Origin of the sequence: Mesorhizobium sangaii (assembly GCF_014207355.1) — a bacterium.
Classification (GTDB): domain Bacteria; phylum Pseudomonadota; class Alphaproteobacteria; order Rhizobiales; family Rhizobiaceae; genus Mesorhizobium; species Mesorhizobium sangaii.
This window is the reverse complement of sequence record NZ_JACHEF010000004.1, coordinates 330,870-386,867: the sequence shown is the minus strand read 5'-3', so window position 1 is coordinate 386,867 and position 55,998 is coordinate 330,870. Positions and strand designations below refer to the sequence as shown.

At 63.7% G+C, this 55,998-nt stretch carries 53 protein-coding genes (2 of these 53 running past the window's edge); 22 read left to right on the top strand and 31 right to left on the bottom strand.

The window, feature by feature from the left end:
- The 3 genes from HNQ71_RS22020 to leuA form a co-directional block, all read right to left on the bottom strand.
- Positions 1-665, bottom strand: the 5' portion of a protein-coding gene (locus HNQ71_RS22020; protein WP_184874734.1) for an alpha/beta fold hydrolase. The gene continues 139 nt to the left of window position 1, outside the view; the window shows 665 of its 804 coding nt (coding positions 1-665); the start codon lies at positions 663-665; its stop codon lies off the left edge, out of view.
- Between the two features lie 147 nt (positions 666-812).
- Positions 813-2,579 carry a tetratricopeptide repeat protein gene (locus HNQ71_RS22015; protein WP_184874733.1) on the bottom strand — a complete coding sequence of 589 codons (1,767 nt, stop codon included), beginning with the start codon at positions 2,577-2,579 and terminating at the stop codon, positions 813-815.
- A gap of 184 nt (positions 2,580-2,763) precedes the next feature.
- Entirely contained in the window at positions 2,764-4,440 is a 1,677-nt protein-coding gene (gene leuA / locus HNQ71_RS22010; RefSeq protein ID WP_184874874.1) for a 2-isopropylmalate synthase, read from the bottom strand.
- A gap of 516 nt (positions 4,441-4,956) precedes the next feature.
- On the opposite strand from leuA, the gene HNQ71_RS22005 reads away from it, so the two are divergent.
- From HNQ71_RS22005 to HNQ71_RS21995, 3 genes are read left to right on the top strand one after another with little or no spacing between them, the layout of a single operon-like run.
- Complete coding sequence (locus HNQ71_RS22005) at positions 4,957-6,123, top strand: ATP-grasp domain-containing protein (protein WP_184874732.1); 1,167 nt, start codon at positions 4,957-4,959, stop codon at positions 6,121-6,123.
- A gap of 4 nt (positions 6,124-6,127) precedes the next feature.
- Positions 6,128-6,904 carry an esterase family protein gene (locus HNQ71_RS22000; RefSeq protein ID WP_184874731.1) on the top strand — a complete coding sequence of 259 codons (777 nt, stop codon included), beginning with the start codon at positions 6,128-6,130 and terminating at the stop codon, positions 6,902-6,904.
- Between the two features lie 11 nt (positions 6,905-6,915).
- Entirely contained in the window at positions 6,916-7,113 is a 198-nt protein-coding gene (locus tag HNQ71_RS21995) for a nuclear transport factor 2 family protein (RefSeq protein WP_184874730.1), read from the top strand.
- Here the strand turns inward: HNQ71_RS21995 and HNQ71_RS21990 are convergent.
- Both HNQ71_RS21990 and HNQ71_RS21985 read right to left on the bottom strand, forming a co-directional pair.
- Positions 7,082-7,981: a proline iminopeptidase-family hydrolase gene (locus HNQ71_RS21990; protein WP_184874729.1), complete on the bottom strand. Its 900-nt coding sequence runs from the start codon at positions 7,979-7,981 to the stop codon at positions 7,082-7,084. The genes HNQ71_RS21995 and HNQ71_RS21990 overlap by 32 nt on opposite strands.
- Positions 7,982-8,092: 111 nt before the next feature.
- Positions 8,093-8,854, bottom strand: a complete 762-nt coding sequence (locus HNQ71_RS21985; protein ID WP_246461767.1) for a helix-turn-helix transcriptional regulator — start codon at positions 8,852-8,854, stop codon at positions 8,093-8,095.
- Positions 8,855-9,138: 284 nt separating this feature from the next.
- Here HNQ71_RS21985 and HNQ71_RS21980 point away from each other — a divergent pair, with 284 nt between their 5' ends.
- The 5 genes from HNQ71_RS21980 to HNQ71_RS21960 all read left to right on the top strand — a co-directional run bounded on the left by HNQ71_RS21980 (position 9,139) and on the right by HNQ71_RS21960 (position 14,904).
- On the top strand, positions 9,139-10,812 hold the full coding sequence (locus HNQ71_RS21980; RefSeq protein WP_184874727.1) for an ABC transporter substrate-binding protein: 1,674 nt from the start codon (positions 9,139-9,141) through the stop codon (positions 10,810-10,812).
- A gap of 100 nt (positions 10,813-10,912) precedes the next feature.
- A complete protein-coding gene (locus HNQ71_RS21975) occupies positions 10,913-11,941 on the top strand; it encodes an ABC transporter permease (protein ID WP_184874726.1) in 1,029 nt (342 codons plus the stop codon).
- Entirely contained in the window at positions 11,941-12,915 is a 975-nt protein-coding gene (locus HNQ71_RS21970) for an ABC transporter permease (protein ID WP_184874725.1), read from the top strand. The genes HNQ71_RS21975 and HNQ71_RS21970 overlap by 1 nt, the downstream gene beginning before the upstream one ends.
- Positions 12,905-13,924 (top strand): ABC transporter ATP-binding protein, encoded by a 1,020-nt coding sequence (locus HNQ71_RS21965; protein WP_184874724.1) that lies wholly within the window; start codon positions 12,905-12,907, stop codon positions 13,922-13,924. The genes HNQ71_RS21970 and HNQ71_RS21965 overlap by 11 nt, the downstream gene beginning before the upstream one ends.
- Positions 13,921-14,904 (top strand): ABC transporter ATP-binding protein, encoded by a 984-nt coding sequence (locus tag HNQ71_RS21960; RefSeq protein WP_184874723.1) that lies wholly within the window; start codon positions 13,921-13,923, stop codon positions 14,902-14,904. Before HNQ71_RS21965 ends, HNQ71_RS21960 begins: the two co-directional genes overlap by 4 nt.
- Positions 14,905-15,005: 101 nt before the next feature.
- Here the strand turns inward: HNQ71_RS21960 and HNQ71_RS21955 are convergent, their stop codons facing one another.
- The 5 genes from HNQ71_RS21955 to HNQ71_RS21935 form a co-directional block, all read right to left on the bottom strand.
- On the bottom strand, positions 15,006-15,164 hold the full coding sequence (locus HNQ71_RS21955) for a hypothetical protein (RefSeq protein WP_184874885.1): 159 nt from the start codon (positions 15,162-15,164) through the stop codon (positions 15,006-15,008).
- Positions 15,165-15,255: 91 nt separating this feature from the next.
- The gene (locus HNQ71_RS21950; RefSeq protein WP_184874722.1) at positions 15,256-16,341 is read right to left on the bottom strand and encodes an AbrB family transcriptional regulator; all 1,086 of its coding nucleotides are present in this window, start codon (positions 16,339-16,341) and stop codon (positions 15,256-15,258) included.
- A gap of 70 nt (positions 16,342-16,411) precedes the next feature.
- On the bottom strand, positions 16,412-16,726 hold the full coding sequence (locus HNQ71_RS21945) for a putative quinol monooxygenase (protein ID WP_184874721.1): 315 nt from the start codon (positions 16,724-16,726) through the stop codon (positions 16,412-16,414).
- Between the two features lie 62 nt (positions 16,727-16,788).
- The gene (locus HNQ71_RS21940) at positions 16,789-17,571 is read right to left on the bottom strand and encodes an SDR family oxidoreductase (RefSeq protein WP_184874720.1); all 783 of its coding nucleotides are present in this window, start codon (positions 17,569-17,571) and stop codon (positions 16,789-16,791) included.
- A gap of 61 nt (positions 17,572-17,632) precedes the next feature.
- Positions 17,633-18,070, bottom strand: a complete 438-nt coding sequence (locus HNQ71_RS21935; protein ID WP_184874719.1) for a DsrE family protein — start codon at positions 18,068-18,070, stop codon at positions 17,633-17,635.
- A 102-nt stretch (positions 18,071-18,172) separates the two neighbouring features.
- Between HNQ71_RS21935 and HNQ71_RS21930 the strand changes: the two genes are divergently transcribed.
- The 3 genes from HNQ71_RS21930 (at position 18,173) to HNQ71_RS21920 (ending at position 19,960) form a co-directional block, all read left to right on the top strand.
- A complete protein-coding gene (locus HNQ71_RS21930) occupies positions 18,173-19,264 on the top strand; it encodes a hypothetical protein (RefSeq protein ID WP_184874718.1) in 1,092 nt (363 codons plus the stop codon).
- Between the two features lie 67 nt (positions 19,265-19,331).
- Complete coding sequence (locus HNQ71_RS21925; protein WP_184874717.1) at positions 19,332-19,577, top strand: antitoxin; 246 nt, start codon at positions 19,332-19,334, stop codon at positions 19,575-19,577.
- Positions 19,574-19,960, top strand: a complete 387-nt coding sequence (locus HNQ71_RS21920) for a PIN domain-containing protein (protein ID WP_184874716.1) — start codon at positions 19,574-19,576, stop codon at positions 19,958-19,960. Before HNQ71_RS21925 ends, HNQ71_RS21920 begins: the two co-directional genes overlap by 4 nt.
- A gap of 7 nt (positions 19,961-19,967) precedes the next feature.
- On the opposite strand, the gene HNQ71_RS21915 is transcribed toward HNQ71_RS21920, so the two are convergent.
- On the bottom strand, positions 19,968-20,915 hold the full coding sequence (locus HNQ71_RS21915; protein ID WP_281391396.1) for a cation diffusion facilitator family transporter: 948 nt from the start codon (positions 20,913-20,915) through the stop codon (positions 19,968-19,970).
- Between the two features lie 5 nt (positions 20,916-20,920).
- A complete protein-coding gene (locus HNQ71_RS21910) occupies positions 20,921-23,110 on the bottom strand; it encodes an anthranilate synthase (RefSeq protein ID WP_184874715.1) in 2,190 nt (729 codons plus the stop codon).
- Between the two features lie 316 nt (positions 23,111-23,426).
- Here HNQ71_RS21910 and HNQ71_RS21905 point away from each other — a divergent pair, with 316 nt between their 5' ends.
- Entirely contained in the window at positions 23,427-24,197 is a 771-nt protein-coding gene (locus tag HNQ71_RS21905; RefSeq protein WP_184874714.1) for an isocitrate lyase/PEP mutase family protein, read from the top strand.
- A 1-nt stretch (position 24,198) separates the two neighbouring features.
- Here the strand turns inward: HNQ71_RS21905 and HNQ71_RS21900 are convergent, their stop codons facing one another.
- The 4 genes from HNQ71_RS21900 to HNQ71_RS21885 form a co-directional block, all read right to left on the bottom strand.
- Positions 24,199-25,254, bottom strand: coding sequence for a M14 family metallopeptidase (locus tag HNQ71_RS21900; RefSeq protein ID WP_184874713.1), 1,056 nt, complete (start codon positions 25,252-25,254; stop codon positions 24,199-24,201).
- Positions 25,255-25,342: 88 nt separating this feature from the next.
- Positions 25,343-26,521 carry an MFS transporter gene (locus HNQ71_RS21895; protein WP_184874712.1) on the bottom strand — a complete coding sequence of 393 codons (1,179 nt, stop codon included), beginning with the start codon at positions 26,519-26,521 and terminating at the stop codon, positions 25,343-25,345.
- A gap of 120 nt (positions 26,522-26,641) precedes the next feature.
- Complete coding sequence (locus tag HNQ71_RS21890; protein ID WP_184874711.1) at positions 26,642-28,018, bottom strand: FAD-containing oxidoreductase; 1,377 nt, start codon at positions 28,016-28,018, stop codon at positions 26,642-26,644.
- A complete protein-coding gene (locus HNQ71_RS21885; RefSeq protein ID WP_184874710.1) occupies positions 28,015-28,476 on the bottom strand; it encodes a DUF4126 domain-containing protein in 462 nt (153 codons plus the stop codon). The genes HNQ71_RS21890 and HNQ71_RS21885 overlap by 4 nt, the downstream gene beginning before the upstream one ends.
- Positions 28,477-28,660: 184 nt before the next feature.
- On the opposite strand from HNQ71_RS21885, the gene HNQ71_RS21880 reads away from it, so the two are divergent.
- Positions 28,661-29,218, top strand: coding sequence for a sugar O-acetyltransferase (locus HNQ71_RS21880; RefSeq protein WP_184874709.1), 558 nt, complete (start codon positions 28,661-28,663; stop codon positions 29,216-29,218).
- A 6-nt stretch (positions 29,219-29,224) separates the two neighbouring features.
- Here HNQ71_RS21880 and HNQ71_RS21875 read toward each other — a convergent pair whose 3' ends face one another.
- Positions 29,225-30,214 carry a GlxA family transcriptional regulator gene (locus HNQ71_RS21875; RefSeq protein WP_184874708.1) on the bottom strand — a complete coding sequence of 330 codons (990 nt, stop codon included), beginning with the start codon at positions 30,212-30,214 and terminating at the stop codon, positions 29,225-29,227.
- A gap of 127 nt (positions 30,215-30,341) precedes the next feature.
- On the opposite strand from HNQ71_RS21875, the gene HNQ71_RS21870 reads away from it, so the two are divergent.
- Entirely contained in the window at positions 30,342-30,986 is a 645-nt protein-coding gene (locus HNQ71_RS21870) for a cysteine hydrolase family protein (RefSeq protein WP_184874707.1), read from the top strand.
- A 68-nt stretch (positions 30,987-31,054) separates the two neighbouring features.
- Here HNQ71_RS21870 and HNQ71_RS21865 read toward each other — a convergent pair whose 3' ends face one another.
- From HNQ71_RS21865 to HNQ71_RS21830, 8 genes are all read right to left on the bottom strand, one after another.
- Positions 31,055-32,734, bottom strand: coding sequence for a formate--tetrahydrofolate ligase (locus HNQ71_RS21865; protein ID WP_184874706.1), 1,680 nt, complete (start codon positions 32,732-32,734; stop codon positions 31,055-31,057).
- Positions 32,735-33,048: 314 nt separating this feature from the next.
- Positions 33,049-34,173: a DUF2333 family protein gene (locus tag HNQ71_RS21860; protein ID WP_184874705.1), complete on the bottom strand. Its 1,125-nt coding sequence runs from the start codon at positions 34,171-34,173 to the stop codon at positions 33,049-33,051.
- 105 nt (positions 34,174-34,278) lie between these two features.
- Positions 34,279-35,580 carry a DUF6638 family protein gene (locus tag HNQ71_RS21855; protein ID WP_184874704.1) on the bottom strand — a complete coding sequence of 434 codons (1,302 nt, stop codon included), beginning with the start codon at positions 35,578-35,580 and terminating at the stop codon, positions 34,279-34,281.
- Positions 35,581-35,589: 9 nt separating this feature from the next.
- On the bottom strand, positions 35,590-37,500 hold the full coding sequence (locus tag HNQ71_RS21850; RefSeq protein WP_184874703.1) for an AAA family ATPase: 1,911 nt from the start codon (positions 37,498-37,500) through the stop codon (positions 35,590-35,592).
- A gap of 24 nt (positions 37,501-37,524) precedes the next feature.
- Positions 37,525-38,670 (bottom strand): hypothetical protein, encoded by a 1,146-nt coding sequence (locus HNQ71_RS21845; protein WP_184874702.1) that lies wholly within the window; start codon positions 38,668-38,670, stop codon positions 37,525-37,527.
- Between the two features lie 31 nt (positions 38,671-38,701).
- Entirely contained in the window at positions 38,702-39,790 is a 1,089-nt protein-coding gene (locus tag HNQ71_RS21840) for a hypothetical protein (RefSeq protein ID WP_111543712.1), read from the bottom strand.
- A gap of 307 nt (positions 39,791-40,097) precedes the next feature.
- A complete protein-coding gene (locus HNQ71_RS21835; RefSeq protein ID WP_184874701.1) occupies positions 40,098-40,487 on the bottom strand; it encodes a c-type cytochrome in 390 nt (129 codons plus the stop codon).
- A 184-nt stretch (positions 40,488-40,671) separates the two neighbouring features.
- A complete protein-coding gene (locus HNQ71_RS21830) occupies positions 40,672-41,283 on the bottom strand; it encodes a thymidine kinase (protein ID WP_184874700.1) in 612 nt (203 codons plus the stop codon).
- A 259-nt stretch (positions 41,284-41,542) separates the two neighbouring features.
- On the opposite strand from HNQ71_RS21830, the gene HNQ71_RS21825 reads away from it, so the two are divergent.
- The 3 genes from HNQ71_RS21825 (at position 41,543) to choV (ending at position 44,647) form a co-directional block, all read left to right on the top strand.
- Positions 41,543-42,478, top strand: a complete 936-nt coding sequence (locus HNQ71_RS21825; protein WP_184874699.1) for a choline ABC transporter substrate-binding protein — start codon at positions 41,543-41,545, stop codon at positions 42,476-42,478.
- A 136-nt stretch (positions 42,479-42,614) separates the two neighbouring features.
- Positions 42,615-43,469, top strand: coding sequence for a choline ABC transporter permease subunit (gene choW, locus HNQ71_RS21820; RefSeq protein WP_184874698.1), 855 nt, complete (start codon positions 42,615-42,617; stop codon positions 43,467-43,469).
- Entirely contained in the window at positions 43,466-44,647 is a 1,182-nt protein-coding gene (gene choV, locus HNQ71_RS21815) for a choline ABC transporter ATP-binding protein (protein ID WP_184874697.1), read from the top strand. Before choW ends, choV begins: the two co-directional genes overlap by 4 nt.
- A 60-nt stretch (positions 44,648-44,707) precedes the next feature.
- Here choV and HNQ71_RS21810 read toward each other — a convergent pair whose 3' ends face one another.
- Both HNQ71_RS21810 and HNQ71_RS21805 read right to left on the bottom strand, forming a co-directional pair.
- Positions 44,708-46,114, bottom strand: coding sequence for an ATP-binding protein (locus tag HNQ71_RS21810; RefSeq protein ID WP_184874696.1), 1,407 nt, complete (start codon positions 46,112-46,114; stop codon positions 44,708-44,710).
- Positions 46,111-46,827, bottom strand: a complete 717-nt coding sequence (locus HNQ71_RS21805) for a response regulator (protein WP_095090825.1) — start codon at positions 46,825-46,827, stop codon at positions 46,111-46,113. Before HNQ71_RS21805 ends, HNQ71_RS21810 begins: the two co-directional genes overlap by 4 nt.
- A gap of 235 nt (positions 46,828-47,062) precedes the next feature.
- Between HNQ71_RS21805 and HNQ71_RS21800 the strand changes: the two genes are divergently transcribed.
- The 4 genes from HNQ71_RS21800 to clpS all read left to right on the top strand — a co-directional run bounded on the left by HNQ71_RS21800 (position 47,063) and on the right by clpS (position 48,660).
- The gene (locus HNQ71_RS21800) at positions 47,063-47,365 is read left to right on the top strand and encodes a hypothetical protein (RefSeq protein ID WP_184874872.1); all 303 of its coding nucleotides are present in this window, start codon (positions 47,063-47,065) and stop codon (positions 47,363-47,365) included.
- A gap of 38 nt (positions 47,366-47,403) precedes the next feature.
- On the top strand, positions 47,404-47,637 hold the full coding sequence (locus HNQ71_RS21795; RefSeq protein WP_095090827.1) for a hypothetical protein: 234 nt from the start codon (positions 47,404-47,406) through the stop codon (positions 47,635-47,637).
- A gap of 213 nt (positions 47,638-47,850) precedes the next feature.
- The gene (locus tag HNQ71_RS21790; protein ID WP_184874695.1) at positions 47,851-48,216 is read left to right on the top strand and encodes a hypothetical protein; all 366 of its coding nucleotides are present in this window, start codon (positions 47,851-47,853) and stop codon (positions 48,214-48,216) included.
- 138 nt (positions 48,217-48,354) lie between these two features.
- Positions 48,355-48,660: an ATP-dependent Clp protease adapter ClpS gene (gene clpS / locus HNQ71_RS21785; RefSeq protein WP_184874694.1), complete on the top strand. Its 306-nt coding sequence runs from the start codon at positions 48,355-48,357 to the stop codon at positions 48,658-48,660.
- Positions 48,661-48,662: 2 nt separating this feature from the next.
- Here the strand turns inward: clpS and HNQ71_RS21780 are convergent, their stop codons facing one another.
- The 4 genes from HNQ71_RS21780 to HNQ71_RS21765 form a co-directional block, all read right to left on the bottom strand.
- Positions 48,663-50,741, bottom strand: a complete 2,079-nt coding sequence (locus HNQ71_RS21780) for a hypothetical protein (protein WP_184874693.1) — start codon at positions 50,739-50,741, stop codon at positions 48,663-48,665.
- Between the two features lie 63 nt (positions 50,742-50,804).
- Entirely contained in the window at positions 50,805-53,624 is a 2,820-nt protein-coding gene (locus HNQ71_RS21775; protein WP_184874692.1) for a DUF4159 domain-containing protein, read from the bottom strand.
- The gene (locus HNQ71_RS21770) at positions 53,621-54,586 is read right to left on the bottom strand and encodes a DUF58 domain-containing protein (protein WP_184874691.1); all 966 of its coding nucleotides are present in this window, start codon (positions 54,584-54,586) and stop codon (positions 53,621-53,623) included. Before HNQ71_RS21770 ends, HNQ71_RS21775 begins: the two co-directional genes overlap by 4 nt.
- Positions 54,586-55,590, bottom strand: coding sequence for an AAA family ATPase (locus tag HNQ71_RS21765; protein ID WP_184874690.1), 1,005 nt, complete (start codon positions 55,588-55,590; stop codon positions 54,586-54,588). Before HNQ71_RS21765 ends, HNQ71_RS21770 begins: the two co-directional genes overlap by 1 nt.
- A 157-nt stretch (positions 55,591-55,747) precedes the next feature.
- Here HNQ71_RS21765 and HNQ71_RS21760 point away from each other — a divergent pair, with 157 nt between their 5' ends.
- Positions 55,748-55,998, top strand: partial view of a DUF1285 domain-containing protein gene (locus HNQ71_RS21760; protein WP_184874871.1) — the 5' portion only. 379 nt of this gene lie beyond the right edge of the window; 251 of the gene's 630 nt are visible here — the first part of the coding sequence; it begins with the start codon at positions 55,748-55,750; the stop codon falls past the right edge of the window.

Genomic DNA, 55,998 nt, shown 5'->3' with positions numbered 1-55,998 from the left:
TGCGCCGGCAGATCATCCGCCTGGGTAAAGGGCAACACTGCATCGTCGGTTCCCCACGCCACCATCACCGGCATGTTCAGTCCGTCGAGACGATCGTGCGGGATGACGCCTTGCCGATCGTCCATGGTCATGGCGGCTGCGATCTCGACCAGCTTCGGCACTTGGCCTGGACGTCCGCGCATTCGGCAAAGCACGTCCACGATACGCTTCTGGGGCGGGCTATGGGGGCCGGACATGGCGGCAAGGCAGGCGCGGATCTCGGACCGGTGCGCGGCGCCGCCATAGCGGCGCAACAACGGTCCATTGATCTCGGGGCCAAGACCGCCCGGCGCAAGAAGCGTCAGCGAGGCGACTTTTCCAGGCTCGGCCAGCGCCATCAGCATTGCCACCGCACCGCCCATCGAGTGGCCCACGAGATGAACATGCTCCAGTCTGCGTTCCGAGAGATCGGCGAGCACGGCCCTAGCCGCCACCTTGGCCGGACCGGCTCCGGGAAAATCGAGCGACAGCCCATGCCCCGGCAGATCATAGGCCAGCGTGCGCGTGGCAGGCGCCAGGGAAGAAATCACCTCACGCCAGACATCGTGGCAGCCGCCGAAACCATGCAGCAGGACGATGGCCTTCGAGCCAACACCCTGTTCGGCGGCAAAAAGCGATGCGGTCATGAAAGCTGATTTTTTTGTTATTGCAGAATGCGCGACACCAACCGTGGCTGAATTGCGCCTAGTCTAGCTTGATGACCAGTAAAATCTTCGCGATTTGTACGGTCGCGGACAGAGCCGGCGCGCCTAGTCTGAGGAAGTCGATTGATGTCAGCTCGCGTTGCCGAGACCCGCGGCGCGGAGAGCCTGGACCAGCCGGTCGGTCAGGTCGGCCGGATATTTCCGCTCGACGAAGGTCGCGCGCGGATCGGCGGCAAATTTAGGGAACTCGGTGTTCAGCTCACCTAGCAGCGTGCTGACCAGATGGTCCTGTCCGGCAGCCTTGGCGCCGATCAGCCGCGCCGCAAGATAGTGCGATTTCGTTGCCGTCGTTCTCAGTGCCATGCTGGCCGCGACCGCCTTGTTCATGTTGCCGAGCATGAATTCGCCGACGAACAGCCCGTAGTCCCACCATGTCGAGTGGCCGCTGAAGGTCTCCGCCGCATGGGCCAGGATCGGCGTTCCTTCCGCGTATCGACCGGCGAAGATCAGCCCGTAGCCGTAGGCTGCAGCCATGCCGAGATCGTAGGGATTGAGTTCATAGGCCTTGCGCATCCAGCGGATCGCTTCGTCCGTATTGCCGAGACGCGAACTGACATAGCCGTAGGAGCGGTGCGCATAAGGGCTGGTCGGCCCCATCTGCACGCCGCGATGGGCAAACTCCACGGCCTTTTCAATCGTCGCATTCGGCGGATAGGCATAATGATCGGAGACCGCCTCGAGCTGCAGAGACGCGAGTTCCGAATAGACGAGCGAGGATTTCGCCCCGCCATTGACCAAATTTTCGAGGCAGCGATAGGCAGCCTCATGGGTTCTGGCGTTCTGGTCGAGATAATATTTGTCATTGAGCAGAAGGCATTGCGTCAGGCCATTTGGTGCGCCGGTCTGCTCGATATAGTTGTAGATCGTGCCCGAGGCCGGAAGCGCCGAACTCAGCATGTCGGCGATACGGTCTTCGACCGCGGCCGGTGCGCTGTCGGCAGGGGTCAGATTGCGCGAAAGAAGCACCCGTCCGGACGCCATGCTTTGCAGTTCGATCGTGATATCGCCAGCGTTCGGACCAGGCAGGATGTCGAAGATGAAGCTGGTGGCATCGTCGGCCGGATCGGTGGCTGTGTCGCGGCCGATGAAATCGATCGTATCGAAGCCGCTCAGGCCGGCGCGCAGCGAGGCGGCGACGCGGCTGGCGTCGGTGCCTTCGGCCTTGACGTCGATATAGACCAGCGGCAGGGCGTCGGCGGTTGCCGACGGCGCGATGCTGCTGGTTGCGCCGGCGGTCTCGAGGGTCGCCGACATGTCGCCGCCGCCGGTCAGCAAGGCGCTGCTGCCCTGACGAAGGATCAGCAGGCCCGGCATGGCGATGACCAGGGCGAACGCCATCCAGAAGAAGCGGAGTTGGCGCACCACCGAGGGGGTGGGCTTCGCGAAAGCCGGCGACACCGCATCCGGCATACCCGTGGTGGCCTCGTTGGCCCGATCGGCGGACGTGGCGCCATCCAGCCTGAGTTCGGGGACAGCCTCAGCCGGCAACCGGATCTCATTCAGTTCATAGGCAGGGACATAGCCGCCTCGCGGAATGGCGATGCGGACCGGCTCGGCAACGCCTTCATTGGCAAAATAATGCTGCAGAAGCTCGCGCAGCCTGCCCGCCTGAACCCGCACCACGGCATCGGTGGACGGATCGAAATCGCCGTCCTTGCCGAAGACATCCATGGCGATGGAGAAGCCCTTGAGCCTGTCGGCTTCGCCGGCTTGTTCGCGTTCGACAAGGTAGCGGAGCAACTTGCGCGCGCGTTCAGATCGCCCGAACGTCTGGCTGGCAAGAAGTCGCTCCAGTGTCTCGCGCACTGCGGGGGCGGCAGGCGTGGCATGCTGCAAGTGTCGATCCTCTCGAAGTCGGCACAGGTTGAGGCGCGATCATATAGTTCCCGCACCGCCACACAAGTATGCAGCCATTATGCGATCACGTACCCCACCGGATAATTCTTCGGTGGTTAATGATGCGAAGGGTCGGAACCGATCACCGAATGGGGAGGGTTCCGACCTTCGTTCTGTTCGTGCGTCAACCGGCCTTTTTGACGACGATGCGGTTCGCCGCCGACATCACCGCTTCCAGCGAGGCGGCGACGATGTTGGTGTTGATGCCGGCGCCGAACAGCTTGCCATCAGGATGTTCCATCTCGACATAGGAGATGGCCGAGGCGTTCGAGCCGCGCTGCATCGAGTGCTCGGAATAATCGAGCACCGACATCTCGATGCCGAGATGACGCGAGAGCGCATCGACGAAGCCGTCGATCGGGCCGGTGCCGGTGCCGGTAATCGTCACCTCCTTGCCGTTGTCGACGATGATCGCCTCGACGACGCGGCGGCCCTTGGTCTCGGTGCTGGGATAGGTGTGGTGGTCGAGGAATTTCAGCCGCGCGCGCGGCTGGTCGACATAGGTTTCGAGAAAGCGCTCGTAGATGCGCCTGACCGGCACTTCCTTGCCCTCGGCATCGGTGATCGCCTGGATTTCCTGGCTGAACTCGATTTGCAGATTGCGCGGCAGGTTGAGGCCGTAATCGGCCTGCAGCACATACGCGATGCCGCCTTTGCCGGATTGCGAGTTGATGCGGATGATCGCTTCGTAGCTGCGGCCGACATCGGCCGGATCGATCGGCAGATAGGGCACTTCCCACAGGCTCGTGTTGGCCTTCTTCAGCGCCTTCATGCCCTTGTTGATGGCATCCTGGTGCGACCCGGAAAAGGCGGTGTAGACGAGCTCGCCGACATAGGGATGGCGCTCGGGGATCTTCAGCTGGTTCGAATATTCGTAGACATCCTTCATCCGGTTGATGTCGGAGCAGTCGATCCCCGGATCGACACCTTGCGTGTACATGTTGAGCGCCAGCGTGACGATATCGACATTGCCGGTGCGCTCGCCATTGCCGAATAGCGTGCCTTCGACGCGGTCGGCGCCGGCCATCAGGCCGAGCTCGGTGGTGGCGATGCCGGTGCCGCGGTCATTGTGCGGATGCAGCGAGACCAGCAGGTTCTCGCGGTTGTCGAGGTTGCGGCACATCCATTCGATGCGGTCGGCGTAAATGTTGGGAGTCGACATCTCGACCGTCGACGGCAAATTGATGATCAGCTTGTTGTCGGGTGTCGGCCTGACGATCTCGGTGACGGCGTTGCAGATCTCCAGCGCCACTTCGAGTTCGGTGCCGGTAAAGCTCTCCGGAGAATATTCGAAACGGTAGCCGCCGCCGGCCTTGGCCGCCATGTCGGTGATCATCTTGGCGGCGTCGGTGGCGATGCGCTTGATGCCGCCGACGTCCTTTTCGAAGACGACGCGGCGCTGCAACTCGCTGGTCGAGTTGTAGAAATGGACGATCGGGTTGGTGGCGCCCTTGAGCGCCTCGAAGGTGCGGGTGATCAGTTCGGGCCGGCACTGCACCAGCACCTGCAGCGAGACATCGGCGGGTACGTTGCCTTCCTCGATGCACCAGCGGGCGAAGTCGAAATCGGTCTGCGATGCCGACGGGAAGCCGATCTCGATTTCCTTGAAGCCCATGTCGAGCAGCAGGCCGAACATGCGCGCCTTGCGCTCATGGCCCATCGGATCGATCAGCGCCTGGTTGCCGTCGCGCAGGTCGACCGAGCACCAGATCGGCGCCTTGTCGATGACCTTCGAGGGCCAGGTGCGGTCGGTGAGGCCTACTGTGGGGTAGGGTTGATATTTGCGGGCCGCGTCCGGCATGCCCCGGGCTGCCTCGGGCGCGCCCTTTGCCGCATCCTTGCCGGCTACCGCGGCATTGGAGCGGATCTCTTCTCGTGCGTTCATCGTCGTTTCTCCGGGCGGCTCATGGATCCATCCCCAGATGGATTGATGGCGAGCGGCGCCTTTACCAGAATTTCGTTCGCTTGATGTGACGTGCCAATTTTGTGACTGGCCAAGGAGCATGCGCTTGCGCGGCGGTTCGACCGCCGGGCGCTCCTTCAGCGAACCCGGCGATCGCCGATAAGGCCGAGAAGAAGCAGGGTCGAGGCCAGCGCGCGCACGGTCTCGCCGGAAAAACCGGTCGGACGGGAAGCGTTGGTGGCGCGCGTGTTCATGGCGGTTCTCATACAGGAGCGGCTTGTGGGAGGCAAGTGGGGCCGCAGGGCGGACCGGGTTTCTGTTGGAAATCATCCCTGACATGTGCGCTCTTCCCCACGCGCAGCAAATGCGCCAGACTTGGCCTTGTCGGGATCACTATCGGCAGGGGGGTCATCCATGAATTTCGTGTTCTTCTCGCCGCACTTTCCCGTCAATGGCGCGGATTTCTGCGACCGGTTGAAGAAGGCCGGGGCCAGGGTGCTGGGTATCGGCGACGCACCCTATGAGGCGCTCGACGGCAAGCTGAAGGCGGCGCTCAGCGAATACTACCGTGTTGCCGACATGGAGGACTACGATCCGGTGTTCCGGGCGATGGGGCATTTCATCCACAAATGGGGCCGCATCGACCGCTTTGAATCGCTCAACGAGCACTGGCTGGAGCTGGAAGCCAACATCCGCACCGACTTCAACATCTACGGCACCAAGCTCGATTTCGTGAAGAATTTGAAGCGCAAGAGCCGCATGCGCGCCTTCTTCCGCAAGAGCGGCGTCGACACCATCGCGCAACGCAAATGCTCCGACAGGGCCGGCGCCATGACCTTCATCCGCCGCGTCGGCTATCCGGTGGTGGTCAAGCCCGACAGCGGCTCTGGCGCCTCGAACACGTTCAAGATTTCCAACACTGGGGAGCTCGACCAGTTCTTCAGGGACAAGCCCGAGGATGTGACCTTCGTCATGGAGCAGTTCATCGAGGGGCTGGTGGTGACTTTCGATGGGCTGGTCAACCGCGATGGTGAGGTGGTGCTGGCCGCCAGCCACCGCTATGACCAGAGCGTCATGGAGGTGGTCAACAAGGATCGCCACATGAGCTACACCTGTTTTCCCCGGATCAGCCCTGCGGTCGAGGAGGCCGGCCGCAAGATCCTGAAGGCGTTCGACGTGCGCGAACGATTCTTCCACATCGAGCTGTTCGAGACCAAGGACGACCGCGTCATCGCGCTGGAGGTCAACATGCGTCCGCCCGGCGCCTGGATGACCGATGCCATCAACTACACCTTCGACATCGACGTGTACGGAGCTTGGGCCGATATGGTGGTGAAAGATGCCGCCGGCGGGCCGTACGAGGGCAAGTATTTCACCGCCTATGCCAGCCGCAAGCGGCGCCTCAGCTATTTGCACAGCCATGAGGACGTGCTAGCCGCCCATCGCGACAAGATCGTCCACCATCAGGCCATCGAAGAGGTTTTCAGCCGCGCCATGGGAAATTACGCCTACCAGATGCGCTCGAAGGACGAAGCGGCGCTGCGCGAAGCGGTCGCCTACATCCACGCGGAAAAGGCGTGAAGCGATGGACGTTTCCTATCACAAGACTTTCGCCCGCAATCTCGGCCGCGACATGGAATACAAGCGCTACGGCCATGCCGGCCGGCCGGTGGTGGTGTTCCCGACCTCGCAAGGGCGGTTCTACCAGTTCGAGGATTCCGGCGGGGTCGGCGCGCTTGCCGAGTTCATAGACACCGGCCGCATCCAGCTGTTCACGGTCGACGGCATCGATTCGGAATCCTTCTTCGACCAGCATGCCGACGCCGCACATCGCATTGGCCGGCACGAGGCCTATTTCCGCTATGTGCGCGAGGAGGCGCTGCCGGAAATCGTGTCCACGGCCGCGCAGGCCAATGGCGGACGCAAGCTGAAGCCGCTGTTCTCAGGCTGCTCGATGGGCGGCTACCATTCGTCGAACTTCGTCTTCCGCTTTCCCGAACTCGCCAGCGGCGTCATCGCGCTGTCGGGCGTCTATTCGGCCCGCGACTTCTTCGGCAAGACGCTTGAAGGCGACATCTTCTACAACTCGCCGCTCGACTATCTGCCCGGCATCGTCGATCCCAAACTGCTTGCCCGCCTGAAGGCGCTCAGGCTGATCTTCTGCTGCGGACAGGGCGCCTGGGAGGAACGGATGCTGGTCGAGACGCGCAAGCTGGAACAGATCCTGCGCGACAGGTCCATTCCCGCCTGGGTCGACTATTGGGGCGGCGATGTCAGCCACGACTGGCCGTGGTGGCACAAGCAACTGGTCTATTTCTTCGGTCGCTGGCTTGACGACGATCTGATGCACAGACTGGACTAAGGTGCGGGCGAATGACCACACCAGAACCCATCCGTCGCTTTATCGAGGCCACCAATAGAGGCGATACCGAGGCCTTTCTCGACGCGTTCACATCAGACGCCTCGTTGAGTGACTGGGACCGGTCTTTCCGGGGCCGCGAGCAGATCGCGGATTGGAACCAGTCGCGCGAAACGGCAGTCAGTCATGGCGGGCCAGGAAGGCCTCGGTGACAGCCATGCAATCCTGCCTTTCCTCGACATGCGGCATGTGGCTCGATAGCGGGAAGACATGGCCCTCGACCGTGGGAACTTGGTCGAGGAAGGGCTGGACACAGGCCGGCGTGGCTTCATCGAAAAAGCCGCGAAAGGCCAATGTCGGCGCTTCGATCAGCGGCAGCCGGTCGATGATCGTCCAGTCGCGCATGGTGCCGACGACGTGGAATTCGTTGGGACCGTTCATGGTGTGATAGACAGTGGGATCGGCGTCGATGGCTGCAAAGGTGCGCTCCACTTCCGCCGGCCAAGGCACGACACGGCAGACGTGCCGGTCGTAGAACGCCCGGGTCGCCGAGAGATAATCGGGATGGTCAGTCGTGCCGTCCGCTTCGTGGCGATCGAGCGCCTGCCGCACCGCCGCCGGCAGCTCCGCGCGCAGCTGCCCGGCGCCTTCGACCCACAGCTTCATCGAGGCAAGCGAGTTGGCGAGCACCAGTGCCTTGAGGCCCGATGGCCGGCGCACCGCGTGCTCGGCGGCGAGCATGCCGCCCCAGGATTGGCCGAGCAGGGCATAGCGCTCCTTGATGCCCAGATGGGCAAGCAGCGCATCCAGTTCGCCAAGGAAGAATTCGACCGTCCAGAAGTCGCCGCCCTTGTCCGGCAGATGGGTGGATCGGCCGTTGCCGATCTGGTCGTAATGGATCACGGCGCGGCCGAAGCCGGCAATGTCCTTGAAGCTGTCGACATAGTCGTGGGTGCAGCCGGGCCCGCCATGGGCAACGACCAGCGGCAGCCTGGCGGAGCCCAGGTCTCCCGTCACACGGTACCAGGTCCTGTATTGCCCGTAGACGCTGAAACCTTCCGATATTGCAAGATCGTCCATCGTGTCCCTCCGCCTGGCTGGCTCGGCGGCGACCGCCGATCAGCGGTCTCCGACGTTGTTCACGGCAAAGGGTATAGAGGCGGACCGGCAGCCGACCAGCTAGCAATAACGTTAGTTTTGGCTGTGCTGGCGGGACAGGTTCTGGCCCTGGCTGATCGGTCCGAGCAACCGGTAGTGGGCCGCCAGGGCGATGGCGTGGAAGCGGTTGCGAGCGCCGAGCTTGCGGCTGGCGGCGTTGAGATGCAGCGTCGCGGTCGGCACGCTGCGGCAGATCTCATGGGCGATCTGCTTGGCCGTCAACCCGCAAGCCGCCAGGCTCAGGCACTGGCGTTCCCGCGATGTCAGGTGGAAATACTGGCTTGTCCTGGTGCGCTGGTCGAAGCCGGCATAGACGCAGTCATGGAACAGGTGGCCAAGGTCGCCAATGCCAGGCAACATCATCTGTGCCTCGGCTTCGAAATTCGGCTCCGGATCGAGGCGGATCGCGGTGAAGGTAGCGAGATCGCCGCCGTCGAAGCGGATGGGCACCGTCACGCCGCATGTCATCTTGGTGTCCAGGAGGTAGCCTACCACCGGATCATGCTTGCGCTGGAGGATGCGCCGCATGACCGGACTCTGCGACCCGTTGTGCGACCACAGGAACGGTCGTGACACCGCGAGCGCCGCCTCCTGCACCGGATCGAGCTGATAATAACCGCCCTTGCACCAGAGGTCCTGCATACCCGACGGCACGTTGGCGAGCGCCATCAGCGAAGGCGTGATCAATTCGCCGTCATGGCTGACCGGGACGGGCGTATAGTCGTAGATCAGCGAGGTGAAGCCGGCGGGCGCAAGCACACGCATCGCCGCCGCCATCGCTGCGTCGACATCCATCCCTATGTGAAATTCAGTTTCGAAATCGCCGGACACGCCCTGCATGAGCAAAAGCTTACTCGCCAGCCAATGTTTGTCAAACGGGCATGTTCACCAAATGCCCAAGAAATGAGCAATGCGCGATCACGGCTTGTTGTCCGCGACGCGTCCGCGTGCCAAAACTATCTTAATTCACAGCTATCCCGCCGGGTTTCGCGCGCCATAGGCTGTGTACGATGGATCACGGTCCGGCGTGTGCCTGGCGCACGTTGCGGATCACCCACTTTCCCTAGAGGAGCAAGACGATGCGATCCCGGAAGGTTTTTAGCGCAATGATGGCCGGTGTCGGCCTAGCTGGCCTCATGCTGATGGCGCCCATCACCGGTGCCGCCGCACAGGAAGGCAAGGTCGGCGGAACGCTCAAGCTTCTCGCCAACGCCGCTGCCGGCACGATCGATCCGCACATCAACTACACGTTGCAATATTTCCAGATCAACTACATCCTCTATGATGGGCTGGTGACCTTCCGCAAGACCGGCGACAAGACCGGTTTCGAGGTGGTGGCAGACTTGGCCGAGAGCTTGCCCAAGCCTGAAGACGGCGGCAAGAAATACGTCTTCAAGCTGCGCAAGGGCATCAAGTTCGCCGACGGATCGGACCTGACGACGGCCGATGTGGTGGCATCGTTCCAGCGCATGTTCAAGATCAGCGGCCCAACCACGGGCACGCTCTACAACGGCATTGTCGGCGCCGACAAATGCCTCAAGACGCCGGCAACCTGCACGCTCGAGGGCGGCGTCGTCGCCGACGAGGCGGCAAGCACCGTGACCTTCAATCTGGTGACTCCCGATCCCGATTTCCTGCAGAAGATTTCGATCCCGCATGCGGCGATCCTGCCCACTCAGGCGCCTCTCAAGGATTCCGGGACCGTGCCCATCCCCGGCACCGGGCCCTACATGATCGCCAGCTACGATCCCAACAGCCTGCTCAAGATGGTGCGCAATCCGCATTTCAAGGAATGGAGCAAGGAGGCGCAGCCGGCCGGATATCCCGACGAGATAGACTATGGCTTCGGTCTCACGGACGAGGCGGCGGTCACCGCCGTGGAGAACGGCCAGGCCGACTGGATGTTCGATCCGCCGCCGGCGGACCGGTTGGCGGAACTGGGCACCAAATACGCCAAGCAGGTGTCCGTGCATCCGCTGACGGCGATGTGGTATGCGCCGATGAACACCAATCTCGCGCCCTTCAACGACATCCGCGTGCGGCAGGCCGTCAACTACGCCATCGACCGCGCGGCCATCGTCAAGCTGTTCGGTGGCAGCAATCTGGCGCAGCCGTCGTGCCAGATCCTGCCGCCGAATTTCCCGTCCTACGCACCCTATTGCCCGTTCTCGGCCAATCCTGGCGAGAAATGGTCCGCACCTGACCTGGAGAAAGCCAAGGCGCTGATCGCCGCCTCCGGAACGGCCGGCCAGGAGGTGACGATCATCACCGAGGACACCGAGGTGTCGAAATCGATCGGCGTGTATCTGCAGGATGTGCTGAACGGCCTAGGCTACAAGACCTCGGTCAAGCCAATCTCCCAGAACATCCAGTTCACCTACATTCAGAATACCAACAACAAGGTGCAGATTTCCATCTCGCAGTGGTTCCAGGATTATCCGGCGCCTTCGGATTTCCTGCAGGTGTTGTTCAGCTGCGCCTCGTTCACGCCCGGCTCGGACGCCTCGGTCAACATCTCCGGCTTCTGCGACAAGTCGATCGACCAGAAGATGAGCGAGGCCCAGACCGGCATGATCGCGGATCCGGCCAAGGGCGCGCAGCTGTGGACCGCCGTCGACAAGGCGGTGACCGACGCAGCGCCGGTGGCCGTGCTCTTCACGCCCAAGCGTGTCGACCTGATCTCGCCGCGGCTGAAGAATTTCGTCTTCAGCCCGCAATTCTACTGGATCATGAGCCAGTCTTGGGTCGAGTGATCGGGGGTTGAGTGATCAGGCCCAATCCGATCCGCGGCGGAGCGATGCCCAATCCTCCGCCGCGGTTGCATTTCCCGCCGATCTGAAATTCATACCCATCATGGACAATACGAGTGGCGGGCAAGCGCTGGTTCGGAGCCGCCGGGGCGCCGAGGGGCCATGGCGCACGGCGTGGCGCAAGCTCAAGGCCGATCGGGCCGCCATCATCGCGTTCGGTGTGCTGGTGCTGATCACTGCTGCTTGCCTGGCGGCCCCCCTTTACGCCCGCCATGTGGCGCGGACCGATCCTTTCGCCACCAATCTCAATGGCGAGATCGTCATCAACGGCGAGACCAGGCAGGTGCTGGAGCCTTCGACCGAGGGGCTCGGTCTGGGGTTCACGCCGCTCGGGCCGACCTGGGATTTCGGGCCCTATATGCTGGGCGCCGACAATCAGGGCCGCGATGTCGCCGCGCGCCTGCTCTACGGCGGGCGCAATTCGCTGCTGATCGCCGGCGCCGCGGCGGCGATATGCCTTGGCCTGGCGACACTGCTCGGCGTCGTCTCCGGCTTCTTCGGCGGGCTGGTCGATACCTTGCTGTCGCGCATTCTCGATGTGCTATGGGCGTTTCCCATCTTCCTGCTGGCGATTTCGCTGTCGATCGTGCTGATCACGCAAAGCATCACCATCGGGCCGATCGAAATCCGCTCCGGCAGTCTCTGGCTGCCGACCTTCATCATCGGCATCGTCTACGTCCCCTATGTCGCCAGGCCCATCCGCGGTCATGTCCTGTCGCTGATGCAGGCTGAGTTCGTCACGGCGGCGATCGGCATAGGTGCGTCGCCCTGGCGCATCCTGTTGTATGATATCCTACCCAACGTGATCACCCGGGTCATCGTCTTCGTGCCGCTCATCCTGGCGCTGAACATGATGACCGAATCCTCGCTATCCTTCCTGTCGATCGGCGTGCAGCCGCCCGACGCCAGCTGGGGAACCATCATCCAAGACGGACAGGGGCTTCTCTATTCGCGCCCGATCGTCGCCCTGGGGCCGGGGCTGGCAATCGTCATCTGCGTGCTGGCGCTGAACATATTGGGCGACGGGGTGCGCGACGCGCTCGACCCGAAATCCTCGATAAGGGTCGCCTGATGCTGACGGCGCTCCTGTCCAGGCTGGGTCAAATGGTGCTGGTGATGTTCGGCATCAGCGTCGTCGCCTTCCTGATCTTTTTCGCCACCCCTGGCGCCGACCCGTCGGCGCGCATTGCCGGGCGCAATGCATCGCAGGAGACGCTGGTCCAGGTACGGCACGATTTCGGCCTCGACCGGCCGCTGCCTGTCCAATACGCGCTGATGATGGAGCGGCTCTTCATCAGCCGTGACCTCACGTCCTTCGTCAATCGCGGCCAGAGGGTCGTCCCAACGGTGCTCGAGGCGATCCCGATCACCTTGTCGCTGGTGCTTGGCGCTGCAGTCCTGTGGCTTCTCGGCGGGTTGATCGTCGGCGTGATCGCCGGGGCGACGCGCGGCACGTGGCTCGACCGGACGCTGATGATCCTCAGCCTGATCGGCGTGTCGATCCCGGTCTTCTGGCTGGGCGAAGTCGCCAATCTGGTCACACAGAGCCGCTGGCACGACAGCTGGCTGTTCTCGTGGGTGCCGCCGCTCGGCTATATTCCCTTCACCGAAGATCCCTGGGGCTGGTTCAAGGCGCTGGTCATTCCCTGGTTCACGCTCGCCACGCTCTACATCGGGCTGTACGGCCGCGTGCTGCGGGCCTCGATCATCGAGACCATGCAGGAGGATTTCATCCGGACCGCGCGCGCCAAGGGCATCGGCGAACGGCGGGTGTTGATGCATCATGGGCTCAGAACCTCGCTCGTCGCCTTCGTCACCATGTTCGGGCTCGATTTCGGCGCCCTGGTCGGAGGCGGCGCCTTGCTGACGGAGGTGGTCTTCGGCCTGCAAGGAGTCGGCAAGCTCACCTATGGGGCCTTGCAGACGCTCGATCTGCCGATGATCCTGGCGACAGTCATCTATGCCTCGTTCTTCGTGGTCATGGCCAATTTCATCGTCGACGTCGCCTTTGTCTTCATCGATCCGAGGGTTAGAGATGCCCACTGACAAGCCGCTGCTGGTCGTCGAGAACCTTTGCGTCTCGTTCCGTACGGAGGGTGGCGTGGTGCCTGCCGTCAGCGGCGTCTCGTTTTCGCTCGAGCGGCGCGAAATCATCGGCGTCGTCGGTGAAAGCGGCTCGGGCAAGAGCCAAACCTTGCTTGCCATCCTGGGACTGATCAGCAGCCCCAATGCAGTCGTCACCGGGTCAGTCCGTTTTCTCGGCCAGGAGTTGCTGGGGCTCAAGCGCCGTGCGCTCGACGCCGTTCGCGGCCGGCAGATCGCGATGATCTTCCAGGATCCAATGACGGCGCTGACACCGGTCCATACGATCGGCAACCAGATCATCGAGCAGATCCGCGCGCATGAGAGTGTGTCGCGCACTGCCGCGCGCAAGCGGGCGGTGGACTTGCTCGACGCGGTTGGCTTGCCGAGCCCCGACAGTGCCGTCGACCGCTACCCGCACCAGCTGTCCGGCGGCATGCGCCAGCGCGCCGTGATCGCCATGGCGCTGTCGTGCAATCCGGCGCTGCTGATCGCCGATGAGCCGACGACGGCGCTCGACGTGACAGTCCAGGCGCAAATCCTGGAGCTGATCGCTCGATTGCGCGATGGGTTCGGATCCGCCGTGATCCTGGTCACCCATGACCTCGGCGTGGTCGCCGAAGTCGCTGATCGCGTGCTGGTGATGTATGCCGGGCGCGTTGTCGAGGAGGGCGGCAAGGGGCAGCTTTTCCGCGAGCCGCTTCACCCCTATGCGTGGGGCCTGTTCGGTTCGATTCCGCCGATGCACGGCCCACGTCCCGCGCGGCTGACGGCCATTCCCGGCAGTCCGCCGAAACTGAGCCAGATGCCGCAGGGCTGCGCCTTCGGGCCGCGCTGCACGTTCCGGCATGAAGCCTGTGCCGCGCAGCCTTCGCTTGGCGGCGCGGGAGGACACCGGTCGGCCTGTTTTCTTCCGCAGGATGGGCGCCAGGATCTGCGCCGGACGCTCGCCGCCAGGGCCGTCCCGGCATGACCGAGACCAGGCCTAAGCCGCTGGTGCGGACCAGCGATTTGTCGAAACACTATCCGGTTGGGCGCTCGCCCTTTCAACGGCGGATCGTCCATGCCGTGGAGCAGATCTCGCTCGACATTTTTCCGGGCGAGACGCTTGGCATCGTCGGCGAGTCGGGCTGCGGAAAATCGACGCTGGGGCGCTGCCTCGTCCGGCTCACCGAAATCACCTCAGGGTCGCTGGAATTCGGGGGCCGGGACATAACGAAGGCCTCGCAACGGCAGCTTCGGCCGATACGCCGCCAGATGCAGATGGTGTTTCAGGACCCGGCCGCCTCGCTCAACCCACGCCGTCGCGTCGGCGATCTCCTGGCCGACCCGTTCCGCGTGCATGAAAAGCTGTCGCGATCGGAAATGGCGGATCGCGTCGAGGATCTGCTGGTCCGCGTCGAACTGCTTCCCGAGCATGCCCAGCGCTTTCCGCATGAATTCTCGGGTGGACAGCGCCAGCGCATCGGCATCGCGCGCGCGCTGGCGCTGCGGCCGCGGTTGATCGTTGCCGACGAACCGGTATCGGCGCTGGATGTGTCGATCCAGGCGCAGATCATCAACCTGCTTGCCGATCTGCGCGACGAGTTCAACCTGACCTACGTGTTCATTGCCCATGACCTCTCGGTGGTCAGGCAGTTCTCGTCGCGAGTGGCGGTGATGTATATGGGCTCGATCGTCGAAACCGGACCGGTCGACGCTGTCTTTTCGGCGCCGCGCCATCACTACACCATAGCACTTCGCTCGGCGGTGCCGGTTCCCGACGTCGACAACCGGCCGGCCCAGCGGATCATGCTCAAGGGCGATTTGCCAAGCCCGCTCGATCCGCCGTCAGGATGCCGTTTCCATACGCGCTGCGTGGCGGCGACTTCAGTATGCCGCCACGAACGCCCCGTGCTTTCGCTCGTCGACAAGGACCACTTCGTCGCCTGCCACCATCCGAGGAGGGGCTAAAGCATGATCCCGAAAAGTGGAGTTCGGTTTTCGCTGGAGATCGTGCTCAAACAGTAGGATAGAGCCATATCCCGATTTCATCGGGATGGCTCTATCCTCCTTCAGAAGCGATGGCGCAGGCTGGCGAACAGCGAGCGGCCCTCGTCGCGGTAGCAATAGCCGGCCGAGCAGATGGTCTGCCGGTTGTCGAACAGGCTCTTGGCGTTGACCTGCAGGCAGGATTGCGCTCTCGCGCTCTCAAATATGAGTATGTTAGTCAAGTATTTTTTCGCGACTTGTGCGCAGACTGCCGGGTGCTGTCGCACAGCGGCAACGCTGGTCGGGGTTCAGCCAACCACGGGCGACCTTGCTCTATTGCCTGACGCTTCTCGCCACCAGCCGCGCCACGCTCGGGCCGACCAGCAGCACGACCAGGAAGCGTGCCGATTGCAGGGCCATGACGAAGGAGATGTCGACGTTCTGCGCGGCGGCGGCAATGATGGCGATGCTGTCCATGCCGCCGGGGCTGGTCGCCAGGTAGGCGGTCAAAGGGTCGATGCCCAAGAGATGGCTGATCATGAAGGCAAGGCCGCCGCAAAAGGCAATCAACGCCACGATCGAGGCGATGATCTGCGGCAAGGCACGCGTCGCATGGCGCAGGATCGGCCGGGTGAAGTTCAGGCCGATCGACCAGCCGACCATCGCGTAGCTCACGGCCAGCAGCCATTGCGGCAACTGCATCTCCACACCAAGGCCGAGATGGATCACGGTGCCAAAGAGGAAGGTGCCGAGAAAGAAGGGTGAAGGCAGCCGGCAAAGCCTTCCCGCCAGGCCGCCGACAAGCGCGATGCCGATGGTCGCGGCGAAGGCTTGTGGATCGATCGGCGGAAACCAGATGACGGGCGGGATTTCCACGCCCGACGTGTCGACCCACATCTTTGCAACGAGAGCCGCCGTCATCGAGACGAAGATGACGCGCAGATATTGCATGAAGGCGACGAGACGCTGGTCGGCGCCGAAGGCACCGGCCATCAGCACCATGGCGGTGGCGGCACCCGGCGAAGAGCCCCAGACGGCGGTGGTGCCGGGCAGGATGCGCCAGCGGCTGATCAGCCAGCCGAGCAGGCTGGAGGCCGTGACCGTGGCCACCACGACGCCGAGAAACAGCGGCCATTCCCGGTAGAATACCGGAAAGATGTCGGCCGAGATCGAGCTGGCGACGAGGCAGCCGACAATTGCCTGTGCGGCGCCGAACAGAAGACGCGGCACGCGCACCGTGGCGCCATTGGTGCCGGCGACAATGGCCGCCAGCATCGGTCCGATCAGCAGTGCGGCGGGCAGAGCGGCGAGTTCCAGCGCGCCGGCAAACAGGGCGGAGACGGTCAGGATCACCAGCCATTGCCAAGCCTTGCGCATCCGCGCCATGCGCTCGACAACGGGCTGGTCCGGGGAATCCATGCCTTGGTCTTAGACTCGAAGCGGGGCGATGCGAACCCCGCTTCGCCGAAAAAGGATGCCCCGTGTGAGCTTAGGCTTTTTTGCCGTCGGCGAGGCCAAAGCCCCCGACTGGGTGGGTTTCGACCTGGAATTCAAAGCCGGCGATGAACGGCCGCGCCTTGGCGATCGCCGCCTGGACTTCCGGAAGCTGCAGCGAAGCCTTGTGACTTTCGGCATCGGTCCACACTTCGGTGACCCAGATCGCATCGGCATCCGCGGGGTCGCGGGCGATGATGTAGCTCAGGCAACCCGGCAGGGCGCCGGTGCTGGTGCTGGCGCGCAGGACCTCCATGACCGCGTCGCGCTGGCCGCGCGATGCCCGCATCTTGCCGATCAGTCCATACATTCCTTTGTCTCCCTTCGAGGTTTTCGACAAGATATGCAGATCGCCAGTATGCAGATAGCCGGTCAAGGCATCAACTGGCCGCCATTCACCTCGATCACCTGGCCGGTGATGTAGCCGCTCAGAAGGTCGGAAGAGAGGAACAGGTAGGCGCCGACGCAGTCTTGCGCGGTGCCGGCACGCCCCTGTGGAATGGTGGCGACCATGCCCTTTATCTGCTCGTCGGTCGAATAGCGCTCGTGGAACGGCGTGAGAATGGTGCCGGGCGCCACCGCGTTGACGCGGATGCCGAAGCCGATCAGCTCCTTGGCCATGCCACGCGTCACGTTGGAGACGAAGGCCTTGGCCGAACCGTAGAGGCCGGCGCCGCCGCCGGCGCCGTTGCGCGCGGCGATCGACGAGGTGTTGACGATGAAGCCGCCCTGTTTCTTCAGCCACGGGATCGCCTTGCGCGAGGCGGTCAGCACGGAACGCGCATTGAGGTCCATCACCGCGTCGTAATGCGCTTCAGTCTGCTCGGCATAGGGTACGCGGCCGAGCATGCCGCCGGCATTGTTGACCAACCCGTCGAGACGGCCGAAATGCTGCGCGCTGTCCTCGACGACGCGTTCGACATCGGCGGGAACCGAGAAATCGCCCTGGACGAGGAACACTTCGCCGCCCTCGTCGGCAATGGTCTTGGCCAGAGCCTCGGCGGCGTCGCGGCTCGAATTGTAGTGCAGCGCTACGCGGCATTTCTGTGCGGCGTAGGCCGACGCCAGGGCCGCGCCTATACCGGTTGATGCACCGGTGACCAGTACCGCCTTGCCGGCGAGATCGGGAATGCTGAGTGTGGTGGTGGCTGGCACGCGTGTCCTCCGGGATTTCTGCCGGTCCTTCGTAGGCCTTTGCTGCCCAGATGTTCAAGCCTCACGGCCGCAGATAGACGTAGCCTTGGCCCTGCAGTTCGGCGAGTTTGACGACGCCACCCTTGTCGGCGGCGTGGAACCCGTCGAGCAGGTCGGTCAAAGAAATATCCATGCCTTGCATAGTGTTGGCGCAGGCATGCGGATTGAGCCCCTGCTGCACCAGGCTGGCGAAGCGGCCGGAAATCGCGGCCGATATGCCTTTGGACTTGAAGGCGGCAAGGGCTGGACCATGCACGACCAGCACGATGTCGACATTGCCGCCGGTGCCGTCATAGTGGTTCTTGATGTTGCCGAGAACGAAATTGACCTTGTCGAGATCGCTGAGATGATAGGCGACCTTCTGCCTGGCGGGCTCCGTGGCGACTGCCTGCACCACCCGCAGGCCAAGAAACGTCCCGGTTCCGGCAAGAACCGCGCGGAACATATCGCGCCGGCGCATCGCATCCTCCTCCGCTTGACGGCGCACCGCAAAATGCGTGGCTGCGGCCGCAATACTAGCATAAATTGACGCTACGTCCTGTCGATGCGGAGGAGGGGTCACATGACGCTTTGCAAGGTATTGGCGCGCGGCGCTTGGGGTGTCGCGCTGCTCGGCCTGCTGGCCGGCTCGGCCTTGGCCGACGACGCACTCAAGCTCACCGAACTCAGCCCCAACGGCGCCGACGCCTGTTTCGGCCGCGTCTATGACGCAGCACACCTCAAGGCGCATCCGAAGCAGAAGGTGGCGCGAATTTTCTTCTACTACGGCCATGATCCGGTCAGCCGGCCGAACGAGGAGCCGGCCGCGAATTCCGATTCGTCCTACAACGCCTTCGTCACCACCACGGTTCGCGGCGCCAAGGCGCCGGAATGGGCCGGCGGCTGGTGCAATCATGAGTCCGAGGACGGCAAATCAGGCCCGATCCATTGCGGCATGGACTGCGACCGGACGCTCGCATCGCTCAAGGTCGACGACAAGGGCCGACTGATCCTCTCGGATCTGCAGCCCGATATCTATCTCGATGCCGGGTCCGAAGAAGAATTGGGTGCAGCGGAATACGACAGGCAAGCGCTGGGCAAGGAGGATGACAATTTCCGCCTCGACCCGATGCCGGCCGCGACCTGCAAGGCGGAGTTCGCGCGCATCGATCCGATCGATCCGACGCTCGGGCTGCCGTTGCGCGAGCGGTTGAAGCCGGACCAGGCCTTCTGCTATGGGCGCGACTATGACGCGTCGCACCTGGCCTCGCACCCCGATCAGTTGACGCAGTCGATCCGGGTTTTCCGCGGCCCTGTGGAATTGGCGTCTTTTGCTTCGGGAGGCGACGCAGCCAGCTGGCCCGATGGCGCCGACATTGCCGTCACCGTCACCACGCGGCAGAAATCGGCCAAGGTCACGCAGACCTATTCCTGCCAGGGCGAGGCCGACCAGTGGCGCTGCGCGGCAAGTTCGAAGATGAGCGATTTTTCCTGCGACATCGCGCAGAAGGAGATTTTCCTCAAGCGGGCCGCCAACGGCACGATGATGCTGGCCAATCCCAACAGCAGCCTGGCGATCGTCGATCTGTGTTCAAAGACCGCCGACGGCAAGACGAAATCCGACGACAAGGTTTACCGGCTGCAGCCGATGCCGCAATCGGCCTGCGCGCCGTGAGCTCGGACTTGTCTATGTCGCCTTGAAGGGATATATCTTTGCTATATCTCATTTGAGGATTAACATAATGGACAAGGCAAAGGTGTTCTGGTCGGGCCGCTCACAGGCTGTGCGGCTGCCTAAGGAGTTCCGTTTCGAAACAGACGAAGTTTCGATCCGCCGCCATGGGCAGACGGTCATCCTGGAACCGCTTGCGCAGGATTGGGCTTGGCTCGACCAAGTGATCGGACCAGTTGATAGCGATTTCGCCGAGGCAGCGCTGGAACGTCAGGATGGGCAGGATAGACCCGCCCTGGACGACGTATTCAAGTGATCTATCTGCTCGACACCAATGCCGTCATCGCGGTCATCAAGGGCGATGAGCGTTTGCTGGCGCTGCTGAAACGGCACAGGCCGCAGGACTTTGCCCTCTCTGCGATCGTCGTGCACGAACTGTATTATGGCGCTGAAAAAAGCCAGCGAAGGGTCGAAAATTTGACTCGCATCGAAGCTCTGCAGTTCCCTGTGCTCGACTTTGACCGGGAAGACGCCAGACATACTGGAGAGATTCGGGCAACGCTTGCGACGTTGGGAACTCCGATTGGTCCTTACGACGCGTTGATCGGCGGGCAGGCACGCGCTCGAAGCCTCACACTGGTGACCCGCAATGTGCGAGAATTCGAGCGCATCAAAGATCTCTCGATCGAGACCTGGTGAGCTGACCTCAGGCGAACGGCACGGCAGTAGTGCCCTTCGGCAGCTTGGCTTCGTCGTCGGGCTCGACATGGATGGTGACGCGCACGGAGGGGATTTCGGCCTTCAGCGCGTCCTCGATGCGGTCGCAGATGACATGGCTGGCGCCGACCGACATGTCGGCGTCGACGACCAGATGGAACTCAATGAAGGTGGCGCGGCCGGCGATGCGCGTCTTCAGGTCATGCACCTCCAGCGCGCCCTTGCAGTTGGCCGAGATGACGTCCCGGATGCGCATGTGCGCCTGCGTGTCGACGGCACGGTCCATCAGGCCGTTCATCGATGAGCCGATGACGTGCCAGCCCTGCCACAGGATGTTCAGCGCCACGATGACGGCCAGTGCCGGGTCGAGGATGTGCCAACCGGTGAGGATTGCCCCGACCAGGCCGCCGAAGACGCCGATCGAGGTCACCACATCGGTCATGATGTGATTGCCGTCGGCAACCAGCGCAGGCGATTTTTCGGCCCTGCCGGCGCGGATCAGCGTCCAGGCCCAGAAGGCATTGATCACTGTCGCGATGCCGTTGACCGCTAGGCCGTTCCAGGGCTTTTCGATGGGCGCCGGCGCCTGCCAGGCGCGCCAGACCTCGTTGAGGATCAGAAGCGCGGCGAGAACGATCAGCACGCCTTCGAGCACCGCCGAGAAATACTCGGCCTTGTGGTGGCCGAAGGGATGGTCCTGGTCGGCAGGCTTGTAGCTGACCTGGATCGCCCAGAAGGCGGCCATCGAGGCAATGACGTTGACGATCGATTCCAGCGCGTCCGAATAGAGCGCCACCGAGCCGGTGATGTACCAGGCGACGAGCTTTAGGCCGAGCACGATTGCGGCAATGATGATCGACCAGAACGCAAGGTTGGCGACCTTGCGCTTCGCCGCGGCCTTGGCCGCGATCGCCATCGTGTTCTCGGTTTCGGCCATGGTCGTCAGGCGGCCTTTTCCTTGGCCTTGCGCGGCAGGTGGGCAACGATGTTCTCAATGATGCGCATGCCGGCATTGTGGCCGAGCGTCATGATCGATTCCGGGTGGAACTGCACCGCGGCGATCGGTTCCTTGCGGTGCTCGAAGGCCATGATGACGCCGTCCTCGGTCTCGGCCGTGACGATGAAATCATCGGGCAGGCGCACCGGGTCGGCGAAGATGGAGTGATAGCGGCCGACGGTGACTTCTTTGGGCAGGCCGGAGAAGATGATGCCCGGCTTCGAAACACGGATGCGCGACGGCTTGCCGTGCATGGGCACATGCAGTTGCCTGAGTTCGCCGCCATAGGCCTCGGCCAGTGCCTGCAGGCCAAGGCAGACGCCGAAAATCGGCAACTCGCGGGCGCGAGCCTTCTTGATGGTGGCTGCGCAATCAAAATCCTTCGGCGTGCCGGGGCCGGGCGACAGCACGACGAGGTCGGGCTTCAGCCGGTCGAAGACTTCCTCCGGCACCGGCGTGCGTACGGTCGAGACGTTGGCGCCGGTCTGGCGGAAATAATTGGCCAGCGTGTGGACGAAGCTGTCCTCGTGGTCGACGAGCAGGATGTTGACGCCGTCGCCGACGCGGGCGGTGGTGCGTTCGATGCTGGCGGAATTGCCTGTCTTGGCGTCTCGGATGGCGGAGAGCATGGCGGATGCCTTCAGTTCGGTTTCGGCTTCTTCTTCCTCGGGAATGCTGTCGAAGAGCAATGTGGCGCCGGCGCGGACCTCGGCAATGCCGTCCTTGATGCGGATGGTGCGAAGGGTGAGGCCGGTGTTCATGTCGCCGTTGAAATTGACCATGCCGATCGCGCCGCCATACCAGGCACGCGGGCTCTTCTCGTTCTGCTCGATGAAGCGCATGGCCCACAGTTTCGGCGCGCCGGTGACGGTGACCGCCCAGGCATGCGACAGGAAGGCGTCGAAGGCATCCATGCCTTCGCGCAGCCGCCCCTCGATGTGGTCCACGGTGTGGATCAGGCGCGAATACATCTCGATCTGGCGGCGGCCGATGACGCGCACCGAGCCCGGCTCGCAGACCCGCGACTTGTCGTTGCGATCGACGTCCGAGCACATGGTGAGCTCGGATTCGTCCTTCTTGGAGTTGAGCAGCTTCAGGATCTGCTCGGAGTCGGAAATGGCGTCGTCGCCGCGCTTGATGGTGCCGGAGATCGGGCAGGTCTCGACACGGCGGCCGTTGACGCGAACGAACATTTCCGGGGAGGCGCCGATCAGATATTCGCCTTCGCCCAGATTGATGAAGAAGGAATAGGGCGAGGGGTTGATGCTCTTCAGCTTGCGCGAAATCTCGGACGGCTGGGTTTCGCAGCGCTCGTAGAACATCTGGCCGGGCACGACCTCGAACAGATCGCCGCGCTTGAACGAATCCATGGCCTTGCGAACCAGGTTGGCGTATTCGCCAGGCTCATGGTCGCCGCGCGGCGGGATGCGGTCGGCGGTCTTGAACGGCTCGGTGATTTCATCGCGCGGCAGGCCTTCCGTCGAAAAGCCGTCGCCCGAATAGTCGTAGCGGTCGGTCCAGGCCTTGGCCGAATAATGGTCGACGACCAGGATCTCGTCGGGCAGGAACAGGACGAGGTCGCGCTGGCTCTGCTTGCGCTCGAGCTTGTAGTCGACCGGGTCGAACTGGAAGGCGAGGTCGTAGCCGAAGGCGCCGTAGAGGCCGAGATTGGCGTCTTCCTCGGTCTTGAACAAAGCGGTGATGGCGCGCAGCACGGTGAACACAGAGGGCACGCGGCTGCGCTCCTCCTCGGTGAAGACACGGCCGGGCTTGGCGACCTGGAGGCGGATCAGCTTTTTCGAATTCTCGGCGATGGCGACATCGGCCAGGCTGCCGAGCGTCTTGCCGATGACCGGCAACAGCGCCTCGCCACGACCGTTCAGCGCCTCGATGCGGACAGAGCGGCCACGCGCCGAAATGACCAGCGGCGGATCGATGATGGCGGTATCCCAGCGGGTGTAGCGGCCGGGATATTCATAGTTCGAGGAAAACACCGCGCCGCGGCGCGCATTCAGCCCGTCGACGTAGGCGTCGATGGCGCCCGCATAGGGCCGGTCGTGGCGTTCGCGGGTAATGGTGATGCCACCCGCCGTCACGAAACTTTCCGCCCCGTTTTCCAGAACCTTGATCGTCATTGCCGTCTCCATCAGCTTCTTGGGGCAACGGACCCGGGAATGGCTTGAAAAAACAAATGGCCGCCCGGACATTCCGCTGCGGCCACCCTCTATTTTCACGCGCACGCGTTCGAACAGGCCGCTGTCAGCAGGCCCACCACCAAATGGTCTTGGTCGAACGCATGTTCATGGCGAAATCCATAGCTGCGAAAGACCGGATGCGCAACAGGTTTGAAAATCTGTTCGTTGGCCGCCGCTTCTGCGGCTCATGGCACATCGCCAGGGCTGGTGGTCCTGCTTAGGCTGGATGTCCAACGGCAGAATATGGGAAAACACCATGACCGATCAGATTGAGCGTGCGCGCACATTCCATTCCCTCCATGTCAAGGGCACCCCGATCGTTCTCTACAATGCCTGGGACCCGGGCTCCGCCAAGATCGTCGAAAAAGCAGGGGCCAAGGCGATCGCGACGGGAAGCTGGCCGGTGGCGGCGGCCTTTGGATATGCCGATGGCGAGAAGATCCCGCTGGACCTGGCGCTCGACAACATCAAGCGCATCGTAGGGGCGGTCGACCTGCCGGTGACCATGGACCTCGAGGGTGGCTATGGTGTCGATCCGGACATCGTCGCACGGACCGTGACGCGCGCCGTGCAGGCCGGTGCCATCGGCTTCAACTTCGAGGATCAGATCGTCGGCGGCGCCGGCCTGCACGACATCGCGCTACAGGTGAAGCGGATCGAAGCCGCGGCCGCAGCGGTCAAGGCTTCGGGTATCCCGGCATTCCTCAACGCCCGAACCGACATCTTCCTCAAGGCGAAGCCGGATTCGCATGACAAGGCGCTGCTCGACCAGGCGATCGAACGGGCACACGCCTTTGAAAAGGCCGGAGCGAACGGCTTCTTTGCGCCGGGTCTTGGCGATGAGCGCCTGATCGAGGCGCTCTGCAAGGCCATCGCGTTGCCGGTCAACATCATTGCGCTGGCGCATGTGCCGCCGCGTCAGCGGCTGGCGGAACTCGGCGTCGCCCGCATCAGCCACGGCCCGGTGCCATACCGGCAGATGGCCGAATGGCTGGAGGAGAAGGCGCGGCTGGCTATTTCCGGCTAATTCAGTCCTCCAGCGTGCCGGATCTGGCGTCGGCGCTCTTGCTGTCGCCGACGAGTTTCAAAAGATCCTCGCCGGCGCGGATGATGCGGCGCGAGCGGCGGGTCAGGATGATGCCGTCCTGCGGTGCGAAGACTTCGGTGCGGCCATCGGTTTCACCTGGTGCGTGGACGACGGTGGCGAGGCGAGCGCCCTTGGCGACGCGGTCGCCGGGCTTCACGTCGTAAAGCACTGCGCCCGCCCGGGGTGCCGGCATCATCTCGATGTTTTCCAGCGGTGCGACGACACCGGTGAAAGGACCGGGTGCGGGCAGGGCGGTGTCGGCGATTACGCCGCGCGCAACCAGCAGCCGGTAAAGACCTTCGGCGTCGGCTGCGGCCAAGGCGCCATCGACATCGAGGATGCCGCGATATTCGACCGTGGTGGCGACGCGGCGGTCGAGCTTGGCCACTTCATCGGGAGCGTTCTGGTAGGGCATGATCGAGGCGCCCTCGAACGTACCGTCGGTGTCTTCGCTCCACAGCATCACCGCATCGACGCCCATGGCGGCGGCACAGTCGGCCATCGCCGGCCACAGGCTGGTATGGACATACAGATAGGCGAGGCCTTCGTCGTCGCAATGCAGGTCGAGCACGATGTCGTGGCCGAGCGAAAGCTGCACCAGCCGGGTCTTCAGCCGCTGGTCGACGGAGCCAAGGCCGGTGTCGGGCAAGAGTGCTGCGTCGGGCGCGGCAAGCAGCGGAAAGTCGCGGTTGAAGTTGGTGCGGGTGCCGAGATGGAAGCGGCCCTGATGTTCGCCGAAATGATATTGGGCGCGGCCAATCGGGTTGGCCCAGGGCACGACGGTGATGTCGCCCTTGATGCGGCCTTCGGCCTCGGCCTTGGCCAGCATCGGCATCAGCGCGTCGATGGCGACCACGCCCGGCAACTCGCCGGCATGGAGTGCCGCCTGCAGATAGGCTGACGGAGCGGCCTTGCCGGTTCCGGCAAACCGGAACAGCGGGAATTCGTAGGAAATACCTTCGCTTTCGCCGGCAATGCGCTCGATCGATTTCTGCATGACTTCCTCCATCAAGAGCGACAAGACATGCCCATTTGAAGGTGCCGATGTCGATTGGTCCAGCCTGCCGCGCTATGGGCGCAAGCGGTTATTCCGCGGCAGCCTGAAGCGGGACGATGGGCGCACGCCGATCCAGCGTCTGCGACAGCACCGCGACGATGACCGCCAGCAGCGCCAATGCCGCGCCGACCAGCGGCAGATTGGCATAGGAAACACCTGCGGAAAGGGCCACGCCGCCGATCCAGGCGCCACCGGCATTGCCGACATTGAAGGCGCCCTGGTTCAGCGTGGCGGCAAGGTTCGGCCCTTCGGAGGCCGCCTCGACGACGCGGATCTGCAGCGGCGGTACGACGACGAAGATGAGCAGGCCCCACAGGAAAACAATGCCGATGGCAACGCCGGCTATGGCGCCGAACTGGATGAAGCCGACAAACAGCAGCGCCAGCAACAGCAGCGTGCCGATGACCGTCGGCATCAATTTCCAGTCGGCGAGCCTGCCGCCGATGATGTTGCCGATGGTCATGCCGGCGCCGAACAGCAGCAGCACCCAGGTGACGGCCGAGGTGGACAGGCCGGACACGTCGGTCAAATAGGGTTTTATGTAGGTGAAGACGGCAAACAGGCTGGCCGAGGCAAGAGCGGCGATCAGCATCGCCAGCCAGACTTGCAGCTTGCCCAGCACGCGCAGTTCGCCGCGCAAGCCGCCACCGCTCGGCCCGGTGACGTCGGATGGCACCAGCCAGGCGATGCAAGCGACCGAGATCAGGCCGATGCCGACCACGGCGAGGAAGGTGGCGCGCCAGCCGAAGGCTTCGCCAAGGGCGGTTCCGGCCGGGACGCCAAGGATGTTGGCCAGCGTCAGCCCGGCGAACATCAGCGCGATGGCGCTGGCGCGTTTGTTGCGCGGCACCAGACTCGCGGCAACGACCGAGCCGATGCCGAAGAAGGCGCCGTGGCCGAAGGCGGTGAAGACGCGCGCGGCCATCAGCATCCAGTAGTTGGGTGCAATGGCACAGAACAGATTGCCGACGACGAACAGCGCGGCGAGGCCAACCAGCACCGGCTTGCGCGGCAAATGCGCGGTGCCCATCGCCACGATTGGCGCGCCGAAGACGACGCCCAGCGCATAGCCGGTGACCAGCAGGCCCGCCGAAGGGATGGACACGCCGAGGTCGGCGGCGACCTCCGGCAGCAGGCCCATGATGACGAATTCGGTGGTGCCGATGCAGAAGGACGCAATGGCAAGCGCAAGGATCGGCAAAGGCATGGGGCGTCCAGACTGAATCGGTTCAAATTTAGATTGGACGCGTAGCCCCGCTACGCGCAATATGCATTGCTGCAATGCAGCAATGCATAAAGTCCAGAGCTTGGCGCGAGTGTGAGTGTCTCACACCAGCGGCTTTAGCTCCTGGGCGATGGTTGGCAGCAGTTCCGAGACATTCGGGTGGATGTGCACCGCGCGCGCCAGCGTGTCGACGGGCGCCTTGGCGTACATCAGGTCGAGCACGCAATGCACCGCCTCGTCGCCGCCGGGGCCAAGCACAGAACAGCCGAGGATCTCCCTTGTGTCGGCATCGACGAGGATCTTCATGAAGCCCTGCGTCTCGCCCTTTTCGACGGCGCGTCCGACACGGGTCATCGGCCGCTGGCCGACCAGCGCCCGGCGCCCGGATTTCTTCACCGCGGTCTCGGTCATGCCGCAGCGGCCGAGCGGCGGGTCGATGTAGAGCGCATACGCCTCGATACGGTCGCTGACCTTGCGCGGATCATTGTCGAGCAGGTTGGCGGCGACGATCTCGTAGTCGTTGTAGGAGGTGTGGGTGAAGGCGCCCTTGCCGTTGCAGTCGCCCATCGCCCATATGCCGGGCACGCTGGTGCGCAACTGGTCATCGACGGTGACGAAGCCGCGCTTGTCGACCTCGACGCCGGCCTTGTCGAGGCCGAGATCATCGGTGTTGGGCACGCGTCCCAGAGCCAGCAGTACATGCGAGCCGATGGCCGGCGGCTTGCCGGCGGAGAAGGTCACGGCGATGTCCTTGCCCTGTTTGGCGAAGGCGATGTCGTCGGCACCGAGATGGACCGCAATGCCTTCGTTTTCGAGGATCGACAGGATGGCGGCCGAGACGTCCTCGTCCTCGCGGCCGGTTAGGCGCGGGCTCTTTTCGATGACCGTGACGTCGCTACCGAAGCGGCGGAACATCTGTGCGAATTCGAGTGAGATGTAGCTGCCGCCGACGACGACGAGATGGCGTGGCAGCACATCGAGATCCATCATCGAGGAGTTGGTCAGATAGTCGATATCGTGGACGCCGGGCAGGTCGGGCACCGAGGCACGGCCGCCTGTGTTGAGGAAGATCTTGCCGGCGGTCAAAAGGTCGTCGCCGACGCGCACGGTGTTGGCGGATTCGAAACGCGCATGGCCGCGATAGAGCGTGCATTTGTCCATGCCGGCGATCCAGGTTTCGAGCCCGGTGCGGGCGTCGTTCGACACCTTGTCCTTGCGCGCCTTGATCCTTTGATAATCGACGCCGACGGGACCGCCGATCGTCACGCCATAGTCGGCGGCGCGCCGCGCCAGATGCGCGGCATAGGCGCTGGCGACCATGGTCTTGGTCGGCATGCAGCCGGTGTTGACGCAGGTGCCGCCAACCAGTTTGCGCTCGATCAGGGCCACGCTCATGCCGGCGGCATTCAGCCGGCCGGCCAGCGACGGGCCGGCCTGTCCGGCGCCGATGATGATGGCGTCGAAGGTCTTTGCCGTCATGCCACCGCCGCCACGATCAGCAGGCCGCCGATGATCGCCACCGCGTCCTCGATGAAGGCGGCGGGCGGGTCCTTGCCGAAGGCGGCGGCCAGCCGGCCGCGCGCTTCGGCGCCGCCCAGCGTGCCGATAACAGCGCCGATGGCGCCGGCGATCAGGCCGCCGATGGTGGAACCGCCGGTGGCGCCGATGACAGCGCCGGTAAAGGCGCCCATGATGATGCGGGCGCCGAATTGCTGCGGCACTTTGCGGCTCGGCGTTGAAGGCAACTGGTCGGTGACCAGCTCGACGATGGCCAGGATGGTGAAGATGCCGACAGCGGCCCAGTGGCTCATGAAGCTGGCCCAGGTGTCGGCGACCGGCAGCCAGCCGAGATAAGCGCCCCAGGCGACGGCGGCCGGCGCGGTCATCGCGCGAAGACCGGCAATGACGCCGATCAGAAGTGCGAGAATATACAGCATGCTTGATCCCCTCAGAGCCGGGCCAGGACAGCCCAGCAAGAGCAGGCTAGCATAGGCTTGGCCTTTGACCAGACATGACGTCGAAAAATCGGAATGGATTTTGCGCCCGGAATTGGCAGAAGCTGGCACTTTTCCGTCCGCGGCATTTGTGCTTTGGCGGGGATGGCAAAGGGAGGACACCGTCATGGCCGGAAGCGAGCGCGCGAAGATGGCGGCCGGCGAATGGTACACCTGCCTCGATGACGATCTGGAGGCCTTGCGCGTGACGGCGCGCGACGCGGTGTTCGAGCACAATTGCCTGCCGCCCCGGCAGCGCGGAAACCTCGGGCCGGGCTTGAAGGCATTGCTCGGCAGGGCGGGCGAGGGCGCCCGCATCGAGGCGCCGTTCCACTGCGCCTACGGCTTCAACATCTTTCTCGGCGATGGAGCCTTTCTCAATGCCGGCTGCACCATTCTCGACACGGCAAGCGTGCGCATCGGCAGCGGAACGCTGCTCGGCCCAAATGTGCAGATCTATTGCGCCGAGCACCACAAGGAGGCCGCCGGGCGGCAAGCGGGACTGGAGATCGCGAGGCCTGTCGAGATCGGCGCCAATGCCTGGATCGGCGGCAGCGCGATCATCCTTGGCGGCGTCAGCATCGGAGAGGGCGCCATCGTCGGCGCCGGTGCGGTGGTGACGCGCGACGTGGCCGCGAATACCACGGTGGTCGGCAATCCGGCACGGGCGGTCAAGCGGGATTGAACAAGATCAGGGCGAAAGCACTGTGTGTTTGTCCTGATCGGCTCGCCTCGAGAACTCACGCCGGTACTGCGCCGGTGACGTCTTGAGCCGTGCTGAAAAATGCTGGCGCAGCGACGTGGCGCTGCCGAAGCCGACCTCGAAGGCCACCATGTCCATCGACTTCTCCGTCGCCTCCAGCAACCGCTGCGCCAGTTCGATCCGCTGGCTGGTCAGCCATTCGCCGAAACTGGTGCCGATCGATTTCTGAAAGCGGCGGGTGAAGGTGCGCCGGGTGAGGCCGGCGGCTTCGGCGACACGGTCGAGGCTGTGCGTCTCGCCAAGCGTCGCGCGAACCGCGTCAAGCGCCTGCGTGAACCGGTCGGCGTCAGCGCTTTTTGCGACCGGATGCTCGATGAATTGTGCCTGCCCGCCTTGCCGATGTGGCGAAAGAACAATCTGGCGAGCGAGCCGGAGTGCGGCTTCCGCGCCATAGCGGGCGCGCACGATGTGGAGACAGCAGTCGAGGCCAGCCGCGACGCCGGCCGAGGTCACCACATCGCCATTGTCGACATAGAGCACCGTGGCATCAACCGCGATGTCGGGATGGAGTTTTTGCAGCCGCTCTGAATAGGCCCAGTGCGTCGCGGCACGGCGACCTGAAAGCAACCCGGCGGCGGCGATGGCGAAGGTTCCCAGACACAGGCCGACAATCAAAGCGCCATGCTCGTGTGCCCTGCGCAGCGCCTCCATCAACACCGGGGCTGGTGCTTCACCGAGATGATGCCAGCTTGGGACGATGACGATGTCGGCGGCGTCAAACCCTTCGAGCCCATGCGGCGCGGCAACCGTCAGTCCGGCTTCGGTGTGGATCGGGCCGGCCTTGACCGCGCAGATGCGGAACTCGAATCGCGGCAGCCCAAGCGATGTCCTGTCCTCGCCGAACACCAGGCATGGCACGGAGAGATGGAACGGGCTGATGCCGTCGAAGGCAAGGACGGCGATAATCGGGTCGGTCATGGGGCTTCCAAGCAAATGAATGCAGATTGTCCCAATTCTTTCGAACGATGTCAATCGGGACACTTTCGACCGCTTGGCGACCCGCCTATGTTCGACCCAACGCATTCAAGCCGGAAAGGAAAACACCATGTCTGACCCAGCCAACACCACGCCGCGCCGCGCGCTGATCGTCGTCGACGTCCAGAACGATTATGATGGCGGCAATCTCGCCATCCAGCATCCGCCGTTCCGCGACAGCGTCGTCAATGTGGCACGCGCCATGGATGCGGCCGCTGCCGCCGGCATCAAGGTGGTGGTCGTCAAGCAGATGGCGCCCGAGACTTCGCCGATCTTCGCCAAGGGCAGCCATGGTGGCGAACTCCATCCCGAGATCGCCAGGCGTGAGCGCGACCATTATGTCGAAAAGAACCTCCCCTCCGCCTTCATTGGCACCGACCTGGAAGACTGGCTGCGCGCCAACGCCATCGATACGCTCACGGTGGTCGGCTATATGACGCACAATTGCGATCTGTCGACCATCATCCACGCCGTCCACATGGGCTTTGCCGTCGAGTTCCTGTCCGACGCGACCGGCTCCGTGCCTTACGCCAACAGCGCCGGCTATGCTTCGGCCGAAGAGATCCACCGCGTGGTCACGATCATCCTGCAGTCGCGCTTCGCGGCGGTGCTCAAGACCGCCGAGTGGATCGAATGCCTGAACACCGGAACGCTGCCGGAACGGGACACGATCTTTGGGTCCAACCAGCGGGCGCTGGCGCGCAACGCCGCATAGCAGTATCCGGAAACAAAAAGGGCGCCGCATCGCTGCGGCGCCCTTTTTGATGTCGAGACGGCAAAATCTCAGAACAGGCCTTCGATCTGGCCCATCTCGTTGAGGAAGATCTTCTCCGAGGATGGCGCCTTGGGCAGGCCGGGCATGGTCATGACCTCACCGCAGATGATGACGACGAAGCCAGCACCCGCCGACAGCCTGACCTCGCGCACCGGCACGGTGTGGCCGGTCGGCGCGCCGCGCAGGTTCGGGTCGGTCGAGAAGGAATACTGCGTCTTGGCCATGCAGACCGGCAGGTGGCCGTAGCCGGCTTGCTCCCAGGCGTGCAACTGGTCGCGCACCGACTTGTCGGCGATCGCTTCCGAGCCGCGATAGATGCGCTGGACGATGGTGTTGATCTTCTCGAACAGCGGCATCGCATCGGGGTAGAGCGGCGCGAACTGCGAGGCACCGGATTCGGCCAGCGCCACCACCTTGTTGGCGAGTTCCTCGATGCCGGCCGAGCCCTTGGCCCAGTGCTTGCACAGGATCGCCTCTTCACCCATCGAGGCGACATAGTCCTTCATCGCCTGGATTTCGGCGTCGGTGTCGGAATAGAAGTGGTTGATGGCAACCACCGCCGGCACGCCGAACTGGCGGATGTTCTCGATGTGGCGGCCAAGGTTGGCGCAGCCCTTCTTCACCGCCTCGATGTTTTCCTTGCCGAGGTCTTCCTTCTTGACGCCGCCATTCATCTTCATGGCGCGCACCGTGGCGACGATGACGGCAGCGGCCGGCTTCAGGCCGGCCTTGCGGCACTTGATGTCGAAGAACTTTTCCGCACCGAGGTCTGCGCCGAAGCCGGCTTCGGTGACGACATAGTCGGCAAGCTTGAGCGCCGTCGTGGTGGCGACGACCGAGTTGCAGCCATGCGCGATGTTGGCGAACGGGCCGCCATGCACGAAGGCCGGGTTGTTCTCCAGCGTCTGCACCAGGTTCGGCTGCATGGCGTCCTTCAAGAGCACGGCCATGGCGCCGTCGGCCTTGAGGTCGCGGGCGTAGACCGGCGACTTGTCGCGGCGATAGGCGACGATGATGTCGCCGAGGCGCTTCTCGAGGTCCTTGAGGTCGGTCGACAGGCACAGGATGGCCATGACTTCCGAGGCGACGGTGATGTCGAAGCCGCCCTCGCGCGGAAAGCCGTTGGCGACGCCGCCGAGCGAACAGATCATCTCGCGCAGCGCGCGGTCGTTCATGTCCATGACGCGGCGCCAGACGACGCGGCGGGTGTCGATGCCGAGCTCATTGCCCCAGTAGATGTGGTTGTCGATTAGTGCCGACAAAAGATTGTGCGCCGTGGTGATGGCGTGGAAGTCGCCGGTGAAGTGGAGGTTCATGTCCTCCATCGGCACGACCTGCGCATAGCCGCCGCCGGCCGCACCGCCCTTGACGCCGAAGTTCGGGCCGAGCGAAGCCTCGCGGATACAGACGATCGCCTTCTTGCCGATGCGGTTGAGGCCGTCGCCGAGGCCGACGGTGGTCGTCGTCTTGCCCTCACCGGCGGGCGTCGGGTTGATGGCGGTGACGAGGATCAGCCTGCCGTCCTTGTTGCCTTTCACCGACTTGATGAACTCGGCGGAAATCTTGGCCTTGTCGTGGCCATAGGGCAGAAGGTGTTCGGTCGGAATGCCGATCTTCTGGCCGATCTCCTGGATCTGCTTCTTCTTGGCGCCGCGCGCGATCTCGATGTCGGACTTCACTTCGGCCATGACGGCTATCCTCTGGATTGGTCGGTGGAGGGGACGGGGTTTGATCTCATTCGCAAGCAGGCCGGAACCGGGCGCGGGCATGTTTTAACCCTGTCGCTGCCGCGGCGTCAACTTGCATGCAACTATGTTTCCTATGAAGAAAATTCCTCTGCGGACCGGCCGACCTGTCATCGGTTCTTCCCGGCTCCGTTGCCGCGCCGTATAGAAGCCAGAGGACGCGCCGTTCCGCCGTCTCAAAACAGCCGCACAATGCACCGAATGCGACAGAGGCGACGGCGCAAATTCGCCATCGCTTCGGCTGCGGCCGGCAAGCCCTACTGCGTCAGCACGTTGCTGATTTCGACCATGTTGGAGCGCACCCTGAGCACGTAGAAGCCCATCGTCGTCAGATGCGTCGGCAACAGCCAGCCGTCCTCGCGGCCATTGGCGATGATGAAGGGCTGGATGCGCAGCGCCGAGACAAACTGTGCATCCATCGTGTCCCACAAGCTCTGCAGGTGCTTTTCCTTGATGACGTCGTCGAAGTCGGCCTGGGCGCCCTTCATCAGGCCGTAATAGGCGTAGAGCTGGCCATAGGCGAACCAGTAGCGATCGTCGGCGCGGAAATCGAACCAGCCATTGTTATGGTTTTCGGCACGTTCCTTGAGAATGGCCGAGGTCGAGCCGATGTCCGAAGCGATGCGATCGATATATTGTTTCAAATTGTCGGCGCGGGCATCGAAGGTCGCCTGGCAGGTGGCGAGCCGCGCGTTAAAGGAACGCAGCTTGCGCACCGCGTCGCGATAATAGCTCGGTGTCGGCGTCTTCGGACCGAACGGGCTCAGGCCGAAATACCAGGTGTATTCGTCGAACTGCAGATTGCCGCGCGCGTCCTGGAGATCGGCATCGATCTGCGATGTGGTGCGGACACGGCCGAGATTATCGGCGAGTTCCGTCGCCGTGCGCCTCACCGCCTGGTTGATGCCGCGCTGGAACGAGGCCTTGTTGTCCATCCACGGCGTGTGGTCCCAGTCGACGCCGAACAGGCCGATCTTGTAGAGGATCATCGACGAGATCCAGGCATTCTGGTTGACGTTGAAGTCGGTCAGGTCGGCGGCGATCTGGGCGATACCGGAGTTGCCGCAGGTCTTGGCGGTATCCGTGCCGGAGCCGGCGGCAACCTGTTCGCCGGCGGACACGTTGCGCTTCTCGAAAGTGTAGGTGTCGGGGTAATTCGGGTTGAAATTGTTCCACCACTGGGTGGCGTAGATGAAGTTGGCATAGAGGCCAATCAGCACCAGCAGGGCGACGCCGACCACGGCTTTGAGGATCCAGCCGCGCTGAGTGTACCAGCGCCCGGCCCACATGAACGGCCACAGGATGACGCCGATCAGGAGGCCGATACCACGGCCGATCCACTGGAAAATCCGGGTGAAGAAGTTCACGATCGGATCGAGCATGGCGATGTCACCCCCTCAAAGCATGATGCCAAAAAGTTGCAGACTTTTTGGATAGCATCATGCGCCAAAACAATAAGTTAGAGCGAAATGACAGTTCATTTCGTTCTAGTCAGTCAGGCCGTAGAGGCGTGTGCGAAACGCCACCTTGTCTTTCAAATATGTGGTTTTGAGAACGTCCACAACATGCGATCGCCAGGCGTCGCTGAAGCCGTCATAGTCCCTGTAGAAGCCCTGCTTATTGAAGATGTAGCGCGAGACGAAGTCCGACGGGACGAAGTCCGAGATCAGCCGGTTGGTCAGCCAGGCGTCGGGATGGTCTGGTTTGGCGCGGATCACCAGGAAGCGCTGCTGCGGGAAGACATCCTCGATCTTGAGGTAGCCGAGCTGGGCGATCTCGCGCTTGGCAGCGTTGAGGAAGGGAAAGTTGCCGTCCCTGGTGATCAGGTCGGCATGGCTCTGGATCCAGGTCTGCAGCCAGACCTTGTCGACGTCGGTCAGGTTGCGGTCCGGCTCGGCGTCGCGGATCAGCGCGCGCACCACCATCTCGGCGCGATGCTCGAGATATCCCGAGGCCTCGATCCAGGAGGCACGCGGCAGCTCGATGCGGCCGGTGGTGGCGAGGAACTTGAACACCTTGTCGGCGTCGTTGATCGAGAGATAGCTCACCTGCCACGGCCGCGAGCGGCGGAAGCCGGGTGCGGCCGGATCGCCGATCACTGTCGTCATGTCCGGATCGACGAACACGTAGAGACCGCCGAAATGGCTGGTCCAGTAGGCATTGTGGCGGAAGATCACCTGGTCGGGCACCAGCGCGTTCTCGCGGATGTCGCCGCAGATCTTGGCCAGTTCCACCATGCGGGTCAGCATGGCGTTGTCGCGCCAGGCGTCGGGCTCCTGCTTCAGCCGGTCGACGAGCTTACCGAGCTCGGCGGCCTTGCCCAGCACATCCTCGGCCGACAGCACCTTGAACTCGACCTGGCTGATCGACAGCAGGTCCTCGATGTCGTTGACCTTGGGAACGGAATCCTCGATCTCGCCGTAGATGACGTCCTTGATGGTCAGCGCGTCGATGGCGCGCTGGTTCTTGGACATGAACTCGAACATCAACTGCGAGGTGTTGGAGAAGGCGGTGTGCACCACCGGCAGGTCGATCTGCGACGGCGTCAGGATGATGAAGCGGCGATTGACCTCGTTGGGGTCGAGGTAATCATAGTCGCCGCATTCCTCGGCCACTTCTGGCGAGAAGCCGGTGCGGTCGATCTGGAAGCTCTTCAGTTTCGTCGGCTTCAGACCGAACGCGGCCAGCGCCTTGTTGTAGCGCTGGATCAAATGCGGCTCGTCGACCGTCAGCAGCCGGCCATAGATCAGCTCATTGTCGCGCAGCAGGTCGGGTTTCTTGGCGGTCATTGCGTACCTTCACGCATTCCACAGACCCTTTTTCTTCATTTCCTCCATCTCGCGCGCGGCCCGTTCGCGCAGGCGTGCGTCGCGCAGCAGTTTTTCGACTGCGGCGTCGTCGGACTTGTCGGAATAGCGGAACTCGCTGTCGGCGTAGCGGTTGATCTCCTGCATGACCATGTCCATCGAGAACGGCCCGCGCAGTTCCTCGATCATGGCTTTCTTCTCGTCATAGCCCTTGTGCATGAAGGCTTCCGGCTTTTCGAACCAGTCGTCGGGAAGCTCGATGTCCATGGCGCGCATCTTGATGGCGTCGGTGACGTTCTTGATGGCGCGGCCGGTGAAGCGCGGCTCGGCATCCTTGATCAGGTGCAGATAGGTGCCGATGTCGGCCATCGATTTCGGCGCGCCATTTTCCTTCATGTACCGCTCGTAGACCTTCATCAGCCCATCTTCCTGCGGCTTCTCATGCTCCTCGTAGGCCTCAGTCACTGCGCGCTGGATCTCCTGCGCGGCGTAGAGATCGTGGTCGCCGAGCGGGATCTTGTGATTCTTGCCGGCAAGCAGCACGAAGATGTCGATGTAGTCGTCGCGCGTCTGTGGTCCGTCGACCAGCCAGCGGGCGCCGGCGCGCTGGCGCAGCGCATCGTCGACATTTTCGGGGTAATTGGAGAACATGCCGAACGAGCAGTTGCCGCGTACCACCGTGCCGGCACCGGCAAAGGCATCCATCAGCACGCCGGTGATCTCCTGCTGGCCGGCCGAGGCGCGGTCGTCGGAGCGGCGCGCCGCCACCTGGTCGATGTCGTCGATGGTGCCGAAGCCGATGACGCGCGGGTTCAAGACATTGTTGATGAACTGGCGGCAGTTCTGGCCCGACTTGCCCTGGTAGGATGAGATCTGGTCGACACCGAAATTCTCATAGGCGAAGGGATAGCCGGCGACCTGGCAGTAGCCGCTGACGAGGCCGGCGATCATCTGGATCAGCGTCGTCTTGCCGGTGCCGGGGGCGCCGTCGCCGATGAAGGTGAACAGGAAGCCGCCGAGTTCGACGAAGGGGTTGAGCTCACGCTCGAGGTCGTAGGCCATCAGCATCCTGGCGAGCTTGACCGACTGGTATTTGGCGATGTGGTTGCCGACCACCTCTTCCGGCTTCTTGAAGGTCATCACCAGCGGCTTCGATCGCTTTCCGGGCGCGACGTCGAAACCATCGAGGGTGAAGTCATCGGCATCGATGCGGATATGGGCGTTCTCGAACGGGCCGATGCCGTCGAAGCGGCCCTTGCGCGCCAGCAGTCCGTCGATGGCGACGCGGGCGAAGGCGCGAGCCCTCGTCATCAGGTCGGTATCGTCGGACGAGCCTGATATCGCCTTGTCGAGGCCGGCCAGGATCGATTTCACCGCATCCTGGGGCGTGTCGAACAGGAAGTCCGGCTCGGGGATGTCGTTGGGCGCCTCGCCGTCGCTGTCGATCAACTGGAACAGATAGGAAGCGATGCTGAAGGCCGAGATGTAGGCCGAGGCCGACAGGAGCTTCTTGAAGGTGGATGCCTCGTCGCCTTCGAGCGGGGCACGGGTGTTCCTGGACTGCAGGCTTTCGAGGTCCGAACCTTCGGCAAAGACGTCCGATATGGCGAGCGCGATGGCCGTGCCGCGCCGGGCGCGGAACAACAGCGTGTGCTGCGGGATGGTCAGCAACTGGTCGTCGGGGTGGACGGCGCCGACGGTTTTCGATAGCTCGACCTCGCGCGTGCGGCGCACCGAGCCGACCGAGACGGTTGAGACGAAACGGCGATTGGTGCCGGCCAGCGCCGTGCCGGACTCGCGCGAGGGATCCTCCAGCACGACGATGCGGGTGATGAAGCTCTGCGCGGTGGCGCGGTGCTTTTCGATCGAAGCTTCCGGAATGGTGGTCAGGCCGGTATCCATGAAGAGTGCTCCGTGGTGTGACGGTCAGACGTCTGAGATGACCTGTCCGTTGGACAGGATGTGGACCTTGTAGCCGGCAAAGATCTTCTGCGCTTCGCCGGCGGCGTAAAGCGCCTGGTAGGCCTCGTGCGGGATCAGCGCATGGTTTTCGTAGCTGGACACGCCCTGGCGCGCGGCTTCCAAGTCGTCGGTGTTGATGAAGAATTCCTGCGTCGTCTTCTCGCTCGAAAACAGCCCCTTGCGGCCGGGCTTTTCGCCCTTGGAATAGACCTCCTGGATGGTCCAAGTCAGCAGCCAGGCATTTTCCGGCTTCCGCACCTTGGCGAGCACCTCGGTCACCGTCGAATTGTTGTCGGTAATCCCCGCCGAATAGAACGGGCCGAGCACGACGCGGCGCAACTGCTTGGGGTGCAGCGGCTCGAAATCCTTGTCGAGGTTGACGGCGATGGTCGCCGGCGACAGCGTGTAGGCGGAATTCTTCTCGGCGAAGTCGTCGAAACGGTGGGCCAGCTCGGGATTGAGCAGGCCATCGACCGGCAGCGGAATGTCGACCTTGTCATTGAGCTTGCCGTTGCTGTCGACGAGCTGACGCACCATGGCTTCGGAGGAATCCTCCACCGTCACCATGTAGACCAGCGGCAGGTTGGCGCTGCCGTCGAACGTCGCCCAGTGGACGAGGTAATAGGGCCGCGCCGTCTTTGGATTGACCGAGACCTTGGCCGTCTGCGCCAGGGTGAAGGGGCCGAACGTGTTCTCGCTTTTCACGTCCTCGAGATAGAGCCGTTCGGCCATCGACTTCTGCAGCGCCTCGGGGAATTCCTTGTGGCGCAGGATGAAGTCGGCCATTTCCTCGCGCAACTCGCCGGCCAGTGGAATGTTGGCAAGCCGCGCGTCGGCCTGGCGACGGTCGTTTTCCAGTTCGAGCAGGTTCTGGAAGACCGGAAAACCGCTTTCGGCGCGCGAAATGCGGAACGTGTCCATGAAGCCCAGCCGGTTGCGCCAGCAGGCAAAGGACTTGTCGAGCCGGGCGATGTATTCGGCGACGATCTTGGCGACGATGCCATGCCGGTAGAGCGGCGAGCGATCGTCGCGCATGAACACTTCAAGGCCGCTAAGGGCGGCCGTGATGGCCGAGAAATACCGTGCGGCCGCTTCGTTTTCGGGGGTCATGCCTGTGCGCTCGCGGGCAGTCCAGTCACCCCTAAGACTGCACGTAGTTTGCCGCGTTGTGCTTCTTCAGCACCTCGTCGAAGCGGCGGGCAAAGGCATCGTCGGCCAGCTTCTTGCGGCGCTGGATGTCGGCGCTGGCGACCATGTTCTTCTCGTGCATCTCGAGCAGGTCGCCGATGTGCTTCTGCGAAGCGGCGCCGATGCCGGCCATGGTTTCCTCGGCGGTGTTGTCGACCTGGCTGCCCAGCGTGTTGATCTTGTGGGCGACGTCCTGCTGGGCGGCGGTCTTCAGCGAATCCTCCAGCGCCTTGTAGAGCACGATGCGCTGTTCGGTATCGATGGTCAGCTTGTTGATCAGCGTCGACTGCGCCGCGATCTGGTTGTTGAGCGAATCGACGAAGGTCTGGAACATCGAGGTGTAGCGCTCGAGCGTCTGGCTCTCGGCCAGCAACTCCTGCTCCTTGGCCTGCTTTTCATTGTATTCGGTCGCCAGCTTGGAGCGTTCGCCTTCGAGTTGCGTGCGGTCCTTCTGGCTGGTGGAAGCGGCGATCTTGTTTTCGATGTCGAGCAGCATCGGGTTGAGCTCCTCGATGCGCTTCTGCACGGCTTCGAGGTTGGACATGGTGGTCTTGCGGCGCTCGATGACCTGCGACAGACTAGCCTCGGAGGTCTTGTAGCGCTGGTCGAGGACCTCTTTCTGGGCCTTCAGGATGCCGACAATGGTGTCGGACTTGGCCAGCAATTCCTGCAGGTTGCCGGCCAGCGACATGTTGCGGACGCGGTCGGTGCGCATGCGCTGCTTGCTCTGGCTGGAGAACATGCCGACGAAGTTTTCCCAGCCGGTGTAGTTCTTCATGCTTTCGAACTCGGCGCCGAAGACGTTGGTGGCGTCCTCCAGCCCGATGATCAGGTCTGCGATGTTGCCTTCCATCACCTTCTGCTGCTTCAGCACGTCCTCGATGCGGGCGTTCTCGATGTCGAAATTGGCGTCGCCGATCTTTTTGTCGGCGGTGGCCAGCGTATCAAGCACGGTGCCGGACTGCTCGATCTTGGTGCGCATGTCCTGCACGACCTGCTTGGTCTTGGCAATTTCGGCATCGAAATTCTGCAATGTCGCCATTGGGGCCTCCCGCTTCGGCATCACGTCGCTGGTCGCGAACAGCGGCGAATATATGTGGGGCATCCGGGGATTGAAAGACGCAAGACAAGACCCGCCCCGAAAACAAAAGAATTCGCCACGGTCTTGAAAGTCAATCAAGGTGTGGTGATGGCGTGATTAGCTTACCGGCCAAGCGTAGTTCAACTGTCATTGAACTTCTGTGCCGGCAAAGCAGTCAATCTCCGCTGGCACGGACGCCGTGGAATTCCAGCTGTGGGCGTAAGATATCCGGCGAAGCCGGCGTCGTCATGCGACGCAGCGCTGTTGCTCAGGGCTTGGGATCGGCCTTCAGATAGGCAATGACATTGGCGATGTCGTCGTCGTTGGTCAGGCCGGCAAAGTCCATTTTGTTGCCGGGCACCTTGAGCCGAGGCGCCTTGAGATATTCGGCGAGGTTGGCTTCATCCCAGACCAGGCCGCCAGCACCGGCGCTCTTCATCGCCTCGGAGTAGTGACCAAGGAAGCTCTCGGCGCTGCCGGCGGTGCGGCCGACGACGCCCAGCAGATGCGGGCCGACCTTGTCGCGGTCGGTGGCCGCTTCATGGCAGGAGATGCACCGGTTGAAGACATGCTTGCCCAGTGCCGGGTCACCGCCGGCATGAGCGGCAAGCGCGGTGGCTAGGAGAAGAATGCTGGCAGACGAGACGGCTCGAAACATGACTGACCCCGGAGAGCTCTGGCTGGCGGTCTTATAGGACCGAGGCCTTAACAAACGCTGCATCGTCGCGGGATTGGAGGCCTGCCGACATCGCCACACCGGGCCGGGGCCTTTGTTGTTACGCATGTCGTTGTCCCAAAACCGCTGCGCACTTTTGGGCGACATGCATTGGGCAGTTGCCCTGTCAGGCCTGGGTGAAGCCGATGAAATCGTCGGGTGCGGCGCGGCCCATCTCTTCCTCCCAGTGGCGGCGGCAGAGCGAGACATAGACGTCCTTGCCGATCGCCACCTGCTCGCCCTCACGTGCCACCTTGCCGTCGGGGCCGAGGCGCACCACCATCGTCGCCTTGCGGCCGCAGCGGCAGATGGTGCGCACCTCGCGCAAATCGTCGGCGATGGCCAGAAGCGCGCGCGAGCCGGAAAACAGCTTGCCCTGGAAATCGGTTCGCAGGCCGTAGCACATGACCGGGATGTTCAGCCGGTCGGCGATGCGGGCGAGGTGCCAGACCTGCTCCTCCTCGAGGAACTGCGCCTCGTCGACGAAGACGCAATGCACGGTCGTATGCTCATGATGATCGGCGACGCGGGCGAACAGATCGTCGCCATCGCGGAACATCTCGGCTTCCGTCTCCAGGCCGATGCGCGACGAGATCAGGCCGCTGTCGCCCTTCTGGTAGTGGCCGGCGACGAACAGCATCGTGCGCATGCCGCGCTCACGATAATTGTACGACGCCTGCAACAGCATCGTCGTCTTGCCGGCGTTCATCGTCGCATAGTGGAAGTAGAGCTTGGCCATGCTGCCCTTTTAAGCCGACTTATCCAGGCGCGGGGAGGGGGCGCCACCGCATTCCCCCAAAAAACGAACCCCGCCCCCAAAAAACGACAGCCGCACGGTGCAAAAGCTGGAAGCGTGTCGCTGATTGACAAGCCTGCGCCGTTCATCGTGATTGCCTTAATGCTTGAAACCACACCAGAATGGTGTTTGGCTGACAGAACAAGGCGGGCAGAGAAACCGTAACTTCGCTTCGCCAAAGAATCGCAATGGGAGAATATCTATGTCGCGCATGAATTCCTTCGTCGCCGGCCTCGGCCTGGCGGCTCTGTTGTCAACGAGCGCTGCCTTCGCCGGCGATCCGGCAAGCTGCAAGGCGGTGCGTCTTTCCGATGTCGGCTGGACCGACATCCAGGCGACGACCGGTGTCGCTTCCGTTCTGCTGACCGCGCTCGGCTACGAGCCGCAGACGATCCAGCTGTCGGTGCCGGTGACCATGGCGTCGCTGAAGAACAAGGATCTTGATGTCTTCCTCGGCAACTGGATGCCGTCGATGACCAACGACATCAAGGATTACACCGCCGACGGCTCAGTCGAGACCATCAGCACGAACCTGACCGGCGCCGGCTACGGCATCGTCGTGCCGACCTATGTCGCGGATGCCGGCGTCAAGTCGCTGACCGATATCGGCAAGTTCAAGGACAAGTTCAACGGCAAGATCTACGGCATCGAGGCCGGTAATGACGGCAACCGCATCATCCTCGACATGATCAAGAACCCGAAGGACAATCTCGAAGGCTTCGAACTGGTCGAATCCTCGGAAGCCGGCATGCTGACGCAGGCCGAGCAGTCGATGAAGAACAATGAGTGGATCGCCTTCCTCGGCTGGACGCCGCATCCGGTGATGGGCGCCATGAAGATCACCTATCTCGACGGCATGGGCGACAGCGGCTTCGGCGCTGCCACCGTGTTCACCAATGTGCGCAAGGGCTACACTACGGAGTGCCCGAATGCCGGCAAGTTCATCGCCAATCTCAAGTTCAATCTGGACATGGAAGGCCAGATGATGGACGCGATCCTCAAGGGCGGCGATGCCAACACGGTGGCGAGCGACTGGCTGAAGAAGAATCCGGACGCGGTCAAGCCGTGGATCGCCGGGGTGACCACCTTCGACGGCGGCGATGCGGCGGCGGCGATCAAGACCGCTCTCGGAAGCTGAGCCGACTGTGATTTCGGCGTGACCGAAATAGGGGCAGCCATCCAGAAAAGGCTGCCCTTTTTCATATCCTGTGACAAGATGACGTTGCGACATCAGAGGCCGAGGGCAGGGCGGTCTCCTGCATGAGAGGGGCGATATGGATCCGATTTCGAAATTCATGGTCGATCACAAGATTCCGATCGGCGCTTGGGGAAAGGCGTTCTTCGGCTTCCTGACCGACAATTTCGACACTGTGTTCAGGGCCTTTTCGAATGGCCTCAATTTCCTGCTCGACGGGCTGGTCGACATCCTGCTGCTGGTGCCGCCGGTGCTGCTGGCGCTTGTCATCGCCGCCATCGCCTGGCTGCTGCAGCGCTCGAGGCCGCTCGCCATCGGCGTCTTCCTCGGCCTCATCTTCATCATCAACCAGAACCTGTGGAAGCAAACTGTGCAGACGCTGGTGCTGGTGGTGGCGGCCGCAGCCATGGCCATGGCCATCGGCGTGCCGCTCGGCATCTGGGCCGCGCACAAGCCGAAGGTCTACCGCATTATGCTGCCGGTGCTCGACCTGATGCAGACGCTGCCGACCTTCGTCTACCTGATCCCGGTGCTGACGCTGTTCGGCCTCGGCAATGCGCCCGGGCTCATCGTCACCATCATCTTCGTCATCCCCACCGCGGTCAGGCTCACCCATCTCGGCGTCGTCTCTGTGCCGAAGTCGATCATCGAGGCCGGCGAGGCGTTCGGCGCCACCAAGAGCCAGCTTTTGTGGAAGGTGGAACTGCCCTCGGCGCTACCCACCATCATGGCCGGTCTGACGCAGTCGATCATGCTGTCGCTGTCGATGGTGGTGTTCGCGGCGCTGATCGGCGCTGGCGGCCTCGGCACCGAAATCAACCGGGCGCTCGGCTCGCGCCGCATCGACCTCGGGCTTGAGGCTGGCCTGGCAATCGTCGTGCTCGCCATCGTGCTCGACCGGATGACCCGCATTGGCGTTGGAGGCAAGAAATGACCGTCGCCGTCGATTTCAAGAACGTCGATATCGTCTTCGGCGCCGACCAGGCCGGCTCGCTGGCGATGATCGATGCCGGCGCAACCCGTGCGGAGATCCTCGAGAAGACCGGCAATGTGCTCGGCTGCGCCGGGGCCAGCCTCACCGTCCACGAGGGCGAGATTTCCGTGCTGATGGGCCTGTCGGGTTCCGGCAAGTCGACGTTGCTGCGCGCCGTCAACAGGCTGAACGTGGTGTCGCGCGGCCAGGTGCTGGTCAAGGACGGCGACAAGACCGTCGATGTCGTCACCTGTGACCCGGCGACCTTGCGGCGTCTGCGCCAGAAGCAGGTGGCGATGGTGTTCCAGCAGTTCGGCCTGCTGCCGTGGCGTACGGTGGAGGAGAATGTCGGCCTCGGCCTCGAACTTGCCGGCGTGCCGGAAGCCGAGCGCAAGGAACGGGTCCATCGCCAGCTCAAGCTGGTCAATCTCGACCAGTGGTCGAAGAAATACGCGCATGAGCTTTCGGGCGGCATGCAGCAGCGCGTCGGCCTGGCCCGCGCCTTCGCCACCGAGGCGCCGATCCTGTTGATGGACGAGCCGTTCTCGGCGCTCGATCCGCTGATCCGTACCAAGCTGCAGGATGAATTGCTGCAGCTGCAGGCCGAGCTTAAGAAGACCATCATCTTCGTCAGTCACGACCTCGAGGAGGCGTTGAAGATCGGCAGCCACATCACCATCATGGAAGGCGGGCGCATCGTGCAGACCGGCGCGCCGGAAGACATCGTGCTGCGGCCGGCCAACGACTATGTCCGCGACTTCATCGCCAATGTGAACCCGCTGTCGGTGCTGACCGCCTGGAACGTGATGCGCGACCGTCGCGACCTGGAGCACGGCGACAATGGCTGGGTGTGGCTCGACCGGCGCAAGACGACGCGCTTCAAGATCGACGACCACGGGCTGGTGGCGGCGGCCGAACGCGACGGCAAGCCGGCGGTCTGGGTGTCATGCGCCGATGTCGAGGGTCAGTCGGAGGAAGCGGCCCAAGTGTTCTGGGCCAACCCCGGCACCTCACTGAAAACCGTGATGCTGGCCATGCACCGCTCGCAGACCGCACCCGTGGCACTCTTCGACGACCAGTCGCGCTTTGTCGGCGCCATCGGCATCCGCGACGTGCTGAGCGCGGTGCTGCGGCGGTAGCGCCAGGCTTCGTCTGCAGCTTCCGCTGCGGCGGAGGCTGCCTGGTGGTCCCAAATCGCCCTACGCCGCCAGCGGCAGGCGCAGTTGCGTCAGCAGGCCACCGCCCGGGTTGTTGGACAGGCTGATCTCGCCGCCGGCGGCCCGCGCGATATTGCGGGCAATGGTCAGGCCGAGACCGAGACCGCCGGTCTGGCGGTTGCGGGATTGTTCGAGGCGCACGAACGAGCCGAACACGGCGTCGATCTGCGCCTGCGGTATGCCCGGCCCTTCGTCGCGGATGGTGAGCAGGATCATGTTCTCCGAGCGGCGCAGGCTGATATGCGCCTTCTTGCCGTAGGTGATCGCGTTCTGCATCAGATTGGTGACGCAACGCCTGAGCGCGACCGGCCGTGCCATGCAGATCAGGCCACGCGAGCGGGTGTCGTCGTCGAAGGAGACGTCGTCATAGCTGTCGGCGATCGACTCCACGAGCGACCAGAAGTCGATGCGTTCGCTCTTTTCCTCGGTCACCTCGAAGGTGGCGAAGTCGATCACCGAACTGGCGATGCTCTCGACATCGGCGAGGTCGTGCGCCAGCGCCTCGCGAACCGCCGATTTGCGCAACAGCTCCAGGCGCAGGCGCATCCGTGTCATCGGCGTGCGCAGATCGTGTGCCAACGCTGCCGCCAGATGTTCGCGGTCCTCGACATATTCGCGCAACCTGGCCTGCATGGCGTTGATCGCCTTGGCGGCAGCGCGCACCTCGCGGCTGCCACTCTCGGCGATCGGCGGGCTCTTCAGATCCTTGCCGATGCGGTTCACGGCGGTTTCCATCATCCGGTAGGGCGCCGTCAGCCGGCGCAGCGACCAGATCGACATGATCACCACAAGCCCTGCGATCAGCGAATAGAGCGGCAGGCTGTCGAAGCTCAGGATCGGGCCGACGGGCGTGATGGGCTCGGTGAAGTTGAGCCACTGGCCGTCGGCAAAGCGCAGCGACGCCGTCAGCTTGTCGCTCTGGGCGAAGTCGGCGGCCAGCACCAAGAGGTCGCGCTCGACCTGGCCGATATCCGGTCCCGGCGCCATGCCGGTGGCATCGTCGGCCTCGCGCGTCGCCGGGTCGCGCCGCACCCGCGCATCGGTGATGCCGAATTTCGACAGCCTGCCGACGAGGATGTCTTCGAGCTCCGCCAGTTCGTCGTCGCCGGCAATCGACGAGGTGACAGCGGGCGTGTCCGTGATGGTTAGCGCGTAGGTGGAATTGAACAGGCCGGTCGCTGTCGCCTTGCGTTGCTCCGGACTGGCGTCATGCATGAGCTGCACAAGTGAGAAAGCACGGTCGTTGAGACGGTAGAGGTCGACGACGTCGTTGGCGGCGGCGCGGTCGCGCGACACGATGTAGAGGGTCGCTACCTGGCTGATCAGCAGGCCGGCGATGACGATCAGCAGCACCCAGACAGGCAAGGTCTGCGGCAGGAAACGTCTCATTCGGAGGTCGTCTCGGGCAGGAACTGGTAGCCGCCGCTGCGCACGGTCAGGATCAGCTTGGGCGTCTTCGGGTCGTCTTCCATCTTGCGCCGCAGCCGGCTGACCAGGATGTCGATGCTGCGGTCGAAGGAATAGTCGCTGTCGCCGCCGGACAGTTCGATGAGCTGGTCGCGCGTCAGCACGCGCTGCGCGCTCTTGACGAAGGTCTGCAGCAAGTTGAATTCCGCCATGGTCAGCTCGACCCTGACATCGTCGGGGGCGATCAGCCGGCGCCGCGAACAGTCCATCGTCCAGCCGGCGAAGCGGTATATCTGCTTGGTGGTGGCGCGCTTTGGCTCGGCGGCGCCGTTGCGCCGCAGCACCGCGCGGATGCGCGCCAGAAGTTCGCGCGGGTCGAACGGTTTGGGCACATAGTCATCGGCGCCCATCTCGAGGCCGACCACGCGGTCGGTGGTCTCGGTGACGGCGGTCAGCATGATGATCGGTGTCGAATACTGGGCGCGAAGGTCGCGGCACAGTTCCAGCCCGCTCTTGCCGGGCAGCATCACGTCGAGGACGATGAGGTCCACCTGGGCGCGGCGCAGGATGGCCTCCATCTCGGTGCCGTCGGCGGCAACCGAGGTGTGCAGGCCCCGTTTCTGGAAGAATTCCTGCAGCAGGTCGCGGATGCCCTTGTCGTCGTCGACGATCAGTATGTGTGCGTCGGATTTCACAGCAGCCCTGTCATTGTTTGATTGCCAAGCCGTTCTGTCGCAACCCACACGATAGAATTCAGGCCATATGTTGGCCAGTGGGGATGATGCGTCCCACACCGGCTTTCTCAGACACAATCCAGAAACAAAATTCTACAGTTCAGAAAAACTCCTGAAAAAATACAAAGGCATAACTGGTCTCGTGGCGGTCAGGTCATCGGCTGCGACGCTAGTCTCCGGGTTTACGGATAAACCGATGCCAAGGTTGTCGATCAGTTTGTTGGGTGCGTTGCTGGGCATTGGCCTGGTTACTGCCGCTGTCGAACAATCGGACGCAAAGGTGACGCTCACCACCCGGAGCGAACGGTGCGCCAATCTCAGCCACCAATTTGATGAAGCCCTCGAAACCCATGCCGCGGCAACGCAGGTCACCGCGGCAAAGGCACTTCAGAGAAAGGGTAACCGGTACTGCGCCGCCAAGAAACAGGCACAGGGCATCCGGATGCTCGCCAACGCTTTGAAGCTGCTTGGAGTGACGCCGAACGACCCGGTTCAGTAACGCTCGAAACTCGACCCGCTAAAAAAGGAAGTGAAGCCATGAAGAAGTCCATCCTCTCCGCAACCGGTCTCGCCGTCGCTCTCGCCTTCGCGATGCCGGCTCTCGGTAACGCCGCTGCCACCACGACCGCTGCTCCGGCTGCTTCGACGACCACCACCGCTCCGGCTACTGCCGCCCCGGCCAAGACTGCTCCGAAGAAGGTCGTCAAGAAGACCAAGAAGCACAAGAAGGCTCCGACGAAGGCCGTCAAGAAGGACGCCCCGAAGGCTTAATCCAGATCGGGCATAACTGCCCGTCCGCCACAAGGCCGTTCCAGTTGTTTTTCGGCTGGGGCGGCCTTCTTCCTGTCCGACCGCTGCAAGCCCTGATTTCGGCGATGTAGCGGACGGTCAGCCTACCGATGTTTGGCCGAAGCCTCGCGCCGGCAGCTTCCGCCCCGACCGACTTTAACCCGTTTGCAATGCCGGCCATGTAGGACAATCCGCATGAAGAAGCGGCTTTCGTCCACTCTGCGTTCGATGGTGCTTGGCGGTCTGGTCGCCACCGGCGCCGCCAGGGTGCTGATCCTGCTCACCGCCAGCCCGGTGCCCGATCCGGCAAGCGGACGCACCGAGCCTTCGCTGTTCGCACCGGCGATTTCCACCAACTGGGACTACATCACGCCGGCACAGACCTGGGTGCTGATCGTGCTCACCGGCACAACGCTGATCTGCGTCGTCGCGTGGCCGATCGCGGCATGGCTGGAACGCCGGGCGGATGCGGGTGGAAACCGCTTTCGGTCCGATATGCCGTCCGTCACAGCCGCGCGGCAGCTTCCCGGCCGCCGCATGTTCGGCCGCCAAGACCGTTGAACGGCAACCGACACTTTCCCACATAGTCGTGGATGGCGGCGCCAGCCCGATCGGCTTTGCGCGTCAATCAAAATGGACGGCTGAATTCGCTGGTGTCAGAATGCGGGCCAGGTCGATTGCGCAAAATTGTCGGTTCGGATGCCTGAAATCACCACAAAGCCGCGTACCCAGGTCAAGGCGCAGACCGAGCGGCCAAAGCTCTACAAGGTCATCCTCATCAATGACGATTTCACGCCGCGCGAATTCGTGGTGACGGTGCTGAAGGGCGAGTTCAAGCTCAGCGAAGACCAGGCTCACAGGATCATGATCACCGCCCATCGGCGCGGCGTCTGCGTCGTTGCCGTCTTCACCAAGGATGTCGCCGAGACCAAGGCGACACGGGCGACCGATGCCGGTAAGGCCAAGGGCTATCCGCTGCTGTTCACGACCGAACCGGAAGAGTAGCCCTACCGCCCCTCGCGGTACCACATCGAACCCATCGCCAGCAGCAGCAAGCCGAGGCCGAGGAAGCCGCCGAACAGCGGCACGCGCGAGACCGCCTTGAGCACGCTGTCGTCCGTCGTGCGCAAGCCGATCCAGTCGCTGCCGGTGGCCTGACCGGAAGACCGCACCGGCACGATGGAGGGCAGCGCAATGTCGCTGCCAAGGGCCGTGGATGACGCCAGCCGCCGCACGCTGCCGCCGGTGGCTTCCGCCGGCGCCCTCAGCCGGTTTTCGGTGGAAATGACATCGGCGAATTCCGGCGCGTTGACCGGCCCGACATGGGCGAGCGCGGTGAGGTCGCCATTGGCGACCTGGTAGAGTCCGATCTCGCTGGTCTCGACACTGCCGAGGAAGACGCCGGGCTCGGATTTCTCGAGCTTGACGGTCAAGGTCTTGCCGGAAGGGGTGATGATCTGGGCCTGGCCGGGATCATCGGCCATCGTCTGGCGGCGGATTTCCAGCACCATACCGCGACCGTCGGCGGTAAGCCGTTCCTCCTCGAGATCGGGCTCCTTCATCAGCCAGTGGGCGATGCGCCGGTAGAGCTGGACATGCGGGCCGCCGCCCTCAAAGCCGCGCGCCCACAGCCAGCCCTGGTCGGACAGAAGCATGCCGACGCGGCCCTCTCCCTTGCGGTCGAGCAAGAGCAGGGGCCGGTTGTCAGCGCCCTTCATCACCACTTCGCCTTCGGGATTCTGCACGCCGATGGTGCGGAACCAGCGGCTCCAGTGCGGTGGCTCGGTGGCCGAACCATCGAGCCCGCGCGTCACCGGGTGGCGCTGGCCAAGGTCGGTGAGGCGCGGATAGAAGGCCTTGTCGACCACCTCGCCGGTCGGCATCGCCGGCAAGGCCGACATCAGCGGCGTGCGCGCGATCGAGCTTTCGCCGGCATATTCGGGCCCGGCCGCGATCAGCAGCGCGCCGCCCTTTTCGACATATTCGGAGATGTAGTCGTAATACAGGATCGGCAGCACATCGCGGTGCTGGTAGCGGTCGAAGATGATGAGATCGAAATCCTTGATCTTCTCGACGAACAGTTCGCGGGTCGGGAAGGCGATCAGAGACAATTCGTTGATCGGCGTGCCGTCCTGCTTTTCCGGCGGCCGCAAGATGGTGAAATGGACGAGGTCGACCGAGGCGTCGGATTTCAAGAGATTGCGCCAGGTGCGCTCGCCGGCATGCGGCTCGCCGGAGACGAGCAGCACGCGCAGGTTTTCGCGAATGCCGTCGATGAGCGCGATGGCGCGATTGTTGGTGTCGGTCAATTCGCCCGGCTCGCGGTCGATGGCGAGCTCGACGATGTTGCGGCCAGCAGCGGGAATGGTCACCTGCAGCGGCATGGCCTGGCCGACGGTGGCATGCTCGACCGCGACCTGCTCGCCATTGACCGAGACGCGCACTTCGACCGGGGCGGTCTCGTTTTCCGTCGAGATAACGCGGTAGGTCATGTCGAGCGGCTTGCCGACAAGGCCGAAGCGCGGTGCATTCTCGAAGCGGATGCGGCGATCCTTCTCGTGATCGTTGCCGGTGATCAGGGCATGCAGCGGCGCGTTGAAATCGGGGCTGCCTGCGGGCGCGTCATGCACCTCGCCATCGGTGATCATGATGGCGCCGCCAATGCGCGAGGGCGGCACGTCGCGGAAAGCGCCTTCAAGCGCGCCGAACAGCCGCGTTTCGGTGCGCTCCTCGGCGGCTTGCGATTTGCCGGCCTCGACGACGCGCACGTCGAACTGCTTGAAGCGGCCAAGACGCTGCTGCAACCCGGCCAGTGCCTCGTCGGTCTGCTTGGTGCGATCACCGATATCCTGGCTCTGGCTGCGGTCGACGATGAGGGCGACGACGCTTTTCAGCGGCTCGCGTTCCTCGTTGAGGAACACCGGGTTGAACAGGGCGGCGGCGAGCGCCAGCAGGGCGACGAAGCGGAAGACCGCGCCACGCTGGCGAAACCACAGGCCGACGAGTGCCAGCAGCGCCAGCGGCACCAGCACAAGAGCCAGCAAGGGCCAGGAGATCAGCGGTTCGAGGGAGATCGACCAGTTCATGAATTAGCCTCCCCCTTGTGGGGAGGGTAATTCCGGGTTGGGAACGCAACAACGTACGTCATCCTACTGCCCCAGCCGTTCGAGCAGAATAGGCACATGCACCTGGTCGGATTTGTAGTTGCCGGTCAGCATATACATCATGATGTTGACGCCGGCGCGCAGCGCGTAGATGCGCTGCATCGGGTCCGCCGGCACGGTCGGCAGCAGCGGATCGCCATTTTCGTCGACCGCCCAGGCACCGGCGAAATCATTGGCGGTGATCATGATCGGCGAGACGCCGTCGCCGGTGCGCACCGGCCGGTTCTCGGCATTGCTGGCGTCGAGCGAGGCCTCGACCCAGAGCGGGCTGCCACTGAAGCGGCCAGGAAATTCGGGCAGGATGAAGAAGGATTTGGTCAGCACGTGGTCGGACGGCACCGGCTCCAGCGGCGGCACGTTGAGGTTGCCGAGGATGTCGCGCAGCCGCTCCGTCGCCGGGCTGGTCGAATCGGCCCCGATGCCGTTGGCGAACTGGTCGCGAGTGTCGAAAAGCACAGTGCCCCCCTGCTGCATATAGGCGTCGATGCGGGCAATCGCGGCCTGACTCGGCATCGGTGCGGCCGGGTCGATCGGCCAGTAGATCAAGGGATAGAACGACAGCTCGTCCTTCGAGATGTCGACGCCGGCCGGCGCGCCGGGTTCCAACGCCGTCTTCTCGACCAGGAAGCGGGTCAGGCCTTCGAGCCCGGCGCGGCTGATCGAATCGTCACCCGGTACGCCGGTCAGCACATAGGCGATGCGGGTCTTGGATATCGCCGCGATGGCGACCTCGTCGCCCGGTTTGGCGTCGTCGGCGCGGGCAGGATCGGCATGGCTAAACAGCGCGCCAAGCGCAATCAGGATCGCGGCGGTGGTGGCCACGCCACCGGCACGGCGCGGCCGGCGGGAAAACAGGCCGCCCATCCAGAACACCGCCAGCGTGTCGAGCAGCATCAGCACCAGAGCGGCGGCGACCAGCGCGCCCTTCAGGTTGCGCGATTCGTCAAAGGCATACTGGATCGATGTAACCGGAACGGTGATTTGCGGGCGCGCCAGCAGCGCCAGCGTGCTTGCGGCTTCGAGCAAATTGTGGGCGAAGACGCCGGTCTCGGAGCCGTAGAGGCCGGGCGGGTTCTCGAAGGTCACCGCCAGCGCGGGACCCGGCACCAGCGGCCGTGCATCCGGCGTCGGCGGCACCAGCGAGCCGTCGGCTGAGATCATGCGATACGGCGCCAGCGAGGTGGCTGCAGCTTCGGCATTGGCGATCGCCGCGCCCTGGTTGCGCGACAGCTGCACGATGCGGCGCAGCATCTCGACGAAGCTGCCCGAGATCGGCAGGTTCGACCAGGTCGCCTCGGGCGTGACGTGGAACAGCACCAGCGTGCCCTTGCCTTTCTTCAGTCCGGTGACCAGCGGCGTGCCGTCGGCGAGGGCGGCCCAGGTGCGCTCGACGATGTCGGGCGTCGGCTCGGCCAACACCTGCCTGGTGACGGTGACCTCGGTCGGCGGCGCCAGATCGGCAAATGGGCCGGCCTTGGGGAATTCGGTGACCGGCTGCGGCGATGTCCATGACAAGGCGCCGCCGAGCGAACGCTCGCCGGTGCGCAGGCGGACCGGCAGCAGGTCGTCGTCATTGCCGGCGGCGGCCAGCCGCGAGCCCGCGAAACGCACCAGCGTGCCGCCATTGTCGACCCAGTCGACGAGCCTTTGACGGACCTGCGTGGGAATGGTGCCGATGTCGGCCATGACGATCATCGCCGGCTTCTGGTCGAGGATCTGCGGGATGGCGTCGGCGAGGTCGGCGCTGGAGGGTTCGACAAGATCGGCGAAGGGCTGCAGCGCGCGCCTGATGTAGTAGAGCGGCGACAGAAGTGGCTGCGCCTGGTCGGCTTCGGCCTGCGACAGCAGCCCGACGCGGCGGCGCTTGGAGCTTTCGTCGAGCACGCGCACCGCACCGGCCTGGCGCTCGCCGTCAAGCGCGATCGAGGCGAAGTCGTTGCGCAGCTCGAACGGCACCGCCATGGTGGCGGTGGCGGTGGTTTCGCCAGGGGAAAAGGTCAGCGTCGCATCGGCGATGCGGCGGCCCTTGTCGTCGAAAGCACCGGCGGTGACTTGTGCGGGTGCCGGGTCGCCCGGCGCGCGGATGGCGGTGAGCGCAAAGCCATCGACCTGGTTGTCGGCGGTGGTCAGACCGGTCAGCGACAGCCGGTCTGGACTGGCCCAGACGACACGGGCGGCATTTTTCGACAACAGCGTGTTGAAGGCGGCCTCGTCGCCTTTCGCCGCCAGGCCGTCGGCAAGCACGGCGACGCTGGCGCCGGGCAAGCTGTCCAGCACCCCGGCGACTCGGGCATAGACGGCGGGCCGGTCGGTCGGGATCGGCCGCGGCTTGGCGGCGCGCAGCCGGTCGAGAGCGGCGGCGGCATCGAACGGGCCGATTTCCGAATTGGGCTTTTCGGCGGTGAAGGCGATGACGACCGGCACGCCGTTCGAGCCCGCGTCGTTGATAAGCCGCTCGGCGGTGGCGACGCGCTTGTTCCAGTCGGCGGCACTTGCCCAGTCATTGTCGATGACCAGCGCGAGGGCCGCGCCCTCGGCCGGCAGTTTTTCGCGCGGGTTGAACACCGGCTCGGCAAGGGCGGCGACGATCAGCGCCGCCATCAACAGCCTGAGCAGCGTCAGCCACCATGGGCTCTGTTGCGGCGTCTCCTCGCGCTTCAGCACACGCGCCAGGATCTTCAACGGCGGGAAGATCTCCATCTGCGGCTTGGGCGGCGTCAGACGCAGCAGCCACCAGATCACCGGCAGCGCCAGCAGGCCCCACAGCACCATGGGGGCGCCAAAGGAGAGCGGCAGCCAGCTCATGCGACGGCCTTCCCGGCACGACCGCCAACGGCGGCCAGCCCGGCATGACCGCTTCCGGTCAGCCCGGCATAACCGCCGTCGGCGGTCATCGCCATGTGCAGGCGCACCAGCGCGTCGGAAGCCAGCCGATCGGTGTGATTGACGGTAAAGCTCCAGCCGAGCCGCTTGCACCAGGCGGCCAGTTCGTGGCGGCGGGCGGTGTAGAGCAGCCGGTATTCATCGCCGAGCATTTCAGCGCGGCCGGCGGTCAGCTTGTCGCCGGTCTCGGGATCGGTGAATTCGGTGCGGCCGGCATAGGGGAAGGTTTCCTCGGCCGGGTCGGCGACCTCGATCAGATGGGCGCGCACGCCGTGGCGGGCGAGCACGTCGAGCCAGGCCATCGTTTCCTCGACCGGATCGAGGAAATCGCTGGCGATGACGATGTCGCAGAAGCGGCGGATGTCGGAGAGGTCGGGTTTGGCCGGCAACTCGCCGGCATGCATGAGCTGGGCGGCAATGCGCTCGGCGCCATTGCGGGCGGTAAACGGATCGGTGAGGCCGGGCCAGGCGATGCGCTCGCCGCTGCGCGACAACAGCTCGGCCATGGCCAACGCCAGCACCAGCGCGCGCGATTGCTTGGACACGCCGGCACCGGTCGATTTGTAGAGCATCGACGGCGACGGGTCGGCCCAAAGCCACACCGTATGGGCGGCTTCCCATTCGCGGTCACGCACATAGGTGTGGTCGTCGCGGGCCGAACGGCGCCAGTCGATGCGCGAGGCATCGCCTTCGACATAGGGCCGGAACTGCCAGAAATTCTCGCCGATGCCGCGCTTGCGGCGGCCATGCCAGCCGGCGATCACGGTGTTAACGATGCGGCGCGCCTCGACCAGCAAGTCGGGCACAAGCGAGGCCCGCAACCGGCCACGGGCGAGCGCGTCGCGCGTCGCTGCCGGAGCCTGGACCTCGCCGATGCGCGCCATCAAATCCCTTTCACCAGCTTCGCCACCACGTCGCGCACGCTGGTGCCTTCGGCGCGGGCGGCGAAAGTCAGGGCCATGCGGTGCTGCAGCACCGGCTCGGCCAGCGCACGGACATCGTCGATGGAGGGCGCCAGCCGCCCATCGTAAAGCGCGCGCGCCCTTGTGCACAACATCAGCGCCTGGCTGGCGCGCGGGCCGGGGCCCCAGGCGACATGCTTGTCGGTTTCGGCATTGCCCTGCCCGGGGCGCGCCGAGCGCACCAGCGTCAGGATCGCCTCGACGACGCTTTCCGGCACCGGCATGCGGCGGATCAGCGTCTGGATCTCCTTCAGCCGCACCGGCTGCAGCACGTTCTGCGCCTTGGCGTCCTCGATGCCGGTGGTTTCCAAGAGGATGCGGCGTTCGGCCTCGATTTCGGGATAGAGGATGTCGACCTGCATTAGGAAGCGGTCGAGCTGGGCCTCGGGCAAGGGATAGGTGCCTTCCTGCTCCAGCGGGTTCTGCGTCGCCAGCACATGGAAGGGCGCCGGCAGGTCGTGGCGGGCGCCGGCAATGGTGACGTGGTACTCCTGCATCGCCTGCAGCAGCGCCGACTGGGTGCGCGGCGAGGCACGGTTGATCTCATCGGCCATCAAAAGCTGGGCGAAGATCGGCCCGGAGATGAAACGGAAGGAACGCTTGCCGAACTCGTCCTGCTCCATCACCTCGGAGCCGAGGATATCGGAAGGCATCAGGTCGGGCGTGAACTGGATACGCCGCGAATCGAGGCCCAGCACGACGCCCAGCGTCTCGACCAGCTTGGTCTTGGCGAGGCCCGGCACGCCGACCAGCAGCGCATGGCCGCCGGCCAGCAGCGCCACGAGCGTGCGCTCGACGACGCTCTCCTGGCCGAAGATGACCCGGCCGACCCCGTCGCGGATCCTGGAGATGTCGGCAAGCGCCTTCTCGGCCTCGGCGATCATGTCCGTTTCGCTCATCGGGCTTTCCTTGACCATCACGCTCATGCAGCTTCGATCCCTTTGGTTGGAGATACCATCGTTGGAAATGCCGGCACGCACCATAGCATAGGTTGCCGCGATTCGGCCTCGCGTGGCGCCTATGTCAAAACTTAAATCACAGACTTAGGCTGACAAGCGCAACAACAGTGACTATTTCGTGACCATGACGGAACACTCCGAACATCGCCAGCAAAGCCTTACGACCGCCACCGAGGCGCGCGGTCTCGAGGCGCTGATCTCGCGCGCGGCGCGCGCCGGCAAGGGCGCGGCGCCGGTCGAGCGCTGGAATCCCGATTTCTGCGGCGATCTCGACATGGAGATCAAGGCTGACGGCACCTGGTTCTATCTGGGCACGCCGATCGGGCGCATGCCGCTGGTGCAGCTTTTCTCCTCGGTGCTGCGCAAGGACGCGGA

Excerpts from the sequence above, each read along its gene's own strand:
- leuA (WP_184874874.1), bottom strand. The coding sequence starts at position 4,440 with ATGCCGGACGCGGCCCGCAAATATCAACCCTACCCCACAGTAGGCCTC.
- HNQ71_RS22005 (WP_184874732.1), top strand. The coding sequence starts at position 4,957 with ATGAATTTCGTGTTCTTCTCGCCGCACTTTCCCGTCAATGGCGCGGAT.
- HNQ71_RS22000 (WP_184874731.1), top strand. The coding sequence starts at position 6,128 with ATGGACGTTTCCTATCACAAGACTTTCGCCCGCAATCTCGGCCGCGAC.
- HNQ71_RS21995 (WP_184874730.1), top strand. The coding sequence starts at position 6,916 with ATGACCACACCAGAACCCATCCGTCGCTTTATCGAGGCCACCAATAGA.
- HNQ71_RS21990 (WP_184874729.1), bottom strand. The coding sequence starts at position 7,981 with ATGGACGATCTTGCAATATCGGAAGGTTTCAGCGTCTACGGGCAATAC.
- HNQ71_RS21985 (WP_246461767.1), bottom strand. The coding sequence starts at position 8,854 with ATGGATGTCGACGCAGCGATGGCGGCGGCGATGCGTGTGCTTGCGCCC.
- HNQ71_RS21980 (WP_184874727.1), top strand. The coding sequence starts at position 9,139 with ATGCGATCCCGGAAGGTTTTTAGCGCAATGATGGCCGGTGTCGGCCTA.
- HNQ71_RS21975 (WP_184874726.1), top strand. The coding sequence starts at position 10,913 with ATGGACAATACGAGTGGCGGGCAAGCGCTGGTTCGGAGCCGCCGGGGC.
- HNQ71_RS21970 (WP_184874725.1), top strand. The coding sequence starts at position 11,941 with ATGCTGACGGCGCTCCTGTCCAGGCTGGGTCAAATGGTGCTGGTGATG.
- HNQ71_RS21965 (WP_184874724.1), top strand. The coding sequence starts at position 12,905 with ATGCCCACTGACAAGCCGCTGCTGGTCGTCGAGAACCTTTGCGTCTCG.
- HNQ71_RS21960 (WP_184874723.1), top strand. The coding sequence starts at position 13,921 with ATGACCGAGACCAGGCCTAAGCCGCTGGTGCGGACCAGCGATTTGTCG.
- HNQ71_RS21950 (WP_184874722.1), bottom strand. The coding sequence starts at position 16,341 with ATGGATTCCCCGGACCAGCCCGTTGTCGAGCGCATGGCGCGGATGCGC.
- HNQ71_RS21945 (WP_184874721.1), bottom strand. The coding sequence starts at position 16,726 with ATGTATGGACTGATCGGCAAGATGCGGGCATCGCGCGGCCAGCGCGAC.
- HNQ71_RS21935 (WP_184874719.1), bottom strand. The coding sequence starts at position 18,070 with ATGCGCCGGCGCGATATGTTCCGCGCGGTTCTTGCCGGAACCGGGACG.
- HNQ71_RS21930 (WP_184874718.1), top strand. The coding sequence starts at position 18,173 with ATGACGCTTTGCAAGGTATTGGCGCGCGGCGCTTGGGGTGTCGCGCTG.
- HNQ71_RS21925 (WP_184874717.1), top strand. The coding sequence starts at position 19,332 with ATGGACAAGGCAAAGGTGTTCTGGTCGGGCCGCTCACAGGCTGTGCGG.
- HNQ71_RS21915 (WP_281391396.1), bottom strand. The coding sequence starts at position 20,915 with ATGGCCGAAACCGAGAACACGATGGCGATCGCGGCCAAGGCCGCGGCG.
- HNQ71_RS21910 (WP_184874715.1), bottom strand. The coding sequence starts at position 23,110 with ATGACGATCAAGGTTCTGGAAAACGGGGCGGAAAGTTTCGTGACGGCG.
- HNQ71_RS21905 (WP_184874714.1), top strand. The coding sequence starts at position 23,427 with ATGACCGATCAGATTGAGCGTGCGCGCACATTCCATTCCCTCCATGTC.
- HNQ71_RS21900 (WP_184874713.1), bottom strand. The coding sequence starts at position 25,254 with ATGCAGAAATCGATCGAGCGCATTGCCGGCGAAAGCGAAGGTATTTCC.
- HNQ71_RS21895 (WP_184874712.1), bottom strand. The coding sequence starts at position 26,521 with ATGCCTTTGCCGATCCTTGCGCTTGCCATTGCGTCCTTCTGCATCGGC.
- HNQ71_RS21890 (WP_184874711.1), bottom strand. The coding sequence starts at position 28,018 with ATGACGGCAAAGACCTTCGACGCCATCATCATCGGCGCCGGACAGGCC.
- HNQ71_RS21885 (WP_184874710.1), bottom strand. The coding sequence starts at position 28,476 with ATGCTGTATATTCTCGCACTTCTGATCGGCGTCATTGCCGGTCTTCGC.
- HNQ71_RS21880 (WP_184874709.1), top strand. The coding sequence starts at position 28,661 with ATGGCCGGAAGCGAGCGCGCGAAGATGGCGGCCGGCGAATGGTACACC.
- HNQ71_RS21875 (WP_184874708.1), bottom strand. The coding sequence starts at position 30,214 with ATGACCGACCCGATTATCGCCGTCCTTGCCTTCGACGGCATCAGCCCG.
- HNQ71_RS21870 (WP_184874707.1), top strand. The coding sequence starts at position 30,342 with ATGTCTGACCCAGCCAACACCACGCCGCGCCGCGCGCTGATCGTCGTC.
- HNQ71_RS21865 (WP_184874706.1), bottom strand. The coding sequence starts at position 32,734 with ATGGCCGAAGTGAAGTCCGACATCGAGATCGCGCGCGGCGCCAAGAAG.
- HNQ71_RS21860 (WP_184874705.1), bottom strand. The coding sequence starts at position 34,173 with ATGCTCGATCCGATCGTGAACTTCTTCACCCGGATTTTCCAGTGGATC.
- HNQ71_RS21855 (WP_184874704.1), bottom strand. The coding sequence starts at position 35,580 with ATGACCGCCAAGAAACCCGACCTGCTGCGCGACAATGAGCTGATCTAT.
- HNQ71_RS21850 (WP_184874703.1), bottom strand. The coding sequence starts at position 37,500 with ATGGATACCGGCCTGACCACCATTCCGGAAGCTTCGATCGAAAAGCAC.
- HNQ71_RS21845 (WP_184874702.1), bottom strand. The coding sequence starts at position 38,670 with ATGACCCCCGAAAACGAAGCGGCCGCACGGTATTTCTCGGCCATCACG.
- HNQ71_RS21840 (WP_111543712.1), bottom strand. The coding sequence starts at position 39,790 with ATGGCGACATTGCAGAATTTCGATGCCGAAATTGCCAAGACCAAGCAG.
- HNQ71_RS21835 (WP_184874701.1), bottom strand. The coding sequence starts at position 40,487 with ATGTTTCGAGCCGTCTCGTCTGCCAGCATTCTTCTCCTAGCCACCGCG.
- HNQ71_RS21830 (WP_184874700.1), bottom strand. The coding sequence starts at position 41,283 with ATGGCCAAGCTCTACTTCCACTATGCGACGATGAACGCCGGCAAGACG.
- HNQ71_RS21825 (WP_184874699.1), top strand. The coding sequence starts at position 41,543 with ATGTCGCGCATGAATTCCTTCGTCGCCGGCCTCGGCCTGGCGGCTCTG.
- choW (WP_184874698.1), top strand. The coding sequence starts at position 42,615 with ATGGATCCGATTTCGAAATTCATGGTCGATCACAAGATTCCGATCGGC.
- choV (WP_184874697.1), top strand. The coding sequence starts at position 43,466 with ATGACCGTCGCCGTCGATTTCAAGAACGTCGATATCGTCTTCGGCGCC.
- HNQ71_RS21810 (WP_184874696.1), bottom strand. The coding sequence starts at position 46,114 with ATGAGACGTTTCCTGCCGCAGACCTTGCCTGTCTGGGTGCTGCTGATC.
- HNQ71_RS21800 (WP_184874872.1), top strand. The coding sequence starts at position 47,063 with ATGCCAAGGTTGTCGATCAGTTTGTTGGGTGCGTTGCTGGGCATTGGC.
- HNQ71_RS21795 (WP_095090827.1), top strand. The coding sequence starts at position 47,404 with ATGAAGAAGTCCATCCTCTCCGCAACCGGTCTCGCCGTCGCTCTCGCC.
- HNQ71_RS21790 (WP_184874695.1), top strand. The coding sequence starts at position 47,851 with ATGAAGAAGCGGCTTTCGTCCACTCTGCGTTCGATGGTGCTTGGCGGT.
- clpS (WP_184874694.1), top strand. The coding sequence starts at position 48,355 with ATGCCTGAAATCACCACAAAGCCGCGTACCCAGGTCAAGGCGCAGACC.
- HNQ71_RS21780 (WP_184874693.1), bottom strand. The coding sequence starts at position 50,741 with ATGAACTGGTCGATCTCCCTCGAACCGCTGATCTCCTGGCCCTTGCTG.
- HNQ71_RS21775 (WP_184874692.1), bottom strand. The coding sequence starts at position 53,624 with ATGAGCTGGCTGCCGCTCTCCTTTGGCGCCCCCATGGTGCTGTGGGGC.
- HNQ71_RS21770 (WP_184874691.1), bottom strand. The coding sequence starts at position 54,586 with ATGGCGCGCATCGGCGAGGTCCAGGCTCCGGCAGCGACGCGCGACGCG.
- HNQ71_RS21765 (WP_184874690.1), bottom strand. The coding sequence starts at position 55,590 with ATGAGCGTGATGGTCAAGGAAAGCCCGATGAGCGAAACGGACATGATC.